Consider the following 46649-nt stretch of genomic DNA (forward strand, 5'->3'; position numbering starts at 1 on the left):
CAGCTGGCCGGCCAGCGCCGGCGCCGGGACCGGGCGGTCGCGGGCGGCGTTGCGGGTCCGGCACAGCTCGGCGGGCGTGTCGAACCGGACGGCGACGGCGGGCAGCCCGGCGTCGCGGGCGACGGCCAGGTAGCCGCGCCGGCGCTCGGCGTCGAGGCCCAGTGTGTCGACGACGACGGTCAGCCCGCGACCGGCGCGTGCGGCGACGATGCGGTCGAGCAGCGCGAACGCGTCGTCGGTGGCGTCGAGGTCGTGCCGGCCGCTGCCCACCACGCCCCGGAGGTCGTCGGAGGACACGATCTCCTGCGCCCGGTAGCGGGCCTGCGCCCACACCGACTTGCCCGCGCCGGAGGCGCCGACCAGCACCACCAGCGCCGGGTCGGGGATCGGCGGCTGCGTCGTCACGGGCTCAGGCTAGCCGCCGCGGCGCGTCAGTCGTCGTCGTGGCCGGCGACGCCGCGCTTCCAGTACGCCGTCGAGGACGCGTCGTCGCGCACCGCTAGCGAAGATGCTCGAGGGTGTGCGTCGGGACGGCGATCCAGCCCTCGACGCGGGCCTTCTCGACCTGGTCGCCTCGTGGTGCGCTGACGAGCCGCTTGGCCGCCGCCCTGGCACTGAGCGCCGCGACGACGGCGTCGAGCGCGTGGTCGGAGCCGCGGCAGACGGCGTCGTACGGTCCGAGGTCGAGCCACGGCGCGGCGCGGCGGAGCCGGTCGACGAGCTCGTCGCGGGCGGCGCGGTGGACGGCGCCCTTGTAGCCGCGATGCGGCAGCCCCCAGACCTTCAGCGACGCCGCCGGGTAGACCTCGACGACGGCGCCGGAGCCCGCCCGGTGGACGTCGAGCCCGCGCCGGCTGAGCTGGGCGAGCAGCCAGGCGCAGCGGAAGGCGGCGTGGCCGATGCGGTCGGCGGCCACGCTGAGCGGGATGAGCCCGGTCTCGCGCCGCACGACCTCGTCGGTGGCGCGGTTGGCCAGCTCGCGCCGCCAGTCGCGGCCGGTCAGCGTCGGGTGGCCCGACACGTGCCCGTCGCGGTGACCGGACACGAACTCGACGAACGGCAGCGGCCAGCCGAACGGGCAGTCGATGCCGCTCTTCTCCGCGCCGACGACCGCCTCGATGACGGCGTCGTCGGCCGCCCGCTCGACCAGCCCCGTCACGACGGCGGCGCCGCCGGCCCACTCCACCGTGGCGACCGCCGTCCCGGCCGGCTCGGCGCTCAGATCGACCCCGACGGTGCGCATGCGCTTCCCTCCTTGCAGCTGTCAGGATCAGTGTTCCGGGGTAGTTCCCCCAGCCCGCCGCCCGTCAATGTGTACACGTTTGCGCACCTATTTGGGTACACTTGAGGCCATGAGGTTCGAGACGCTCTCTGTTCGCGAGGCGCGCGAGCAGCTGCCCAGAATGCTGGCCCGCTTCCGCGGGGGCGACCGTGGCGTCGTCGGCGTCGGGTCGCACCGGAAGACCGAGGCGGTCGTCGTTCCTGTCGAGGTGTACGACGAGCTCGTCGCCGCCAGAAGCCGGGCCGTGTCCGACGCGGTGGCCTCGCTGCGTGCGGAAGGGCTGGCGCCCAGCGAGGGCGCCGACGCCATCGCCGAGCAGTGGACGCGGGGTGAGATCAGTACGGAGCAGCTGCGTCGCCGCATCCGCGAGTTGCACGGCCTGTCGTGACCGATGATCCCTATGCCGATCCCGGCACCGGCGTCCTGATCAACCGCCTCGGCATCACTGACGCCGCACGGTTGCGGACGGTCGAAGCCGACCTGACGTTCGCGGCGCTGCTCGACCTCGGCGGCGGATGCTTCCCGGTGCATACGACTTGGCCCACCTCCAGCGGTTCCACCGCGAGATCTTCGGCGACCTCTACCTGTGGGCCGGCGAGATCAGGACCGTCGGCATCGCGAAGACCGATCCGTTCTGCCTGCCCAGATACATCGAGAGCTATGCCGCGGGCGTCTTCGGGTCCATGGCCGCGGAGAATCATCTTCGCGGACTGCCTCGCGCCAAGTTCGTCGACCGGCTCGCGCACTACTTCGCCGAGGTCAATGCGATCCATCCCTTCCGGGAGGGCAACGGACGGACCCAGCGGGCGTTCTTCCACCAGCTCTGCCGCGACGTTGGGCACCCGATCGACTGGTCGGGGCTGAGAGCGGCTGAGAACGAGCACGCGTCGATCGCCGCCCTGCGCGGAGACGACGAACCGCTTCGACGCCTTCTGGACGCGCTCGTGGCGCGGTGACCGCGCGCTAGGAGTGGTCGAGCAGGCCGTGCTCGTGGGCGAAGACGACGATCTGGACGCGGTCGCGCAGCGCCAGCTTGCGCAGGATCGCGCCTACGTGGGTCTTGACCGTCGACTCGCTGGCGAAGACCAGGCCGGCGATCTCGGTGTTGGACAACCCGCGCGCCACCGCGGTGAACACCTCGCGCTCCTTGTCCGTCAGCGACAGGTACGCCGCCGGCGCTGGGGAGCGGGACCGGAACTGGCCGTCGAGCAGGGTCGCGAGGTCCTGCGGGGCCAGCACGGCGTTGCCCGCGTGGACCGTCCGGATGGCGTCGCGCAGCTGCAGCGGCGTGGTGTCCTTGAGCAGGAACCCGCTGGCGCCGTACCGGATCGCCGTCGCCGCGCGGTCGTCGAGGTTGAAGGTGGTGAGGACGACGACGCGCACGGGCCGCTCCCGACGCGCCACCCGGTCGGGGAGGAAGATCTGCCGGGTCGCCTCGACGCCGTCCATGTCGGGCATGCGGATGTCCATGAGGACGACGTCAGGGGCGAGCTGGTCGACCAGGCGGACCGCCTCGAGGCCGTCGCCGGCCGAGCCGACCACCGTCATGCCGTCCTGGGCGTCGACGATGACGCGGACGCCCTCGCGGAACAGCTCCTGGTCGTCGACCAGCAGCACCCGGATGTCACCGGTCATGCGCCGCCCGCCCGGACGGGCACCCACGCCGTCGCCGTGAACGTCGTCCCGCCCTGCTCGTCGCGGCGGCGGACGTCGAGGCGGCCGCCGACGGACTCCAGCCGGCGCCGCATGCCGTCGAGCCCGGCCCCGCCGCCCGCCGAGGCGCCGGGCGACGGCGCGAACGGCGACGTCGCGACGATGTTGCGGACCTCGATGCGCAGCTCGCCCTCCCAGTGCAGCTCGACGTGGACGGGGGAGTCGCGGCGGCCGTGCTTGATCGCGTTGGTCAGCATCTCCTGCAGCACGCGGAAGGCGACGACGTCGAGCTCCGGCGGCAGCGGCCGCGGCGTGCCGATCTCGGCCGACACCACCTCGTGCCCGCTCGCGCGGATGCCGTCGATCAGCGTGTGCAGGCCTGCCTGCTGCGTGGCGGGCTGCTTGGTGTCGGCCAGCACCTGCCGCACGTCGCGCAGCGAGGTCCGCGCCGACGTCGCGATCTTCGCCATCGTGTCCTTCAGCGCCTTCGCGTCGGTGTCGTCGAGGTACTGGGCGGACTCGGCCTGGGCCAGGATCACCGCCAGCGAGTGCCCGACCACATCATGCACGTCGTTGGCGAGGCGGGCCTGCTCTTCGCGCAGCCGGGCGATCTCGCGCGCCTGCTCGGTCTCGCGGACGGCGCGCGCGGCGTCCTCCTCGGCGGCCTCCTGCGACGCCATCGAGGTGCGGGCGCGGTCGCCGTACCGCAGCGCCAGCCCGATCAGCCACGGCGCGCCGAGCGTCGCCATCCCCATGACGACCGCGGTGAGCTGCCACGTCATGCTGAGGTCGCGGACGGCGTCGAGAAGGCTCCGGTTGCCGGCGAGCTCGGCCAGCCCGCCGAGGCCGCGGGAGTTCACGATGACGCTGACGAGCATCGCGGCGACGGGAATGGAGACCGCGCTCAGCCACACCGTCGCCGCGCTGCCCCAGCGGGCGGTCCCGAACGCGACCGCGGCGATGGCCAGCTGGACCAGCATGAGGTCGATGCCGAGTAGCAGTTGCAGCCCGCACACCGCCCACACCAGACCCAGCGCGGCGGCGGGCAGGCGGCGGCTCAGCCCGACGGCGGCGGCGGTGCCGACGGCGACGAAGACCAGCTCGATCCGCGAGGGCGGCAGCACCCACGCCGTCGCCGCCTCGTACAGACCGAGGAACGCGACGACGGCCGCCGCGCCGAGGTCGGGCGCCCACGCCCGCCAGTCCGTCGTCGTGGCGTCACCTGGTGCCGGCGACTGTGGTGGGCGGGCGATGGCGGGTCCTCCGGAGGCGGGTCTGCGGGCGTCTTCCAGCAATGGAACCACGCTCATCCGGAGAGCACGTCGCGGACGAGCAGGTCGAGCAGCTCGGCGTACGAGACGCCCGCCGCGGCGAACATCTTCGGCACCTGCGACTGCTCCGTGAAGCCGGGCATGGTGTTGACCTCGTTGAGCACCGGGCCGTCGGCCGTCAGGAAGAAGTCGACCCGGGCGACGCCGGCGCAGCCGAGCGCGTCGAACATCGCGACGGCGGCGTCCTCCAGCGCCTTCCGGTCGGCGTCGGCCAGCGGAGCGGGGACGCGGAAGTCCGCCGCGCCGCCGTACTTCAGCTCGTAGTCGAACAGTCCGTCGGCGACGATCTCCAGCGCGGGCGCGACGGTGCGCGACCCGTCCGGCCGCCCGAGCACGGCGAGGTCGATCTCGCGGCCGATGACGACGTCCTCGACGAGCACGCGGCGGTCGAAGGCGAAGGCCGCGTCCAGGGCGGCGGCGAGGTCGCCGGGGTCACGGACCAGCGCCACGCCCTGGCTCGACCCGGCCGCGACCGGCTTGACGACGACCGGACGGGTCCAGCGGTGGCCGGGCGCCGTCGACGGCGTCAGCAGCACGCCGGGCGCCGTGGCGATCCCGAGGTCGGCCGCGAGCAGCTTCGTCGCCCACTTGTCCATCGCCAGTGCGCCGGCGAGCACGCCGGATCCGACGTACGGGACGCCGGCCAGGTCGCACAGCGCGGCGAGCGTGCCGTCCTCGCCGCGCGGCCCGTGCAGCACGGGGACGGCGACGTCGCAGGTCCGCAGCACGTGGATCGCGTCGGCGAGGTCGACGGCGCAGCCGTCACCCTGGCGCCAGCTCCCGTCGCGGCCGATGGTGAGGCGGACGACGGCGTACCCGGCCGTCTCGAGGGCGTCGGCGACGGCGGCCGCGGAGGCCAGCGACACCTCGTGCTCGCAGTTCTGCCCGCCGCCGACGACGGCGACGCGGGCGCTCATCGGACGCTCCGCAGGCGGGCGACCCGCGGGCCGATGCCGGTGACGATCTCGTGCTCGATCGTCCCGGCCCAGACGGCCCATTCGGCGGCCGTCGGCTCGCCGTCGTCGCCGGGGCCGAACACCGTGGCGATCTCGCCGGGCGCGACCGCGTCGTCGCCGAGGTCGACGACCGCCTGGTCCATCGAGAGCAGTCCGACGAGCGGGCGCCGCCGGCCGCGGACCAGCACCTCGGCGCGTCCGGACGCGGCCCGCGGCAGCCCGTCCGCGTAGCCGAGCGGCAGCAGCCCGAGGTGCGTGGCGGCGGGTGCGGTCCAGGCGTGCCCGTAGCCGACCGGCGTGCCGGCCCGCACTCGGCGGACGGAGACGACCGGTGCGGTCAGCCGCAGCGCGGGCCGCAGCCGCACGGTCCGCGACGGGTCGATGCCGAACAGGCCGGCGCCGACGCGGACCAGCGTGTGGTGCGTGCGCGGGTCGGTGAGGGTCGCGGCGGTCGCGGCGAGGTGGCGGTGTGCCGGTCGCAATCCCGTGGCGCGGGCGACCTCCAGCCCCCAGGCGAACCGGGTCCGGCCGATCGCGTTGGACCGGTCGGTGGGGACGTCCGCGCAGGCCAGGTGGCCCATGACACCGCCGACGCGGAGCTGCCCGCGTTGCTCGGCCAGTCGGGCGGCGCGGCACAGCTGCGCCCACTCCTCCGGCGGTGCGCCGTCTCGGGCCATGCCGGTGTCGAGGTGCAGGTGCACGCGGGCCGGTCGCGCGGTCGCCGACGCGACGACGGCGTCCAGGTGCGGGCGGCTCGGGATGGCGAGGTCGACGCCGGCCGCGACCGCCGCGCCGAAGTCCGCGTCGACCGGGTTCAGCCAGCTCAGGATCGGCGCGCCGATCCCGGCGGCGCGCAGCTCCAGCGCCTCGTCGACGCTGGTGACGCCGAGCCGGGTCGCGCCCGCGGCCAGCGCCGTCCGGGCGACGCCGGCGGCGCCGTGCCCGAAGCCGTCGGCCTTGACGACCGCCATCAGCGCCGCGCCCGGCGCGTGGGCGGCGATCATGCGGGCGTTGGCGGCGACGGCCGCGAGGTCGGCGGTGAGCGTCGGACGGGCGTCGGTGCGGGTGGACGTCTCCATGGCGAGGGCCGCGCTCATGCCGCCACCAGGTGCGCGGAGATCGGGCCGTACAGGGCGGCCGGCGCGCCGACGGTCAGCGCCCAGTAGCGGTCGCCGTAGCTCCAGTGCCACCACTCGGTCGGGTAGTTCACCAGCCCGGCCGAGCCGAGGACGTCGGCCAGCAGCGCGCGGTGGACGCGGGCGTTGGCGGAGATGTTGTGTGCGGCGAAGTAGCAGGCGCCGTCGCTCTGCTCCGGCGTCGCGTCGATCGGCGTCCCGAGGTCCAGCTCGCGCCCGTCGCCGTCGACCAGCGTGAGGTCGACGGCGGCGCCGGCCACATGCGGCGCGACCGCGACGGGCGCGACGAACCGGCTGGTGAGGCGCTCGAGCTCGGCGAGGTCGTCGTGCAGGCCCGGGCGGACGGCGGACAGCTCGGCGGCGTAGCGGGCGATGATGGCGCGCTGGTCGGCGACGCTGCGATGTCCCTCGACCACCCGCAGCCCGACGCCGTCGGGGAGGCGGTCGCGGGCCAGCAGCAGCCGCTGCGCGAGTGACACCCGCACTCGAGCGCGGGCGGGACCGAACGATGCGGTGAGCTCGACCAGCGGCTCGCCCTCGTCCTCGACGGGGATCGCGGCGACTCGCGGGTCGGACAGGAGGATCGTCATGTCCAGCACGCTAGGAACCGACGGCCGTGCCCGGCCTCCACCTGAGGTGCCGGACCGCTGTCCCCGAGGACGAGATCCCTGACCCGTGGGTCCGGGCGGTACGCTGCGGCCCGCCCTGGGTCAGTCCCGGCCGGTCGCGCAGGTGACGTCGACCTCGTTGCCCTCCGCGTCGGCCAGCGTCCACCAGGTCGGCGACGCGTCGCGGACCAGGGTGCCGCCGGCGGCCAGCGCCGCCGCGACCCGCTGTTCGGCCAGCTCCGGCGGCACCCACACGTCGATGTGGAAGCGGTTGCGTTGCGGGCGGGGCGCGTCCATGTCCTGGAACCAGATCGAGGGGCCGCGCCAGCGCGGGTCGATGAGGTCCTCGTCGGGGCTGTCGGCACGTCGCTCGTAGCCGAGCACGGCCGCCCAGAACGGCATGACGTCCGCGCTGACCAGCGCGTCGATGGTCACCTGGACGGTCTGCACCAGCGTCGGGTCGGCGGCCAGTCCCTGAGCGCGCGCCAGGTCCGAGATGCGCGCAGCCAGCTCGACGTCGTCCGTCGTCATGCCCATGTAGTCGTCGGTGGCGGTGAGCAGCCGGACGGTGACGGTGTCGTGTCGCAGGTCGACGTCGGGATGGTGCGCCCCGGCGTCGGCGGCGGCCGCGGCGATCGCCTCGACCAGCCGGGCGCCGGCGGCGAACGAGCCGGTGCGGAAGACCGCGGTGGCGCCGTCTCCGACGACCCGCCAGTCGCCGGTGCGGTCGTCGGCGTGGAAGGCGCGCATGGTGATGGGGCCGGTCATGGTCACTCCCCGGTGCTGCCGTCGACGGATTCGCGGAGGAGGTCGGCGTGGCCGTTGTGCCGCGCGTACTCCTCGATCATGTGCGTGAGGATCCAGCGCAGGCTGGGCGCGCGGCCGTCGGGCCACACGCGTCTCGCCGGCCGGTCGAGGCCGCCGTCTGCCAGCGCCTCGGCGAGGTTCGCGCGGGACCGGTCGACCGCCTCCTCCCAGAGCGCGAACAGCTGCTCCGGCGTGTCGTCGGCCGCGGAGTGCCAGTCCCAGTCGTGGTCGGCGGCCCAGTCGACGGTGTTCCAGGGCGCGCTGCGCTCGCGGTCGAACAGGCCGCGGGTGAACCAGTCGTCCTCGACGTAGGCGAGGTGCTTGAGCAGCCCGCCGAGCGTCATGGTCGACGCGCCGACGGTGGCGTTCAGGCCGGCGGCGTCGAGGCCGCGGCACTTCCACGCCAACGTGGCGCGCTGGAAGTCGAGGAACCCGGTCAGCGTCGTGAGCTCGTCGCCGTCGACCGGCGGTTCGGGCCGGCCCTGCTCGTCGATGACCGTCATGCCGCCGCCTTGGCCGCCGCGTCGTTGATGGCCCGGCCGAGGTCCTCGGGACGGCTGAACTGCGGCCAGTGCCCGGTCGGCAGGTCGACGTACTCGACGTCGCGGAGGCGGGTGAACTCCTGCACGGCGGGCTCGCCGCCGTCGATCCACCGCCGCAGCTGGTCGGCGGAGAACTCCGGGCAGATGACGGTGACCGGGACGTCGTAGCGCCGCTCGCTGGTGAGCCGGACCGGGTCGGTGGTGACCCGCTCGGGCGACGGGATGGCCCGGGCGCGGAAGTCGGCGCGGGCGGCGTCGTCGAGATCCTTGAGGTCGTCCTCGCCGATGTCCTCCCAGCTGGGCAGCGGGATCTCGCCGTTCTCGGCGGCGAACGCGCCGAGCGGCTCGCCGTCCGTCGCCGGGAACCCGCCGATGTAGACGGTGCGGGCGACGCGGTCCGGCCGTGCGTCGGCGGCGGCGCACGCCAGCGCGGAGCCCAGCGAGTGCCCGACGACCAGCACCCTGCCCTCGTCCTTCGGCACCGCGTCGATGGCCGCCACGACCGCGTCGACGTGGTCCTGCAGCGTGACGCCCGAGCGGTCGGCGTCCTCGGCCTCCATGCCGGGGAGGGTGAGGGGGTGCGGCGTGTGGCCGGCCTGCTCGAGCACCGGGATCACCCGGTCCCACGACGAGCCGTCGAGCCAGAGCCCGGGGATCAGAACGATGTGCATGGTCGGGTCGCCTCTCGGGTGCGGCTTGTATGATCCATGAGTGCGGATCAATCCAAACTAGTGGAACGGACCGGAAATGTCGATCGATCGCGCGATGCCGGACTACGAGCTGGACGACCAGGCCGTCGTGACGGCGCCGGCGCAGCTGCGCGCGATGTCCGACCCGCTGCGATCGACCATCCTCGATCTGGTCCTCGAGCGGGCCGCGACGGTGACCGAGCTGGCCACCGCGGTCGGCCGGCCCAAGTCGACCGTGGCCCACCATGTGGGGGTCCTGGTCGACGCCGGCCTGCTGCGGGTGGTGCGCACGCGCCGAGTGCGGGCCATCGACGAGCGCTACTACGGCCGGACGGCGCGCCTGTTCCGCATCGGGAAGATCGACCACCCGGTCATCTGGGAGAACGACCTCTCCGTCGCGGCGGCCGAGGCGCGGGCCGCGTACGAGGCGGACGTGCTGATGAGCATCCACCGGCACGCCCGCATCCCGCGCGAACGGGGGATGGAGTTCTGGGAGAAGGTGCTGGAGCTGGTCCGCGAGTTCAGCACCATCCCGCGCTCGGGCGACACCGTCTTCGGTTTCGTCGCCGGCCTCTACCCGACGGAGCATCCCGCCCTGCCCGACCCAGCGCCTGACGGTGAGTGACGGCGCACTGGTCGGCTGTGTGAAGGTCGACTTACTACCGCTCTGGCAGTAGTAACTCGCCCTTGCCGAAGTGCCGGGCGGGACTTTCGCCCGGCGTGGGCCACGTCACGAGACGGCGGCTTGCATAGTCATGCGGAACCTTGCATACTTTTGCTCGTGTCCAAGGTGCTCACCTCCCTGCCCGCCGGCGAGCGGGTCGGCATTGCGTTCTCCGGCGGTCTCGACACCTCCGTGGCGGTGGCGTGGATGCGCGACAAGGGGGCGGTGCCGTGCACGTACACCGCCGACCTCGGGCAGTACGACGAGGACGACATCGACGCGGTGCCGGGGCGGGCGAAGCTCTACGGCGCCGAGATCTCCCGGCTCGTCGACTGTCGCGCCGCGCTGGTCGAGGAGGGGCTGGCTGCGCTGACGTGCGGTGCGTTCCACATCCGCTCCGCCGGCCGGGCCTACTTCAACACCACCCCGCTGGGCCGCGCGGTCACCGGCACGCTGCTCGTCCGGGCCATGCTCGAGGACGACGTCCAGATCTGGGGCGACGGGTCGACGTTCAAGGGGAACGACATCGAGCGGTTCTACCGCTACGGCCTGCTCGCCAACCCGAACCTGCGCATCTACAAGCCGTGGCTCGACGCCGCGTTCGTGGGTGAGCTGGGCGGCCGGCGCGAGATGAGCGAGTGGCTGCGCGAGCACGACCTGCCGTACCGCGACAGCACCGAGAAGGCGTACTCCACCGACGCGAACATCTGGGGCGCGACGCACGAGGCGAAGACGCTGGAGCACCTCGACAACGGCATCGAGACCGTCGACCCGATCATGGGCGTCCGGTTCTGGGACCCCGAGGTCGAGATCGCCACCGAGGACGTCACCATCGGCTTCGACCGCGGCCGGCCGGTCACCATCAACGGCCGGGAGTTCGGCAACGCCGTCGAGCTGGTGCTCGAAGCCAACGCCATCGGCGGACGGCACGGGCTGGGCATGTCCGACCAGATCGAGAACCGCATCATCGAGGCGAAGAGCCGCGGCATTTACGAGGCGCCCGGCATGGCGCTGCTGCACGTCGCCTACGAGCGGCTGGTCAACGCCATCCACAACGAGGACACCGTCGCCAACTACCACAACGAGGGCCGGCGGCTCGGCCGGCTCATGTACGAGGGCCGCTGGCTCGACCCGCAGGCGCTGATGCTGCGCGAGTCGTTGCAGCGCTGGGTCGGTTCGGCGGTGACGGGCGAGGTAACGCTGCGGCTGCGGCGTGGTGAGGACTACTCCATCCTCGACACCACCGGTCCCGCGCTGAGCTACCACCCCGACAAGCTCTCGATGGAGCGCACCGAGGACTCCGCGTTCGGCCCGGTCGACCGCATCGGCCAGCTGACCATGCGCAACCTCGACATCGCCGACTCGCGGGCCAAGCTCGAGCAGTACGCCGGCCTCGGCCTGGTCGGCGACTCGCACGCGGAGCTCATCGGCGCGACGCACCTGGTCGGCGAGCTGCCGGCGGGCGGCGCCGAGGCCATCGCGTCGCGGGGTGAGGTCGACGAGGACGAGGCCATGCTCGACCGCGCGGCCATGGAGGCCGGCACCGACTGACACCGGGCGCCCGGCGCCGTCCCGCGCGCCGGCGCCCTACGCTGGACCCGTGGTGCGGATCGACCCGGTGACCGTCACGGTCGACCGGTCCGTACTCACCGGCCTCCGCGAGCGGCTGCACGCGACCCGGTGGCCGCGGCACGAGGCGACCGGCAACGCGCTCGGCCCGCGGACCGCCGAGCTGCGCGAGCTCTGCGACTGGTGGGCCGGCGGGTTCGACTGGCCGGCCGCCGAGGCGCGCGTCAACCGGGCGCGGCACCTGCTCGCCCGGACCAGCCACGGGGCGGTCCACGTCGCGGTGCACGACGGTGACGACCGGCCGCCGCTGCTCCTGCTGCACGGCTGGCCGAGCAGCTTCCTCGAGTTCGAGCGGCTGGTCCCGCAGCTCTCACCGCGCACCGTCGTCGTCGCGTCACTGCCCGGGTACGGGTGGTCGGAGCGGCCGGCCGGGCGGTGGACCACCCGCGACACCGCCACGCTGCTGGCCGGCGTGATGACGGCGTTGGGGCACGACCGGTTCGTCGCGCACGGGACCGACTTCGGGTCCGCCGCCGCGACCTGGCTGGCGCTGGACCGGCCCGACCTCGTCGCCGGGCTGCACCTGTCCAACGTCGACCTCGGCCCGTCGCTCACCGCGGACGCCCCGCCGACGGCCGAGGAACGCGACTACCTCGACCGGTTCGACGCCTGGTGGCGCCGCGAGAACGGCTACAAGGAGATCCAGTCGACGCGGCCGGGTGCCCTCGTCCCGGCGCTGCTCGACTCGCCGGCCGGGCTGGCCGCGTGGGTGCTGGACAAGTGGGACTCGTGGACCGATCCCGCGCTCGGCCCGACGGTGGCCGCGCGGGTCGGGCGCGACGCGCTTCCGGAGCTGCTCACCTGGTGGTGGGCGACGGGGACGGCGGAGACGTCGGTGCTCGACTACGCCGACAACCGCGCGGCCGGCACGACGGTGCTGCCGGCCGGCGCCCGCGTCGAGGTGCCGACGGCGGTCGCCCGGTTCGGCCGCGAGAACGGGTTCCGCGAGGACCCGCCGCGGTCGTGGCTGGAGCGGATGTACCGGCTGGAGCGCTGGACCTCGATGCCGCGCGGTGGTCACTTCGCCGCGCTCGAGGCGCCCGAGCTGCTGGCCGCCGACCTGCTCTTCTTCGCCGACTCGCTGACCTGAGCCCGGCGGGCCCGATCGGGAACCGGTGCCGCCTGGATCAGCGCGCTGCCGGCCGCGAGTGCGTCGGCCGTCGCGACGATCACGCGCCGCATCGCCTCGGCGGCTCGGGGCGGGGTGACGTCGGACCGGTGGGCCAGGCTGACGGTGCGGCTCAGCCGCGGCTCGGTGAGGCGCAGGGAGCGCAGGCCCGGGCGGTCGAGCAGCACCATCGCGGGGACGACGGCGACGCCCAGGCCGCGCTCGACGAAGCGCAGCACCGCGTCCATCTCGGCCCCTTCCAGCACGACCGACGGGGTGAGCCCGGCGGCGCGGAACGCCGCCTCCGTCGTGGCCCGCAGGTCGTAGCTCTCGTGGAAGACGATCTGCGGCAGCCGCGCCAGGCGTTCGAGGTCGATCGCCGGCGTCGCCGCCACGGGCGGGCGCGCGGCGGAGGAGATGACCACCAGCTCCTCGGTGAGCAGGGGAGTGCGGGTGAGGCTCGCTCCCGCGACCGGCCTCTCGTCCGAGGCGGTGATGAGCGCGAGGTCGAGCGCGCCCTCTGCCAGCTCGTCGATCAGGCTGCGCGACCCGCCCTCGGTGAGGTGCAGCTCGATCCCCGGATGGGCGCCGTGGAAGGCACTGAGCGCCTCGGCGACCAGGCTGATGCACAGCGTCGGCGTCGCACCCAGCCGGACCCGGCCCCGTCGCAGCCCCGCGAGCTCGGCCATCTCGCGGCGGACGGAGTCGGCGTCGGCCAGCATGCGCCGGGCCAGCGGCAGCAGCGCCTCGCCGGCGGCGGTGAGCGAGATGTGCCCGCGGGCGCGGTGGAACAGCTCGGCGCCGAGCTCGTGCTCGAGCGAGGCGATCTGCCGGCTGAGCGAGGGCTGCGCCAGGTGCAGGTGCTCCGCGGCGCGGGTGAAGTGACCGAGCCGGGCGACCTCGACGAAGCCGCGCAGCTGCTCGAGGTTCATGGTTCATAGCCTATGCGCATCGAAACGAGTCGAACAATGCATTGGCGTTATCGTCGCCGGCTTCCTAGCGTGGAAGACATGAGCGGATCCCCACGCGAACGGCAGCTGTCCACCACCGTGCTCGTCATCGGGACGGGAGGCGCGGGCCTGCGGGCGGCCATCGAGGTCGCCGAGCAGGGCGTCGACGTGCTCGCCGTCGGCAAGCGGCCGCGGCACGACGCCCACACCGCGCTCGCGGCGGGCGGCATCAACGCCGCGCTCGGCACGATGGACGCCGGCGACAGCTGGCAGCAGCACGCCGCCGACACCATCAAGGAGAGCTACTTCCTCGCCCATCCGCGCACGGTCGAGATCGTCACGCGCGGCGCCGAGCGCGGCATCCGCGACCTCGAGCGGTACGGCATGGAGTTCGCCCGCGAGGCCGACGGCCGCATCTCCCAGCGTTTCTTCGGGGCGCACACCTTCCGCCGCACCGCGTTCGCCGGCGACTACACGGGGCTGGAGATCCAGCGAGCGCTGGTGCGCCGCACCGAACAGCTGGGCATCCCGATCCTCGACTCGATGTACGTCACCCGCATCCTCGTGCGCGACAACATCGTCTTCGGCGCGTACGGCTTCGATCTGCGCGACGGCACGCGGTACGTCATCCACGCCGACGCGGTGATCCTCGCCGCCGGCGGCCACACGCGCATCTGGCGCCGCACGTCGTCGCGGCGCGACGAGAACACCGGCGACGCGTTCCGGCTCGCCGTCGAGGCGGGCGCGCGGCTGCGCGATCCGGAGCTGGTCCAGTTTCACCCGTCCGGCATCATCGAGCCCGAGAGCGCGGCGGGCACGCTCATCTCCGAGGCCGCCCGCGGCGAGGGTGGCATCCTGCGCAACGCGCTCGGCGAGCGGTTCATGCAGAAGTACGACCCCGAGCGCATGGAGCTGTCCACGCGCGACCGCGTCGCGCTCGCCGCGTACACCGAGATCAAGGAGGGGCGCGGGACGGAGAAGGGCGGCGTGTGGCTGGACGTGTCGCACCTGCCGCGAGAGACGATCACGACGCGGCTGCCGCGTGTCTACCAGACGATGCTCGAGGTCCAGATGCTCGACATCACGGCCGACCCGATCGAGGTGGCGCCCACGGCGCACTACTCGATGGGGGGCGTCTGGGTGCGGCCCGAGGACCACGGCACCGGCGTCGACGGCCTGTACGCGATCGGCGAGGCCTCCAGCGGGCTGCACGGCGCCAACCGGCTCGGCGGCAACTCCCTGATCGAGCTGCTGGTGTTCGGCCGCATCGTGGGGCGGGCCGCCGTCGCGCACTCCGCCGGTCTCGACGCCCAGCGCCGGTCGGCCGACGCCGTGGCGCAGGCCCGGGCCGAGATCGACGACCTCCTGGCCGCCGACGGCCCCGAGAACGTGCGCGCCCTGCAGCGGGCGATCCGCGACACCATGACCGAGCACGCCGGCGTCGTCCGCGACGAGACCGGCCTGAAGACGGGGCTCGCGGAGCTCGAACGCATCGAGGCGCGCATGAGCGACGTCGGCGTCCACCCCGACATCGCCGGGTTCCAGGACCTCGCCCACGCCTTCGACCTCAAGGCCTCCGCGCTGTCCGCGCGGGCGACGCTCGAGGCCGCGCTCGAGCGCCGCGAGACGCGCGGCTGCCACAACCGCAGCGACTATCCCGAGCTCGATCCCGCGCTGCGGGTGAACCTCGTGTGGTCGCCCGCCACGGGCGTCGTCCGCGAGGAGATCCCGCCGGTGCCCGACGAGATCGCCGGCCTCATCCGGGAGGTCTCCACCGAGGGCAAGCTCGTGGAGTAGTCAGGCCGCCCGGCCGGTGATGAGGAACTGCAGCTGCACCTCGTGACCGTCGGCGACGCCGTGGCGGCGGTCCAGCTCCAGGATCTCCGGCAGCGGGGTCACGACGACGTCCGCGAAGCCGGCCGCGCGCACCAGCGCCGCGGACTCGTCGATGGTGGCGGCCTCGGCCAGCGGCAGCTGTGACAGCACGGTGCGGTCGTACAAGGGATCCGGGCCGACGCCGCTGGGGAACCAGGTGCTGTCGACGGCGGCCAGCATGCCGCCCGGTCGCAGCAGCGCCCGCCAGTGGCGCAGCGCGACCTCCGGCGTGCGCAGCGTCCACAGCAGGTACCGGTTCGTGACGACGTCGAAGCTGCCGGGCGGGAAGTCCGGCGCGACGGCGTCGCCGACGAGCAGCTCCGGCGGATGCGGCAGAGCGGCCGCCTTCTCCCGCGCCTTCTCGAGCATGCCCTCGGCGAGGTCGGTGCCGATGACGTCGTAGCCGAGCTCGGCGAGGATCAGCGCGACGTGGCCGGTGCCGGTGCCGACGTCGAGCACCCGGGCCGGCGGCGCGGGCAGCGCGCGCCGCCAGACGTCGGTCCAGCCGGCCTTGATCTCGGCGTTGCCGATCTGCTTCCGGTGGTGGGCGTCGTAGGAGTCGGCTCGCTCGGTCCAGTACCGGTTGATGTTGTCCTGGGCGGTGGTGACGTCGGTCATGCGGAGACTCCTTCGGGTACGGCGTCGAGGGGGCGGAACAGCAGCTGGACGCCGTCGCCGGCGTCGATGCGCTGGACGCCGATGCGGTACACCGGCTCCAGCATCTCCGGGCGCAGGACGGCGTCGGGCGTGCCGGCCGCGGCGACCCGTCCGCCGTCGAGTAGCACCAGCTCGTCGCAGTAGCGGGCGGCGAGGTTGAGGTCGTGCAGCACCACGACGGTGGTGACGTCCAGCCGGCTGACCAGCTGGAGCACCTCGTGCTGGTAGCGGATGTCCAGGTGGTTGGTGGGCTCGTCGAGCAGCAGGTGGTCGGCCTGCTGGGCCAGCGCCCGGGCGATCAGCACGCGCTGCTTCTCGCCGCCGGACAGCCCGGCGAAGACCCGTCCGGCGAGGTGCCGGGCGCCGACCCGTTCCAGCGACGCGGCGGCGACGCGGTAGTCGTCGCGACCGTGGCGCTGGAAGGTCGACAGGTGCGGCGCCCGGCCGAGCAGCACGGTCTCGGTGACGGTGAGCGGCAGCTCGCCGGTGCCCTCCTGCACGACGACGGCCAGCCGCCGGGCCAGCTCGCGCGGCTTCAGCTCGCCCACCGGCGTCTCGTCCAGCGTGACCAGCCCGGCCCTCGGCGCCAGCGCACCGTAGAGGGTGCGCAGCAGGGTGGTCTTGCCGCTGCCGTTCGGCCCGATCAGCCCGACGACGCGGCCGGGCGTGGCGGTGACCCGGGCGCCGTCGAGCACCAGGGTGTCGCCGTAGGCGAACGAGACGTCGCGGGCGCTGATCACGGGAGGAACCGTTCGGCGATCCGCTCCAGGCCGTCGATGGACAGCGGCGTGGGCGGCTCGGTGAAGTTGAACAGCTGGACGAGGATGTCGTCGTTCCGGACGGCGCGCAGGTCCTCCGCACCGGGCAGGCTCACGAGGGCGTCCTTCACCGCGGCCGGGTCGCCGTCGACGTGCAGCAGGACGAGCACGTCCGGGTCGGCGGCGATGATCTGCTCCAGCGTCACCTCGAACACCCGCTCGTCGACGTCGCCGAAGACGTTGGTGAAACCGGCCGCCTCCAGCTGGGGGTGGGCCATGCTGCGGTTGCCGTAGGCGTAGCCGCTGCCGCCGCCGACGGTGGGGAACAGCACGGCCGCGGTCCGCTCGGGCGCGTTCTCGGCCGCCGCCTCGACCGCGGCGACGCGGTCCTTGAGCTCGCCGACCAGCGCGTCGGCCTCGTCGGCACGGTCGAACACGCGCCCGTAGGTCTCGATCTGCTCGTAGACGTCGTCGAACGTGGTCGCGTCGACGCCCTCCGGGCAGTACACCGGCTGGATCAGCGCGTCGATGCCGACGCCGGACAGGCCCTCGCGGGTGATGCCGTCGGGCAGCCCGAGCACGAGGTCGGGCTGCTGGGCGATGATGACCTCCTGCGAGATCTGCAGGTGGCCGCTGGTGTCGAGGTCCTCGCCGAGCGACTCGATGTCGGCGATGGCGGCGTTGGTCTCGTCGTCGTAGTACTCCTCGGGGAACGCGCCGGCCCGCAGCACCGCGGCGTCGAGCACGCCCAGCTCGTGCATGATCGTCACCGGCGCGCTCTCGAGCAGCACCACCCGCTCCGGCGGCGCGTCGAACGTCACGTCGACGCCGCAGTTGTCCACGGTGACGGCCGTGCCGGCGGCGTCGGTCGTGTCGTCGGACCCGCAGGCCGCGGTCACCAGGACCAGGGCGACGGCGACGGGCGGCAGGTAGCGCATGCGTGGTTCTCCTCAGGTCAGGCGCCGGCGGAGTGGAACCGCCGGACGAGGATCAGCAGGAACGGCGCGCCGACGAGCGCGGTGATGATGCCGATGGGCAGCTCGCGCGGCTCCAGCACCGTCCGGGCGGCGACGTCGGCCCAGACGAGGAAGATCGCGCCGATCAGCGCCGCCACCGGGACCACCCGGCCGTGCGCGGCGCCGACGAACCGGCGCGCGACGTGCGGGATGACCAGGCCGACGAAGCCGATGCCGCCGGACGCCGCGACGACCGCGCCCACGCACAGCGACACGACGACCAGCAGCTGCACCCGGAACCGGGTCGGCGGCACGCCGAGCGTGTGCGCGGTCTCGTCGCCTATCGCCAGCGCGTCCAGCCGCCGGCGCCACAGCAGCAGCGCGGCCAGCGTCAGGGCCACCACCACGACGACGATCGCCAGGGGCCACGACCAGCGGGCCAGCCCGAGCGAGCCGAGCAGCCAGAACAGCACCGACCGGGCACCCTCGGCGGAGTCGGAGGCGAAGATCAGGAAGCTGGTGGCGGCGTACAGCGCGTAGCCGACGGCGACGCCGGCCATGAGCAGCCGCAGCGACGTGATCCGCCCCCCTGCCCGGGCCACCACGAACACCGCGGCCGACGCGCCCAGCGCGCCGAGGAACGCGCTCGCCGACAACGCGTTCTCGCCGAAGCCGGCGCCGAGCCCGAACAGGATCGCCGCCGCCGCACCGGTGGACGCGCCCGAGGTGACCCCGAGCAGGTACGGGTCGGCGAGCAGGTTGCGGACCATCGCCTGCAACGCGACTCCGCAGACCGCGAGCGCCGCGCCGACCACCGCGCCGAGGATCACCCGGGGAAGGCGGACCTGCCAGACGATCGAGTCCTCGGCCCGGGTCCACGTGACATCGGCCGGCGAGCCGAGCGCGTGGTGGCCGACGATCCGCGCGACGGTGCCCGGGTCGATGGCGACCGCGCCCAGACCGACCGCGAGGACCAGCGTGACCAGCAGGCCGGCCGACAGACCACCGATCCACAGCGCCGTCCGGCGCCGTTGTGCCCCCTGCCCGAGGTCGTCGTCGAACTCCGTGACGGTGTCGGCGAGGACGGTGTCGCGGCCGGTCGTGGTCGAGCTCACGGCGCCTCCGAGCCAACTGGATTTGAGATACAGATGTCGCTGTCGACACAAGGTCGCACATGCGACTCAGTCGCGTCAACAGATGCGACTGTGTCGCATCTTGCCGGACGGCCGGCGTCGAGACCACCCCGGGAGCGCCCGTCGAGGCAGAGTTCACCGTCCGCTCCGTCCCCGTTCGCACGAACGTCGGCCGTTTGACCAAGATCATCGCTTTCTCCAGGTGCGGGCGCGTTTTCGTCATTCCGGCCGACCCGGAGTCACGGCTAGCGTCACGCCGCGGGGACCCCCGTCCCCGTCCCGCAGCACCTCGAGGAGGAGTGCCGTGTTCGCAGGCTCGAAACGCCGCCGATCAGCCGCACTGGCCGCCGCCGTCGCCGTCACCGCGTCCGTCGCCGCATCGCTGACGGCGACGGACATCGGCGTGGTCCCGGCCCAGGCGCTGACCACGCACACCGTCACGTCCCCGGACGGCGAGATCACCTTCGCCGTCCACGAGCAGCCCTCCGGAGCGCTGACCTACGAGGTCACCGCCGGCACCACGACGATCTTCGAGGAGTCGCCGCTGGGCATCGCGACCAGCGCCGTCGACTTCTCCAGCGGCCTGACGTACGCCTCGCAGAGCCGCACCACCATCGACCAGACCTACACGCTGCCGGCCGGCACCAAACCGTCCTACCGCGACCACGCCAACCAGCTGGTGCTCAGCTACACCAAGGGCGGCCAGACGATGCAGCTGGTGGTGCGCGCCTACGACGACGGCGTCGCCTACCGCTACGTGCTGCCAGGCGGCTCCGGCGCCGTGTCGATCACGGACGAGCTGAGCGGGTTCCGGCTGCCGGCGCCGACCGGCGGCTGGGCCGCGGTGTGGAACGGCAACTACGAGCAGGACTACGTCTACCGCTCCGCTGCCGGGCTCAACGACGGCACCGAGCTGACCATGCCGCTGCTGGCGTCGATCGACGACAACGCCTACTTCACGGTGATCTCCGAGGCGAACGTCTACAACGCCGGGGCGAGCTACGCGCCGTCGCTGCTGAAGGGCAGCCAGGCGAACGACGGCCTGCTGAACGTGGAGCGGACGCCGGACCAGGCGTTCCCGATCGCGAGCACGTACCCGTTCCAGACGCCGTGGCGGGCCGCGATCATCGCCGCGGACCTGGACGTGCTGGTCAACTCCGACCTCGTGCAGCACCTGAACCCGCCGGCGACGCAGGACGCGGACTGGGTCAAGCCCGGCCGGGCCGCATGGTCGTGGTTCAGCGACGGCGACAGCGCCGCCGACCTGGACAAGCAGAAGCAGATGGTCGACTTCGCCGCGTCGATGGGCTTCGAGTACGTCACGGTCGACTGCTGCTACGACCCCGACGTCGACCTGCCGGCGATCTCGCAGTACGCGGCGCAGCGCAACGTCGACATCTTCGCGTGGGTCACGGCGGAGCCGTTCGCCACGCCCGCGCAGGCCGACGCGCTGGTCGCCGAGCACAAGGCGTACGGCGTCGTCGGGCTCAAGGTCGACTTCTTCCTCAACGACTCGCAGCAGGTCATGGGCTGGTACCAGTCGATCGGCGACGCCGCCGGCGAGCACGAGATGATGCTGAACTTCCACGGCAGCACCAAGCCGGGCGGCGAGAACCGCACCTGGCCATGGGTGGTGACGTCGGAGGCGGTGGCCGGCACCGAGCACTACCTGTACCCGCCGCCGACGACGGCCCGGCTGGACGCCACCTTCCCGTTCGTCCGCAACCCGATCGGCGGCATGGACTACACGCCGACGATGATCTCGCTGAACGGCTCGATCCTCACCCAGGCGCACACGCTGGCGCAGGCCATCGTGTTCACGTCGGCGATGGTCAACTACTCCGACTCCGCGGCGGCGTACGAGCAGTGGCCGGGCCGGCACCTCATGCGGGCGATCCCGACGGTGTGGGACGAGACCCGCGTCGTCGAGGGCTTCCCCGGCGACCACGTCACGATGGCGCGGCGCAGCGGTGACGACTGGTTCATCGGCGCGATGACCAGCCCGGCCCGGACGGCGAGCGTCCCGCTGTCGTTCCTCGGCTCGGGCACGTACACCGCGACGATCTTCGCCGACGACGCGAACGGCCGGGTGTCGTCGGTGACGACGCAGACCGTGACCAGCGCGTCGACGCTCTCGCTGCCGATGCTGGCCACCGGCGGCGTCGCCGTCCACCTGTCGAAGACGCCGCTGGCGCAGATCGGCAGCGGCGACGTCCGGTACGAGGCGGAGGCGGCCGGCAACACCCTTTCGGGTGGGGCGCTGGTCGACGCGTGCAAGGGGTGCTCCGGCGGCGCGAAGGTCGGGTACCTCGGCAACGGCGGTGCGGTGCAGTTCACCAACGTCATGGCCGGCGCCGCCGGCACGCACGAGCTGACCTTCACCTACACGTCCGGCGACCCGCGGTCGGTCCAGATCGAGGTCAACGGGTCCGTCATCAGCACCGAGGCGCTGAAGGACTCCGGCGGCTGGGAGTTCGTGAACAAGTGGACCATCGACGTGCCGCTCAACGCCGGCGCCAACACCATCGAGTTCTCCAACCCGTCGGCGTACGGCCCGGACATCGACGCGCTCATCGTCTCGCGGAAGACCGAGGCGGAGGCGGCCGGCAACACCCTGGCCGGCGGCGCGACGGTGGCGGCGTGCGGTCCGTGCTCGGGCGGGTCGACGGTGACGGGCCTGTCGGGTGGCGGTGCGGTCACGGTGAACGGCGTCACGGCGACCGCGGCCGGCAACCACACCGTTCGCATCGACTACGCCGCGACCGCCGACAGCACGGCGCAGGTCAGCGTCAACGGCGGCGCGCCGGTCACCGTCGAGTTCCCCTCGACGGGCGGCGCCACGGCGACCGCGACCGTCACACTCGGGCTCGCCCTGACCACCGGGGTGAACAACACGATCACGGTTGCCGGCGCGTCGGGCCCGGCGCCCGACATCGACCGGATCACCGTCACGAACTGACCGGTCGTGTCGACGGCGAACGCCCGGCGCCGCTTCTTCGGAGGCGTCGGGCGTTCGCCTGCGGATTTTGCAGCGTTGGGGCCGTCCCCCTGCTGCCCGATTGTCTTGGCCGCGGGCGCGCGCCTCAAGCGGACTATTGGGCGCTTCGCGCCGGCGATGTCCGCTTGACCCGACGCCGCCGGGGGCGGGCGCCGCGTTTGCGTGTGGCGTTGGTGTCGTTGGGCGTCCACCTGGTGAGGTTTCACGATGATTCGGGGGCCATCACGAGGATTGCCCCAGCGTCAACACCCCTACAGTCATGGTGATGCTCAGGTAATCCTCGTGATGTAGGCGATCGCCGATGATCATCGCCGTCCACACTCCGACAAATCGGGCGGAACGGCTAAGACGTCAGCAGTTGGCGGAGCGGCGGTAGTCGGTCGGGCTCATCGCGTGCAGCTGGCGGAACTGCCGGGAGAAGTGGAACGGGTCGGCGTAGCCGACGTCGCGGGCGATCTCGCTGACCGTCGCCTCCGTCGTGGTCAGCAGCAGCCGGGCCCGTTCCATTCGCAGCGTCGTCTGGTAGGCGTGCACCCCGCCGCCGGTGGCCCGCCGGAACAGCGTCGTCAGGTGCGACGGCGACACGCCGACCAGCGCGGCCAGCTCCGGCACCCGGACCGTCCCGTCCAGCCGCGAGGCCAGATAGTCCATCGCCCGCTCCAGCGGGCCCTCGGCCGGTGAGGGCGCGGACCCCCGGTCCGCAATCAGCTGGGTCAGCAGCTTCCACGCGGTCCCGGCCACGCCGACCAGCCGCGCCGGGCCCTCGTCGTCGCGGGCGAGGCGTCCGACGATCTCGTCGGCCAGCGCGACCGCGCGGTCCAGGTGCCGGACCGGCACCACCGGTGGACCCAGCGCCTCGACCAGCTCCGGCACGTCGCTGCCGCGCAGGTGACACCACCACACCGTCCACGGCGACGACGGCGACCCGCCGTAGGCGTGCGGCGTCCCTGCGGGCACGACCAGCGCCGCGCCGGCGCCGATGCGGTGGTGACGTCCGCCGATGTCGGCCCAGCCGCTCCCGGCAGCGCAGATGGCGACGACGGTCTGCCGTGACGCCGCGGGCCGCGAGGCCTCGAACGGTGCGGGCGCGGGGGAGTGGCCGGCGTCGGTGACCACGAGCCGCCTGGTGACCGGCGCCGACAGCGCCGCCGTGACCTGCCGCCGCGGGACGGCGTACAGCCGCTGCTGGCGGAGACCGTCGCGGGCTGGCACGGCTCCGAGTATGGCACGAGTTACATACTTGACAAAGTTTATTAAGTCTCCGTAGCGTCACCCCCGTGCCGATCCAGCGAGGCGGCCCGGTCGAGGGAACCCCGGCCGAGGGCGCCGTCTTCCTCACCGCGCTCACCGCCGGTCCCATCGCCCGCGTCGACATCGCCCGCGAGACGGGGCTGTCGTCGGCGGCCGTCACCCGCGTGGCGAAGCTGCTCATCGACGAGGGCTACCTCGAGTACGCGCCGGACCAGCCGGCCACGAGCGACGAGACCCGCATGGGCCGGCCGAGCAGCCCGCTGCGGGTGCACGCCCGCCAGACCGGCTCGTTCGGCATCATCGTCCGGCGCGACGAGCTGATCGGCATGGTGTGCGACCTCGCCGGTGCGCCGCGGGTGTCCGAGCGCCGTCCGCTGGCCGACACCACCGTCGACGCCGCGGTCGACGCCATCGCCGCGTTCTACCGCGAGCTGGTCGAGCGCGCCGACGCGGCCGGCTTCGTCGTCGCGCCGCACGACCTCGGGCTCAGCCTCTCCGGCGACATCGACCACGACACCGGCTACGTGCGCTATTCGCCGTTCCTCGGCTGGCGCGACGTCGACCTCGGCGCCGCGGTGTCGCGCGCCATCGGCGCCCCGGTCGTCGTCGAGAACGACGTCAAGGCGCTCACCGTCGCCGAGCAGTGGTTCGGGCTCGGCCGCGGCATCACGAACTTCGCCGTCGTCACCATCGGCACCGGCATCGGCTGCGCGATCGTCGTCGACGGCGGCCTGGTTCGCGGCGCGCACAGCGTCGCCGGCGAGATCGGGCACCTGCCGCTCGGCGACCCGTCCGTGCAGTGCCACTGCGGCGCGCACGGCTGCGTCGAGGCCGAGGCGTCGACGAAGGCGCTGCTGGAGCGGTGCCGCGCCGCCACCGGCCGCGACGACCTCACCATCGAGACCGCGGTCGAGCTGGCCCGGTCCGGTGACGACGCCGTCCGCGCGATCTTCGCCCGGGCGGGCCGGCTGATCGGCCTGGCGCTGGCCTCGGTGGCCAACCTGCTCGGGCCGGAGCGCGTCATCGTCGCCGGTGAGGGCGTGTCCAGCTACGACCTGTTCGAGACCGCGATCCGCGAGGCGTTCGCCGAGCAGGCGTTCGGCGCCGCCCACCAGGTGCCCATCCACGTGCGCGACCTGCCGTTCGAGGAGTGGGCGCGCGGCGCCGCCGCGGTCGCCATCCAGGAGCTCGTCTTCCCGTCCCGCCAGCGCGTCGCCGCCGAGGTGCGCCGTCGTCCAGGAGTTCGTCGTGTCTGAGTCCACCACCTGGTCGGTGTCCCACGGTCGCAACACCGTCGCGCTGACCTGGTTCCGCGGCCGGCTCACCTGGACCGCGCTGCACGACGGCGTCCAGGTCACCCCGCCGGCGCCGCTGCACCTGCACACCGCCGACGGCCGCGACCTGCTGTCCGCCGCGACGTATCTCGGCGACGACTCGCGGGAGGTCAGCGAGGAGTACGAGCTCGTCGTCGGCAAGCGGACCGGCCGGCACACCGTCGACCACCGGGAGCGTACCGTCCGGTTCGCCTGCGCGGGCGGCGGCGAGATCGCGGTCGTGCTGCGGGCCGCGCCCGACGGCGTCGCGCTGCGGTTCGTGCTCGGCGGCCTGGACGGCGCCACCGTCACCGGCGGCGACGTCGGCCTGCGGTTCCCGGCGACGGCGGCGGTGTGGCCGCTCACCTACACGCCCTGGTACGAGACCACCCGGTTCACCAGCACGCTGGACGCGCTGGAGCCCGGCGACTACGGCTTCCCGTTCCTCGTCGAGCTGGCGGACGACACGTTCGCGCTGGTCACGGAGGCGGACCTGGACGGCCGGTACGGCGGCTCGTTCGCTCGGTACGCCGGCGGCGGCGCGGTCACCGTCACGCTGGCCGCCGACGTCGTGCTCGACGGCGACAGCGTGGCCACGCCCTGGCGGGTCGTCATCGTCGGCGACCTCGCGGCTGTGGTCGCGTCGCACCTGGTCGACGACCTCGCACCGCCTGCCGCGGAGGGAGTGCCGGTGTGGGCGCGGCCGGGCCGCGCCGCGTGGTCGTGGTGGTCGGACTTCTACAGCGGCGCGCAGTTGTCCAAGCAGCTGCGGATGCTCGACTACGCCGCCGCCCGCGGCTGGGAGTACGTGCTGGTCGACTGCGGCTGGGACGGTGTCTGGATGCCGGAGTTGGTCGCCGCGGCCAGCGAGCGCGGCGTCGGCGTGTTCGTCTGGGTGGTCTGGGACCACCTCGCGACGCCGGAGCAGCGGCGCAAGCTGGCCGAGTGGGCGTCGTGGGGCGTCGCCGGCGTCAAGGTCGACTTCATGGAGTCCGAGGCGCAGGAGCGGTACCGCTGGTACGACGAGGTCATCGCCGAGTGCGCCCGCGTCGGCCTGATGATCAACTTCCACGGCTCGGTCATCCCGCGCGGCTGGGCCCGCACGTACCCGCACGTCATGAGCTACGAGGCGGTCCGCGGCGCGGAGTACTACGTCTTCTACAGCGAGCCGCTGACGCCCGAGCACAACACGATCGTGCCGTTCACCCGCAACGTCGTCGGCTCGGCCGACTACACGCCGGTGACGTTCTCGGCTCAGGCCCGGCTGACGACGGAGGCGCACGAGCTGGCGCTGGCCGTCGTGCTGGAGTCGGGGCTGCTGAACTTCGCCGACGACGTCGACGAGTACGCGAAGCGGCCCATCGCCGAGGCGGCGATCGAGCGGATCCAGGCCGCCTGGGACGAGACCAGGCTGCTGGCCGGGCGGCCGGGGGAGTACGTCGTGCTGGCCCGCCGCTCCGGCGCGGAGTGGAGCGTCGGCGCGCTGTCGGCACTGGGCGAGACCAAGGCCGTCGCCGTCGATCTCGGCGTGCTGGGGCTCGAGGGCGACCACGCCGCCACCGTCATCACCGACGACGACGCCGGCCGGCTCACCCAGGAGACCCGCACGGTCACCGCCGGCGACACCGTCGACGTCACACTGCGGCCGAACGGCGGCGCGGTCGTCCTGCTGGCGCCGGTCGGCCACACCCGGCCGGAGCCCCCGCCGCGGCCCGCCGTCACCGTCGCCGACCCGATCGTGCGCGGCGTCCCCGGCGAGCCGGTCGAGATCGCCGCCGTCGTCACCGGCGCCGAGCCGTACCTCGTCGTGCCGCCCGGCTGGGACCCGCCACGCCCGATCCGCGAGGGCGTCTGGTCGGTCACCGTCCCCGCGGGCACCGAGCCCGGCCACGTCGCCGTGCTGGCCGTGCACGCCGGCGACCCCCTCGGACCCCGGCGCTCCACCGTCGCGCACGTGCGCGTCGTCAGCCCCCTCGGCGCGGACCCCGCGTCGCTCGTCGCGCTCACCCCGGTCGCGGCCGCCAACGGCAGCGGCCCGGTCGAGCGGGACATGTCCAACGGCGAGGGCAACCCCGCCGACGGCCGGCCGATGTCCGTGGCCGGCGTGCACCACCCCAAGGGACTCGGCGTCTGTGCCCCGTCGGACGTCACCTGGGTGCTCGACGGCGTCCCGGCGCGGCTCACCGCGTCCGTCGGCGTCGACGACGAGAGCCCGGCCGGCACGACGGCGACCTGCGCCGTCGTCGGCGACGGGCGCGTCCTCACCACGATCGAGGTCGCCGCCGGCGAACCCGCGCGCGAGCTCGACGTGGACCTCACCGGCATCACCCGGCTGCGGCTGGTCGTCCGGCCGCCGGCCGCCGGTGCCGAGCCCGCGCACGTGGACTGGATCGACCCGCACGTGCGACCCCGAACGTCCCACTCATGAGAGGCATACGACGATGAAGTCGACGAATACCATGTTGGCCCTGGCGGCCACGGCCGCGGTCCTGACGCTGGCCGCGTGCGGCGACAACGGCGCCTCGGCCGGCGGCTCGGACGGCGGCGGCGGCGAGGAGGTCGAGCTGACCTTCGCGACGTTCTCGCCCGACCAGGAGCCGGCCATCCGCCAGATCCTCGACGTGTTCGAGGAGCAGAACCCCGGCGTCTCGGTCGAGATCCAGATCATCCCGTGGACCGACTACTGGAGCACGCTGCAGACGTCGACCGCCGGCGGCACCGGCCCGGACGTCGCCTGGATGCTCGGCGCGAAGATCGGCCAGTACATCGACGGCGGCGTGCTGCTGCCGCTGGACGAGGCGTTCGAGGAGTCCGGCCTGGACATCGAGAAGTACCCCGAGCAGCTGGTCGACCTGTTCGTCGACGACGGCACGACGTACGCGCTGCCGAAGGACTTCGACACCATCGGCCTCTGGTACAACAAGGCGCTGTTCGACGAGGCCGGCGTGGCGTACCCAACCCCGGACTGGACCTGGGATGACGTCATCACCGCGGCGAAGGCGCTGACCAAGCCCGACGGCAGCGTCTACGGCATCGGCGCACCGATGGACCCGCAGGCGACGTACTACAACACGATCTACCAGGCCGGCGGCGAGGTGATCTCCGAGGACGGCACGACGTCGGGTTACGACAGCCCCGAGGCCATCGAGGGCATCAAGTTCTGGACCGACATGATCAACGTCCATCACGTGTCGCCGACGCTGGAGTCCTTCGCCGACACCGAGTCCGTCGCGCAGTTCATGTCCGGGCGCCTCGCCATGCTGACGACCGGCTCGTTCTACGCGATCCGGTTCGCGAACGACGAGTACTCGTCGCAGAACTTCGACGTGACCGAGCTGCCGGCCGGCGCCCAGGAGGCGACCATCATCAACGGCATCGGCAACGTCGCGCTCGCCTCGACCGAGCACCCCGAGGAGGCCGCCCGTCTGGCCGTCTTCCTCAGCGGCGAGGAGGCCTCGCGCATCTCCAGCGAGACCGGCACCGTCATCGGCTCCTACGAGGGCACCCAGGAGGCGTTCGTCGACGCGTTCCCGCAGTTCAACCTGCAGGCCTTCCTCGACCAGGCCGAGAACGGCGTGGTGCTGCCGGTGTCGCGCAACACCGACGCGTGGGCCAGCCGCGAGGGCGAGTTCCTCACACCGGCGTGGACCGGTGAGCAGAGCGTCGAGGAGGCGGCCGCGAACCTAGCCGACGCCATGAACGAGGCGCTGGCGCAGGAATGAGGCCGAACCGGTACCCGGACAACGCGTGGGCGGCGATCCTGCTCGCGGTGCCGTTCGGCGGCCTGGTGATCTTCTACCTGTGGCCGCTGCTGCGCACCGTCCTGCTCAGCTTCTCCGAGGGCACCGCGTTCACCGGGTACACGATCACCGGGCTCGGCAACTGGCAGCGGCTGTTCGAGAACGGCGACGACGTCTGGCGCGCGCTGGTCAACACGCTGGTGTACGCGGCGATCGTGCTGCTCGGCGTGCCGATCGCGATGGTGATCGCGGCGCTGCTGCACCAGCGCGGCCTGCGTGGCCGGTCGTTCTACCGCACGCTGTACTTCGTCCCGGTCGTCACCATGCCGGTGGCGGTGGCGATGGTCTGGCGCTACATCTACAACGGCGACTTCGGGCTGCTCAACGAGGTGCTCGACGCCGTCGGCGGGCCGACGAGGGCCTGGGTGGCCGACCCCGACACCGCGCTGTACGCCGTCGCCGTCGTCGGGATCTGGATGGCGCTGGGCACCAACCTCATCATCCTGGCCGCCGGCCTGGAGGCGGTGCCGCAGACGCTGGAGGAGGCGGCCATGCTCGACGGCGCCGGGCCGGTGCGCCGGTTCCTCTCCGTCACGGTGCCGCTGCTGACCCCGTCGATCTTCCTGGTGTCGGTGCTGTCGGTGATCGGGTCGCTGCAGATGTTCGACCTGCTGTTCATCATGCTCGGCCGGACCAACCCGGCGCTGGCCGACTCCAAGACGATCGTCTACCTGTTCTACGAGGAGGCGTTCGTGCGCAACGACCGCCCGCTCGGCGCGGTGATCGCGCTGGTCACCCTGGTGGTGACGCTCGCGGTGACGGCCGTGCAGTTCCGCCTGCAGCGACGGTGGGTGACCTATGCGTGATCGTGTGAGGTCCCGGCACCTGGTGACGCACGTCGTCCTCATGGCCGGCGCGCTGCTCATGGTGTCGCCGTTCCTCTGGCAGTTCCTCACGTCGCTGAAGACGCTGGGGGAGTCGACCCGGGTGCCGCCGACGGTGCTGCCGTCGTCGCCGGAGTGGGGCAACTACTCGGCCTTCTTCGACGTCGTCCCGGTGGGGTCGATGGCGGTGAACAGCGTGCTGGCGCTGGTGCTGCGGGTGGCCGGGCAGCTGCTGGTCGCGTCGCTGGCGGCGTACGTGTTCGCCCGGCTGCGCTTCCGGTTCCGCGGTCCGCTGCTGGCCGGCTTCCTCGTCGTGCTGATGGTGCCGCCGCAGCTGTTCGTGATCCCGCAGTACGAGGTGATCCGCACGATGGGCTGGCTGAACTCGGTGCAGGCGCTGGCGTTGCCGGGCATGTTCAGCGCGTTCGGCGTCTTCGTCCTCTATCAGTTCATGCGGACGCTGCCGCCGGAGCTGGATGAGGCCGCGCGCATGGACGGCGCCAACCCGTGGCAGATCTACCTGCGGATCATCCTGCCGCTGTGCCGGCCGGCGCTGGCCGCGCTGACCATCCTCACGTCCCTGTTCTCCTGGAACGACCTGCTGTGGCCGCTGATCGTCAACACGGTCCCGGACCGGATGACGCTGCCGGTCGGCCTCGCCACGCTGCAGGGCGCCCAGGGCACCGACTACCCCGTCCTGATGGCGGGCTCGCTGCTGACGATCCTGCCGATGGTGCTGGTCTTCGTCTTGCTGCAGAAACAGTTCATCCGCGGCATCGCGATGTCCGGACTCAAGGCCTGAGGGCCCTTACTCGGAAAGCTCTGTCTCCATGTCTCTCTCGCCCGGTTTCGATGTCGTCCACGAGCTGACCGTCTCCTCCGACGGCGCGCAGGTCTTCGAGCACGGCTGGCAGTCGTTCAGCCCGACCTCCGCCTACCCGCTGGGTACGCGGCCGCACCGGCCCACGTCGGAGCGCAACCGGATGCTCAACTACCGGCAGTCCTCGCACCCCGGCCCGGACGGGTACTTCGGCGAGGGCGTCCTGGCGGTGGCGGACGGGTCCGGCTCGGTGCACGTGGTGTCGGCGGCCGAACCGTTCACGACGGGGGTGCGGGTGCAGGCGGCGGTGTCGGGCTCGTCGGTCGTCGTCGGCGCGGACGGGCCGGTGCGGGTGTCGGTCGAGCCGACCGGCGACGTGCAGGAGGCGTTGCGGTCGTGGGCGGTGTCGGCCGCCTCGGAGGCCGGGCTCGCGGCGCCGCGGCCCGCGCCGACCGCCTGGTGCTCCTGGTACGAGTACTGGGGCGACGTGCGCCGCGAGGACATCGTCGAGAACCTCGAGGCGATGCGGACGCTGGACCTGCCCGTCGACGTCGTCCAGATCGACGACGGCTACTCGGCCGAGATCGGCGACTGGCTGATCCCGTCCGACGGCTTCGGCGACCTGCGCGGCCTGGTCGAGACGATCCGCGGCGAGGGCCGCCGGGCCGGCATCTGGCTGGCCCCGTTCTTCGCCGGCGCGCGCTCCCGGCTGGCCGCCGAGCACCCCGACTGGCTGCTGCGCCACCCGCACGGCGGGCCGCTGCACGCCGGGCACAACTGGAACCAGGACCTCTACTCCGTCGACCTGTCGCACCCCGCGGCCGCGGAGTGGATCAGGACGGTGTTCTCGACGTTCGCCGCGTGGGGCATCGACTACTTCAAGATCGACTTCATCGCGGCGGGGGCGATCCCGGGCGCGCGGGCGTCCGGGGCCGACCCGGTGACCGCCTACCGCGACGGGCTGGCGTTGATCCGCTCGGCGGTCGGGCCCGACGCGCACATCCTCGGCTGCGGCGCCCCGGTGCTCCCGTCCGTCGGCCTGGTCGACTCGATCCGTGTGAGCGCCGACACCGGTCACACGTTCTCCCCGGAGGACGGCGACATGTGCTCGCCCAGCCAGGAGGCGGCGATCCTCAGCGCCCGCGGCCGGCAGTTCATGAACGGCGTGTTCTTCGCCAACGACCCCGACTGCCTCATCGTCGGCCCCAAGGTCGAGAACCGCGAGGCCTGGGCCACGCATGTCGAGCAGGTCGGCGGCGCGGTCGTCAGCAGCGACCGGCTGCTCGGCCTGGACGACTGGGGCCTCGAGACCACCCGGCGGTTGCTCAGCCGCTGAGCTGTGGTCGAGTTGCTACCGCCAGAGCGGTAATTACTCGACCACGACAACGTCGTCGGGTGGGTCAGGTCCAGTGGAGGCGGTCGTGCAGGATCGCCTGCTCGGCGGGATTCTGCGTGAGTTCCAGGGCCCGCGCGTCGGCCTCGCGCGCCTCGGCGGCGTGGCCGAGGTCGCGCAGGAGACCGGCCCGCGTCGCGTGGAAGAGGTGGTAGCCGTCGAGCCGGCCGGAGACCTCCTCCACAGCGGCCAGGGCCGCCGCCGGACCGGCGGTGTAACGCAGCGCGACCGCGCGGTGCAGCCGCGTGACCGGCGACGGCGCGAGGTGCAGGAGCATGTCGTAGAGCAGCACGATCTGCTCCCAGTCGGTGTCCTCCCAGCGCGGCGCCTCGGCGTGACAGGCGACGATGGCGGCCTGCAGCTGGTAGGGGCCCGGCCGGCCCCGCCGGGCCGCGCGGGTGAGCAGCGCGACGGCGTCGGCGATGGCCGCGTGGTCCCATCGGGCGCGGTCCTGGTCGGCCAGCAGGACCAGTCCGCCCCCGGCGTCGAACCGGCCGCCCGAGCGGGCCCGGTGCAGCCGGATCAGCGCCAGCAGCCCGGCTACCTCCGGCTCGTCGGGCAGCAGCTCGTGCAGCAGCGCCGCCAGCCACTCCGCGTCGTCGACCAGCCGCTGCGAGGCCACCTCGCCGCCGGAGGACAGGTAGCCCTCGTTGAGCATGAGGTACACGACGGTGAGCACCTCGCCCACGCGGTCGGCCAGCTCCGGGCCGGACGGCAGGCGGTACGGGATGCCGGCGTCGGCGATCTTGCGCTTCGCCCGGCTGATCCGCTGCGCCACCGTCGTCTCCGGCACCAGGAAGGCCCGTGCGATCTGTGCCGTCGTCAGCCCGCACACGACCCGCAGCGTCAGTGCGACCTGCGCGGACCGGGGGAGCGCCGGGTGGCAGCAGGTGAAGATCAGCCGCAGTCGCTCGTCCGGCTCCGGCGGGACCGGCCACTGCACCTGGGCCAGCTTCTCGCGGTAGCGGGTCTCGCGGCGCAGCACGTCCAGGCCGCGGCGCCGGGCGACGGTGAACAGCCAGGCGTCCGGCCGGTCCGGGATGCCGTCGACCGGCCACCGCTGCAGGGCGGCGACGACGGCGTCCTGGACGAGGTCCTCGGCGGCCGAGAAGTCGCCGATCAGCCGGACGAGCGCGGCCGCGAGCCGGCCCGCGTGCTCGCGCACCACTCGGGCCAGCTCGTCGTGCGGGTCGCCGCCCGCCGCGTCGGTCGTCATGACTCCAGCGGCCGGATCTCCACCACCGGGCAGCCCGGCCACGTCCGCACCATCCGCAGCGCTTCGTCGAGGTCGGCGACGTCGACCTCCAGGTACCCGCTGACCACCTCCTTGCCCTCGACGAACGGGCCGTCGGTGACGATCGGCTCCGGCGCGTCGAGCCGGACGGTGGTGGCGGTGTGCGCGTCCTGCAGCTTGCTGCCGCCGCGGATGAGGTGACGGTGCTCGGCCATCCACGCGTCGACCTTGGCGAACGCGCGGGCGCGGTCGTCCGGCGTCATCGCCTCGAGGTCGGCGGAGAACTGCTCGGTGTCGACGAACAGCAGCACGTACTTCATCGGCTCAGGCTCCCTGCATGGCGGCGGCCAGACGGCGCGCCAGCTCGTCCGGCGGGACGTCCTCGACGTGCGTCGCGATGGTCCAGCCGTGCCCGAACGGGTCGACGACGTAGCCGTCGCGGTCGCCGTAGAACTGGGTCTCCGGCGCCCGCTTCAGCGTCGCACCCCGCTCGACGGCGCGGGCCACCACGGCGTCGACGTCCTCGACGTAGAGGAACAGGAACGACGGCGACCCGGGCAGCCCGCCCTCGGGCGGCGGCTCGGTGCCCATCACCGGCGACGCGTCCTCGACGATGAGCACGGAGTCGCCGATGACGATCTCGGCGTGCGCGACGCTGCCGTCCGGCCCGGGGAAGCGCATGCGCTCGGTCGCGCCGAACACGTCGGCGTAGAACTCCAGTGCCTCCGCCGCCCCGCGCACGACGAGGCACGGGGTGATGCGGCGGTAGGTGTCGGGGATCGGTTGCGCGGTCATGTCGTCATCCTTCCTGCGTCGTGTCGGCGGTTCTACCCAGGAGACGAACGGCGGCGGGCCGGATACGACACCTCGCCGGGTGCAGGACCGGTCACATTTCGGCCGAACCGGCGGCGGGCGACGTGCTGGCCTGCTTACGGTGCGGCGGTGAGACCACGATTGCGCTACTCCGTCCTGCTCGTCCTCGCGGTCGTCGTGGCGGGCTGCTCCGGCGACTCCTCCGACGGCGACTCCGGCGGCTCGTCGGACGCGAGCCCGTCGGGTGGCGGCGCGGAGCTGGTGCGGGTGCCCGCGGACGCGGCGACGATCACCGAGGCGGTGGCGGCGGTGGCCGAGGGCGGCATGGTGCTGGTCGACGCCGGGACGTACCCGGAGGCCGTCGTCGTCGACAAGGCCGACGTCACCATCCGGGGCGCGGACCGCAACGCCGTCGTCGTCGACGGTGAGGGGGAGCGGGCGATCGGGATCCTGGGCATCGCCGACGGCGTGCGGGTGCAGAACCTGACCGCGACCCGGCACACGCTGGCCGGCGTGCTGATCTCCGGCGTGCACGACGCGTCCGGGAACGTTCCCGGCGACGGGTACTCCAGCGAGGAGCCGGAGGAGGAACTGCTGCAGCGCTACGAGGTTCGCAACGTCACGGCGACGAACAACGGCCTCTACGGGATCTACGCCTTCCACTCCCAGCACGGCGCGATCGTCGACAGCTACGCCTCCGGCGGCGCGGACTCGGGTTTCTACCTGGGCCAGTGCGTGGACTGCGACGCCGTGGTCACGGGCAACGTGGCCGAGCGCAACGCGGTCGGGTTCGAGAACGCCAACGCCTCCGGCGGGGTGCTGATCACCGGGAACCGGTTCGCGGGGAACCGGGTCGGGCTCACGCTGACGTCGGACTACCAGGAGGCGTTCGTCCCGCAGCGCGACAACGTCGTCGTCGGGAACGTCATCAGCGACAACGTGCAGCCGGACTCGCCGGCGCAGGCCGAGGGCGGGTTCGGGGTGGGGATCGGTATCGCCGGCGGTCAGCAGAACGTGATCGAGCGGAACCTGATCGGCGGCAACACCACCGCCGGGACGCTGATCGGCAGCGCCGAGGACGTGCCGTCGCTGGACAACCGGTTCGTCGCCAACCAGTTCAGCCGGAACCGCGTCGACATCGCCGACATCTCGACCGAGCGGGCGCCGTCGTCGGGGACCTGCCTGGACGGCAACGGGTCCGCCTCGGTGCTGCCGGACGCGATCGCGGCCGCGGTCTGCCCGGCCGGCACACCGGCGATCTCCGGGGCCGCGCTGACGGACGTGCCGCCGGCGCCGCCGGGGGTGCCGTTCCTGGACGTGACGCTGCCGGGGCCGCAGCCGCAGCTCGAGGGCGACCTGAGCGCCGTCCCCGAACCGCTCCCGGGCACGCCCGAGCGACCCGCCATCGACGGCCTGCCGGTGCCCGATCCCGGCCTGCTCGCGGACCGGTCGGCGCTCAGCCCCGGGTGACCTGGCGGTCGCGGTCGCCGAGCGTGGCCGCGATGAACGCGTCGCGCGGGTGCTGGACCGACAGCAGCGACACGATGTCGCGGCCGTAGAACAGCGCCGCCGTCCAGACGAGGGCCACGCGGACCTTGCGCTCCCACGTCGGCACCGCCAGCACGTGGTAGCCGCGGTGCATGAGCCAGGCGAGCAGCCCGGTGATGACGATGCGGCGGTACTGGAAGATGCCCTTGCCCAGGCCGAGCGTCGCGACGGTCCCGAGGCTGTGGTGGACGTACGGCTTCGGCTTGCGGCCGCGCAGGTCGGCGACGATGTTCTTGGCCAGCCGCTTGCCCTGGCGGACGGCGTTCTGCGCGTTGGGGACGACGTGGCCGCCGGGCACCTTCGAGGCGAGGTCCGGGACGGCGGCGTTGTCGCCGGCCGCCCAGGCGTCCGGGACCGGCGCGTCGTCGGTGCCGACCCGCAGGTCGGCGCGGACCCGGAACAGGCCCTGCTCGTCCACCGGCAGGTCGGTGTGCCGGGCGACCACGGGGTTGCTCTGGTTGCCGGCGGCCCAGATCAGCAGGTGGTTGTCGTACTCCGTGCCGTCCGAGAGCACGATGTGCCCGCCCTCGGCCGACACCAGCTTGGTCTCCAGGTGCACGTGCCCGCCGCGCTTCTCCAGGTGCCGGACGACCCAGCGCCCCGGCTCGTCGGTCACCTCCGGGAGGATGCGGTCGCGCACCTCGACCAGGTGGAAGGCGAGGTCGTCGGCGCTGAGCTCCGGGTAGTGCTTCAGCAGCGCGGTGGCCAGCGACAGCAGCTCGCCGAACCCCTCGACGCCGGTGAAGCCGCCGCCCACCACCGTCACCGTCAGCAGCTTGCGCCGCTCCGGCCCCGGCGGCAGCGTCGCGGCCCGCTCGAACGCCGTCAGCAGGCGGTCGCGGATGGCCACCGCCTCCTCGACGTGCTTGAGGCCGATCGCCTCGTCGGCGACGCCCGGGATCGGGAACGTCCGGGTCACCGCGCCCGCGGTCACGACGATGACGTCATAGTGGAGCTCGCGCTCCGGCCCCGCGGCCAGCCGGAGCGTCGCCGTCCGGTGCGCGTGGTCGATGGTGACGATCGTGCCCGCGACGAGGCGGGTGCGGCGCAGATGCCGCCGCAGCGACACCGCGACGTGCCGGGCCTCGACCGAGCCGGCCGTCACCTCCGGAAGGAACGGCTGGTACGTCATGTACGGCCGCGGGTCGACGAGCGTCACCTCCGCCTCGTCCCGGCGGAGCTTCTTCTCCAGCCGCCACGCGGTGTAGAAGCCCGCGTACCCGCCGCCCACGATCAGGATCCTGCGCATTCGCTGCCTCCTCGTGCTCACACCCTGACGACGGCACGGCGGCCGGTTTCGTGACACGTGTGGACCCCGGTGTGACCACCGGAACAGCGTCAGCGCGGCGGGGCGGCGGAGGTGCGGACGACCAGCTCGGCGGGCCGGGTGACGAGGATGGGGTCGGCGTCGGCATCGGCGGGGGCGAGCATGCGCTTGAGCAGCAGCTCAGTCGCTTGCTCACCGACCCGGACGGCGTCGCTGTCGATGGTGGTGAGGCCGATGCCGGGCAGCTGGCCGACGGCGACGTTGTCGAAGCCGACGATCGACACGTCGTCGGGGACGCGCAGGCCGAGGTCGGCGCAGGCCATGAGGCCGCCGAGCGCCATGGTGTCGCTGGCGAAGAAGACTCCGGTCGGCGGCTCGGCGACGTCGAGGAGGCGGTGGGCGGCGGCCCGGCCGCCGTCGATGGTCGAGGCGGCGACCTCGACCGGCAGGCCCGACCCGTCGCCGCCGAGGTCGGCGGTCTCCAGCTCGAAGCCGCGTCGGCGGTCGGCGAACGGCTTCACCGTCGCCTCGCCGGCCACGTGCGCCAGCCGCCGGTGGCCGAGCTCGCGCAGGTGCCGCGTCGCCGCCCGCCCGCCGGCCAGGCTGTCGACGACGACGGTGTCGGCGACCAGCTCCGGAAGGTCGCGGCTGGCGAGCACGATCTGGATGCCGCGCCGGCGCAGGTAGTCGATGTGGTCGCTCTCGGACCGCACGGCCACCAGCACGACGCCGTCGACGCGGCGGTGCGCCATGGAGCGGATGATGTCCAGCTCGCGGTCGGGGTCGTCGCCGGAGCTGCCGAGCACCAGCGTGTAGCCGGCCGCCTCGGCCGCGGCCTGGATGCTGGCGACGAGGTCGGGGTAGAACTGGCTGCGGATGTCGGCGACCACCAGCCCGATGGTCGACGTCGCGCTGCGCGACAGGCCGCGGGCCAGCGGGCTGGGCTGGAAGTCCAGCTCCTGGATCGCGGCCCGGATCCGCTCCCGGGTCGACGCCGCCATCGCGTAGCCGTGCGCGCGGTTGAGGTACTTGGAGACGGTGGCCTTCGTGACGCCCGCGCGGTCGGCGACGTCCTTGATCGTCGGCCGCCGCGGGTGGCTGTTCTCCGGCTCCATCGTCTGCACCTACTGAAAATACTCGGGCTCCATGGTCTTCACGGTCTCGACGAGCACGTCGAACGGGATCAGGTCGAGAACGTCGCGCCGCACGTCGACGCCGGGGGCCACCTCGAGCAGCCGCAGCCCGTCCGCGGTGAGGTCGAACACGGCCCGCTCGGTGACGTAGCGGACCCGCTGCCCGCGGGCCACGGACTCGCGCGCGCTGAACGTCACCTGGGTGACGGCGGGGACGAACTTCGGGTGCTCGCCCTCGGTGACGACGCGCAGCTCGCCGCCGCCGACCCGGACGTCGAGGCCGCCCGCGGTGAACGTCCCGCAGAACACGACGGTGCGCGCGTTCTGGCTGATGTCGACGAACCCGCCGGTGCCCACGACCCGCGAGCCGAACTTCGACACGTTGACGTTCCCCGCGGCGTCCACCTGGGCGAACCCGAGGAATGCGATGTCGAGGCCGCCGCCGTCGTAGAAGTCGAACTGGGCCGGCTGGTCGAGGATCGCTTCGGGGTTGGTGGCGACGCCGAAGATCACCCCGCGGGCCGGGATGCCGCCGACGGCGCCCTGCTCGATCGTCGTCGTGAACTCGTCCAGCCGGTCCTCCTCGGCGGCCACCGACGCGATGCCGTCGGCGATGCCGACGCCGAGGTTGACGACGTCGCCGGGCTCGATCTCGGACAGCGCCCGCCGCGCCACCACCTTCCGCGCGTCGAGCGGGAACGGCGGCAGCGTCGACGCGGCGGCGCGCAGCTCGCCGGAGAACGCCGGGTTGTACTCGTGCGTCACCACCTGCTTCTGCGCCGGGTGGTGCACGACGACGTCGACGCAGATGCCGGGGACGGCGACCAGCCGCGGGTCCAGCGTCCCGGCCTTGGCGACGTTCTTCACCTGGGCGATGACGAGGCCGCCGCGGTTGCGGGTGGCCTGCGCGATGGCCAGCATCTCCAGCCGGGCGCCCTCCTGCTCGAAGGAGAGGTTGCCGCGCTCGTCGGCGGTGGTGCCGCGGATGAAGCAGACGTCGAGGTCGAACGCCGGGTAGAACAGCCACTCCCGACCGGCCAGCTCGACCACCTCGACGCGGGTCTGCGGGCTGACATCGTTGAGCCGGCCGGCCTCGACCCGCGGGTCGCAGAACGTGCCGAGCCCGACGTGCGTGACGACGCCCGGCCGGCCGGCCGCGATCTCGCGGAACAGCTGACTCATCACGCCCTGCGGGAAGTTGTACGCCTCGAACTCGCCGGCGACGGCCATCGCGCTCATCGCCGGCGCCATGCCCCAGTTGCCGGCGACGACCGACCGCACCAGCCCGCGCTGGGCGAGGTGGTCCATGCCGCCGCCCCGGCGGTCGCCGATGCCGGTGGTGTGCACGAGGTGCAGGCCGCGCGGCGACCCGGTCTCGCGGAACCGCCGGCCCAGCGCCGCGAGCAGCGCGTCCGGCTCGAGCAGCCCGCCGCCGGAGCCGCCGACGGCCAGCGTCTGCCCGTCCTGGACGAGGTCGGCGGCGGCCTCCGCGGACAGGAACCGGGGACGTCCCCGTCTGCTCACGCCATCACCCCGCCGCCGTTGAGGTGCAGCGTCTGCCCGTGCAGCAGCTCCGCGCCGGGCCCGGCCAGGAACACCACGGCCGGCCCCACCTCGTCGGGCGTCCCGAGCCGGCCGGTGATGGAGTCGCGGGTGCGCGCGTGCACCCACTCAGGCGTGGCGTACGGCCGCACCATGGGGGTGTCGATGGGGCCGGGCGCGATCGCGTTGACGCGCACTCGGGGGCCGACCTCGCGGGCCAGCGCCTTGGTGAAGCCGAGCACGCCGGCCTTCGCGGTGGCGTACGCGACGTAGTCGACGGCGCCCTTGAAGGCCAGCTGCGACGACACGTTGACGATGCGCCCGTGCGCCTGGAGCATGCCGGGCAGCACGTGCCGCGTGACGACGAAGACGCCGTCGAGGTCGACGCTCAGCGTGCGCCGCCAGTCGGCCAGCTCGGAGTCGACGATGCGCACCGGCTCCATGAACCCGGCGTTGTTGACGAGGACCGTGATGGTCCCCAGCTCCTGCGCCACGACGGCGACGGCGTTCGCCACCTCGTCCCACGACGTGACGTCGGCCGCGACCGTCGTCGTCCGCACTCCGTGGGCCGCGGACAGCTCGCCGGCCAGCGCCGCCGCGGCGTCCGGCTCGTCCAGGTGGTGCACGGCGACGTCGGCGCCGGCTCGGGCGAGGTCACGGCAGATCGCGGCGCCCAGCGCGCCGGTCGCGCCCGTCACCAGCGCGACCTCGCCGGCCAGCGGCTGCCCCGTCATGCGATGACCTCCTGGTAGGCGTCCTCGTCGAGGAAGGCCGTCAACGGCTCGCCGCGGGCCAGCATCCGCAGTGCTCGCCGGCCGAGCATCGTCTCGTGGATCTCGCTGGTGCCGTCGAAGATCTGCGTCACCTTGGCGTCGCGATGCATGCGGTTGACGTCCTCGTCGGCGACGACGCCCAGCGCGCCGTGGATCTGCATGGCCTCGTCGGTGTGCCGGCGCGCGGCGTCGGAGGCGAACATCTTCGCCATCGACACGACGTCCTGGTCGCCGCCGCCACCACGCGCGAACGACTCGGCGGCGCGGCGGGTCAGCTCGCGGGCGGCGCGGTAGTCGGCGGCCATCCGGCCGAGCTTGCGCTGGATGGTCTGGAGCTCGCCGATCGGCCGGCCGAACGCCTGCCGCGCGTTGGCGCGTGCGAGGCTGGCCAGCAGCGCACCGCGCAGCAGCCCGCAGGCGTAGGCGGCGGCGTCGATGCGGGCCATGTTGAGGCCGTCCATCATCCCGGCGAACCCCTCGACGTCGAGCCGGTCGCCGCGCGGCACCCGGACGCCGTCGAACAGCAGCTCGCCGTTGGGCATGCCGCGGAACCCGGACAGCCGCGGCCCGGGCCGCCCGGAGGCGCCGGGGGAGGCCATGTCGACGACCAGCGCGACCATCGGCGCGTCGCGCTCGGTGCTGCCGACCTTGGCCAGCACGATCGCGACGTGCGCGACCGGCGCGAAGCCGACCCAGCACTTGTGCCCGGTGAGCAGGTAGTCGTCACCGTCGGGCACGGCGACGGTGGTCAGCGCGCGGATGTCGGTGCCGGCCTCGGGCTCGGTGATGGCGAACGACCCGTAGGTCTGCGCGGCCAGCGTCGACGCCACCCAGCGCTGCTTCAGGTGTGCCGGCGCGTACTTGGCCAGCAGGTACGCCGACAGCCGCGCCCCCGCGATGCCCAGCGCCACCGCCGGGCTGTGCGCCGAGATGCGCTCGGTCACCTCGCGGGCGAGGTCCATCCGGGTCACGTCCAGCCCGCCGGCGTCGTCGTGCACGATGCCCTGCAGCCCGAGCGTCGCGGCGTCGGTGAGCAGGTCGGGGAAGAAGCCGGCGTCGGCGTCGATGGCGCGGGCCGCCGGCGCGACCCGGGTGCGGATGAAGTGGTCGACCTCGCCCAGCATCACGCGTCTCCCTCCGGTGGGTAGCAGTAGAGGACGTGGGTCCCGACGAGGCACCGCTCGCCGTCCTGGGTGGTCGCGGTCATGGCCGCGAACGCCTTGCGGGCGGCGGGGTCGAGCCGCTCGACCACGTAGTCGACGGTGACGGTGTCGCCGAGATAGACCGGGCGCAGGAACCGGACGCGGTCGTAGCCGTACGAGACGGCCGTCACGCCGTGCGCGTCGCACAGGCGGGCGGCCGCCGTCGACGTCAGACCCAGCGTCAGCACGCCGTGCGCGATGCGGCGGCCCTGCGGTCGCGCGCGCATGTACTCGTCGTCGACGTGCTGCGGCGCGAAGTCGCCGGTGATGCCGGCGAACAGGCCCACGTCTGACTCCGTGACGGTCTTGCGGAACACGCTGTGCGCACCGACGGGCGGCAACCAGGCCGTCGTCATCGCGGCACCTCCACGACGCCGTCGGCCAGCAGCGCCTCCGCGTCCAGTCCCAGCTCGGCCAGCAGCTCGGCGGTGTGCTCACCGAGCAGGGGAGCGGGGCGCCGGGCCGGCAGCTGCTCGCCGTCCAGCGTGATCGGGTTGCCGACCAGCTCGACCGTGCCGGCCACCGGGTGCTTCACCTCGAGCCGGCGCTGGTCCCAGCGCACGTACGGGTCGGTGGTCATCGCGCGGTGGTCGTTGACCGGCGCGCACCAGACGCCGGCCGCGTCGAGCGCGTCCAGCACCTCCTGGGCGGGACGGGTCGCGACCAGCTCGCCGACCAGCGCGTTCAGCTCGTCCCGGCCGGTGGTCGCGGCCTCCTTGTCGGGGAACCGCTCCAGCAGCTCCGGCGCGTCCAGGCCGTCGGCCAGCGCCTCCATCGTCGTCAGCGAGATGGCGACGTAGCCGTCCACGGCCGCGTGCACGCCGTAGGGCGCCTCGAGGTAAGCGCTGCCGGGGACGGACGGGCGGCGCGGCGGCTCGCCGGAGTTCAGCGTCGAGACCACCTCCTGCACGGTCTGGTGCAGCATCGCGCCGACGAGGTCGACCTCGACCAGACGTCCGCGCCCCGTCCGGTCGCGCTCCACCAGCGCCGCCGTCGCGCCGAGCGCCAGCATCGTCGCCGCGTGGACGTCGGCGACGAAGGGGCCGGCGGGCGTGGGCGGGTCGTCGGCGGTGCCGGTGAGCCAGAGCGCGCCGGTGCGGGCCTGGGCGAGCAGATCCTGGCCGGGCTTGCGCGGGTCCGGAACGCCGGCGCCGTAACCGCTGGCGGTGCAGTAGACCAGGCGCGGGTTGAGCTCGCGGGCCCGTTCCCAGCCGAGGCCGAGCCGGTCCATGACGCCGGGCCGGAAGTTCTGGATCAGCACGTCGGCGGTCCGGATCAGCGCCTCGGCGACCCGCAACCCGCCCGGGGCCTTGAGGTCGACGGCGAGCGAGCGCTTGTTGCGGTTCATCGCCAGGAACTGGGCGCTGACCCCGTTGAGGAACGTCGTGCCGGACTGCCGGCCGCGTTCGCCGCTGCCCACGACCTCGACCTTGATGACGTCGGCCCCGAGGTCGCCGAGCATCTCGGCGGCCCACGGGCCCTGCATCATGTGGGCGAAGTCGAGGACGCGGACGCCGTCGAGGGGAAGGTTCGGCATCGTGCTCACTTCCCGTCGAAGACCGGCGTGCGCTTCTCCAGGAAGGCGGCGGTGCCCTCCCGGAGGTCGTGCGTGGGCAGCGTCTCGACCAGCGCCGTCAGCGCCCGGCGGACCTTCGGCAGCCCGGCGGTGACCAGCTCCTCGTTGAGGAACCGCTTGGTCATCCGGATCGCGTGCGGCGACGCGGCGCGGATGCGCTCGACCGTGGCGTTGACCTCGCCCTCGAGGTCCATCGGCGGGACGACCCGGTTGACGATGCCGAAGCGGCGGGCCTCGGCCGCGTCCAGCCGGGCCATCTCGAAGGCCAGCTCGTTCGCGAGCTTGCGGCCGCTGACGTGCGGCGCGACGCCGACGGCGACGGTCGGCCAGGCGCCGATGCGCCCCTCGGGCAGGCTGAACGTCGCGTCGGAGGAGGCGATGGCGAGGTCGCTGACCAGCACCAGCTCGCAGCCGCCGCCGAAGGCCAGCCCGTTGACGGCGGCGATCACCGGGTACGGGTGCGTGGCGATCGCCTCGATGGTCCGGTAGAGCCCGCCGATGAAGAAGTCCATGCCCTGCTCGGGCGTGGCGTGCTCCTGGAACGTGGCGATGTCGTCGCCGGCGCAGAAGGCCCGCCCCGTCCCCGTCAGCACCACCGGGCCGGGCGCCTCGTCCGCCGCGCGGGCCAGCCGGTCCGTGATGGCGTGCCAGCCGGACAGGTCGAGCGCGTTCAGCTTCTCCGGGCGCTCGATCCGGATCCAGGCGGTCCCTTCGCGGACCTCGTAACCGACGTACATGCATTCCCTCTCTGCGGCGATCTACTTGATGGCTCCCGCGCCCCAGCCCGCGACCAGGTACTTCTGGACGAACAGGAACGCGATGAGGACGGGCAGGTTGATGAGGACGGCGGCGGCCATGAGCAGCGGCCAGTCCTGCAGGCTGGCGTTGTAGAGGTCGTGCAGCGCGATGGGCAGCGTCTTCAGCTCGTCCTGGGTGATCAGCACCCGGGCGAACAGGTAGTCCTCCCAGGCCAGCAGGAACGTGAACACCGAGACGGCGATCAGCCCGGGCGCGGCCTGCGGGAACACGACGTACCACGCGCTCTTGACCCGGTTGGCGCCGTCGACGAACGCGGCCTCCTCCAGCTCCGCCGGGATGGCCCGGAAGAACGGCTGCAGCAGCCACAGGCTGAACGGCACGCCGAACGAGGCGTAGGCGAGGATCATGCCGAGGTAGTTGTTGATCAGCCCGGCTTCCCGGAACATCCCGTACAGCGGCACGACGATGACGATCGGCGCGAACGTGTAGGCGTAGAGGATCGCCGTGCTGAACGCGCGGCTGCCGGGGAACGGGAACCGCGTCAGCCCGTAGGCCGCCAGCGCCGACACCGCCACCGACACCACCGTCGCGCCGGTCGCGATGATCAGGCTGTTCTTGGCGTACGTCAGGAAGTTCGTCGTCTCGAACAGCCGCTGGAAGCCGCCGAAGTCCGGCGCCGTCGTGAAGAAGGTGGGCGGGTACGAGAACAGCTCCGTCCCCGGCTTCACCGAGGTCAGCGCCATCCAGTAGAACGGGAACCCGTTGATCGCGACGAGCGCGACGATGCCGATGACCAGGTACCAGCGGACCCGGGCCAGCCGGTGCAGTGCGGTGCTCATGCCGTCTCCTCCCGCTCGCGGTAGAGCGTGCGCAGGTAGACCGTCGTGAAGATCATCAGCAGCACGAACAGCACCATCGCGACGGCGGCGCCGGAGCCCAGCCGGGCCTCGCCGAAGATGCGCTGGAAGGTCAGCACGGGCAGCGTGCGCACCTCGGTGCCGGTGCCGGCGAACAGGTACACCACGTCGAACTTGGTGAACATGAACATGAAGCGCAGCAGGATCAGCGTGTACAGCACCGGCTTCAGCTCCGGCAGCACGATGTGCCAGAACCGCCGCCACGCCCCGGCGCCGTCGACCGTGGCCGCCTCCAGCGTCGACGGGTCGATGGTCTGCAGCCGGGCCAGCACGCTGATGACGATGAACGGCGTGAACATCCACACCGACACCGCGATCAGCGACCAGAAGATCAGGTTCGGGCTGAGCAGGTTCGGCGGCTCCGAGCCCGGCCAGACCTTGTCGACGAACCACGAGTAGGCCCCGGTCGTCGGGTCGAGCAGCCAGCGCCACACCAGCGCCACCACGATCGACGGCACCATGTATGGCGCCAGCGCGATCAGCCGGACGACGCCGCGGCCGCGGAACCGCTGATGGAGCAGCAGCGCGATCAGCACGCCGAGCACCAGCTGCAGGCCCACCGTCAGGCCCGCGTACCAGACCGTCGTGCGCACGCTGTCCCAGAAGTGTGGGGCGCGCAGCAGCGCGACGTAGTTGTCGAACCCGACCGAGCTGAACTTCGGCAGGTAGGCGTGGGCGTCGGTGAAGCTGAGCCGCACCAGGTAGGCGATCGGCACCGCGATGACGCCGAGCACCAGGAAGAACGCCGGGCTGAGCAGCAGCGCGCCCCAGAACCAGCCGGGCATCCGGCGGCGTGGGGCGCTCGCCCGGGGCGCGGTGTTCGCGGCCGGTGCGCCGGTCGTCGTCGTTCGCGTCAGAGACATCGTCGTTCCCTTCGCGCTGGTCAGTCGATCGCGGTCAGTCGTCGTAGAGCGGGGAGAGCAGCTCGTCGGCCCGGGCTTGGGCGTCGGACAGCGCCTCGTCGATGTCCTTGTCGTTCTCGACCACGTCCATGACCATGTCGACGAGGATCTCCGAGCCGTAGAGGTCGCTCAGGTACGGCAGCTCGAGGTCGGAGGGCTGGGTGACCATGAGCGGGTACGCCCGGCCGGACTCGAGCATCTGGCGCTGCAGGTCGATCCAGAACCCCCAGGTCCGCACCTCCGGCAGTGCCTGGTACTCGGGGTCGTCGAACATCGACGCGCGCACCGGCAGCAGCTGGGTGGGTACGCTGCCGATCCAGCGCAGGTAGTTCTGCCGTTCGAAGAAGAACTTCAGGAAGTCCGCGGCGGCTTCGGCGTCGGGGGAGTCCTTGAAGACCACCCACGGCTCGGCGTCGAGCTGGGTGATCCAGTCGTCGCCGGACGGGCCGACCGGGCGGTTCGGCGCGACCTTGATGTCCTCACCCGGCACCAGCTCCGGCGCCTGGTCCTCGAACGTGTAGGTCGCCCGGCCGAAGGAGAAGATCGTCGCGGCCTCGCCGAGCGCCAGCGCGCTCAGGCTGTCCGCATAGGTCTGCGACGACCACGCCGGCGACAGCGCGCCGCTGTCGCGCAGCTCGACCCAGTACTCCAGCACCTCACGCATCTGCGGCGTGTCGATGGTGACGTGCCCGTTCTCATCGAACAGGTGCCCGCCGTTGGAGCCGAGCCAGAGGTACACCTCCTCGTTGACGTTGTGAGCGGCGTCGCCGGCCAGCATCAGCCCGTAGGCGTCGTCGTTGGCCTCGGACACCGCCTTCCACTGCTCGATCGAGTCGTCCCACGTCTCGAGGTCCTCCGGGGTGCCCGCGCCGGGTGCGTTGGCGTACAGGTCGGCGCGGTAGACGACGGAGTCGGTGCCCCACGCGTGCACCACCCCGTAGTCGTGGCCGTCGGGCAGCGCGAACATCTCACGCAGCTGCGGCAGGTAGTCGTCGCCGAGCGAGTCGACGACCTCGTCGAGCGGCACCAGCAGATCCTGTGAGTAGAGCGTGCGGACGAACATCGGTTCGATCTGGGTGATCTCCGGCAGGTCGCCGGCGGCGAGCGCCGCCTGGAACTTCACCTGCAGGTCGCCCCAGCCGACCGATTCCTGCGTGATGGTGACGCCCGGGTTGGCGGCCTCGTAGTCGGCGATGACCTCGTTCAGCGCCTCGACGGTCGTCGGCGTCGACTCGGTGTGCCAGACCGTGATCTCGACCCGGCCGTCGTCGGCGGTCGCGTCACCGCCGCAGCCGGCGAGCGCCAGCGCCAGCGAGGTGGCGGCAGCCGTGGCGGCAGCGGCGGCCCGGATGGTCGCGGCCCGGACGGTGCATCGGCCCTTCGCGCGCATGTGGCCTCCTTTGGCGACATCGTGCGGTGTGGGTTCGTGGTGGATGGAAACCGGTATCCGCCGATGATGGACACCGGTTTCCGTCCTGTCAACACCTCGTCGTGTCATACCCGGTCAGAGGCTCGGGCGTGACGGCGGGCGTTCGCGACGTCCCGGCACTACGCGTTGGGGCCGCCGCCGCGCGCCCTCGCAGGGACAGCCGACACGTTGACGGCGGAGGAGCTCGAAGTGTCACCCGGGCGACGGCGTCATCGGTGGCGACGTCAACGGCTGCTGGCGCCCGTGCCACCGACTCGGTCGTCGACCGCGCTGACCTGTTGTTAGCCGACGCCGAGATTGCCGACGCTGCGGCCTGGGGGATGCCGATGAATGCGTGGGGCGTGTGTCGTGGTCGGCAGGTGATGCCGTCGCGGCCTGGATGGGTGAGGGATCCGCGTCGTCCTGGCTACCCGGATCCTTC

General features: G+C 72.8%; 44 protein-coding genes. 14 read left to right on the plus strand and 30 right to left on the minus strand.

Annotated features, from left to right (window positions below):
- Both DY240_RS18460 and DY240_RS18465 read right to left on the minus strand, forming a co-directional pair.
- The coding region (locus tag DY240_RS18460; RefSeq protein ID WP_199701733.1) for an ATP-binding protein at positions 1-405 on the minus strand (405 nt) is incomplete at its 3' end.
- Between the two features lie 94 nt (positions 406-499).
- Positions 500-1243 (minus strand): DUF429 domain-containing protein, encoded by a 744-nt coding sequence (locus DY240_RS18465; RefSeq protein ID WP_119661310.1) that lies wholly within the window; start codon positions 1241-1243, stop codon positions 500-502.
- A gap of 109 nt (positions 1244-1352) precedes the next feature.
- Here DY240_RS18465 and DY240_RS18470 point away from each other — a divergent pair, with 109 nt between their 5' ends.
- On the plus strand, positions 1353-1670 hold the full coding sequence (locus DY240_RS18470) for an antitoxin VbhA family protein (protein ID WP_119661311.1): 318 nt from the start codon (positions 1353-1355) through the stop codon (positions 1668-1670).
- Between the two features lie 148 nt (positions 1671-1818).
- Positions 1819-2238, plus strand: coding sequence for a Fic/DOC family protein (locus DY240_RS18475; protein ID WP_199701744.1), 420 nt, complete (start codon positions 1819-1821; stop codon positions 2236-2238).
- 7 nt (positions 2239-2245) lie between these two features.
- Here DY240_RS18475 and DY240_RS18480 read toward each other — a convergent pair whose 3' ends face one another.
- The 8 genes from DY240_RS18480 to DY240_RS18515 all read right to left on the minus strand — a co-directional run bounded on the left by DY240_RS18480 (position 2246) and on the right by DY240_RS18515 (position 8986).
- Positions 2246-2917, minus strand: coding sequence for a response regulator (locus DY240_RS18480; protein ID WP_119661346.1), 672 nt, complete (start codon positions 2915-2917; stop codon positions 2246-2248).
- A complete protein-coding gene (locus DY240_RS18485; RefSeq protein WP_147375389.1) occupies positions 2914-4245 on the minus strand; it encodes a sensor histidine kinase in 1332 nt (443 codons plus the stop codon). Before DY240_RS18485 ends, DY240_RS18480 begins: the two co-directional genes overlap by 4 nt.
- On the minus strand, positions 4242-5183 hold the full coding sequence (locus tag DY240_RS18490) for a D-alanine--D-alanine ligase family protein (RefSeq protein ID WP_119661313.1): 942 nt from the start codon (positions 5181-5183) through the stop codon (positions 4242-4244). The genes DY240_RS18485 and DY240_RS18490 overlap by 4 nt, the downstream gene beginning before the upstream one ends.
- Positions 5180-6319, minus strand: coding sequence for an alanine racemase (alr, locus tag DY240_RS18495; protein ID WP_119661314.1), 1140 nt, complete (start codon positions 6317-6319; stop codon positions 5180-5182). Before alr ends, DY240_RS18490 begins: the two co-directional genes overlap by 4 nt.
- Positions 6316-6948, minus strand: coding sequence for a M15 family metallopeptidase (locus DY240_RS18500; protein WP_119661347.1), 633 nt, complete (start codon positions 6946-6948; stop codon positions 6316-6318). The genes alr and DY240_RS18500 overlap by 4 nt, the downstream gene beginning before the upstream one ends.
- 120 nt (positions 6949-7068) lie before the next feature.
- Entirely contained in the window at positions 7069-7734 is a 666-nt protein-coding gene (locus DY240_RS18505) for a VOC family protein (RefSeq protein WP_119661315.1), read from the minus strand.
- Between the two features lie 2 nt (positions 7735-7736).
- Positions 7737-8276 carry a DinB family protein gene (locus tag DY240_RS18510; RefSeq protein ID WP_119661316.1) on the minus strand — a complete coding sequence of 180 codons (540 nt, stop codon included), beginning with the start codon at positions 8274-8276 and terminating at the stop codon, positions 7737-7739.
- On the minus strand, positions 8273-8986 hold the full coding sequence (locus tag DY240_RS18515) for an alpha/beta fold hydrolase (RefSeq protein WP_119661317.1): 714 nt from the start codon (positions 8984-8986) through the stop codon (positions 8273-8275). The genes DY240_RS18510 and DY240_RS18515 overlap by 4 nt, the downstream gene beginning before the upstream one ends.
- Before the next feature lie 76 nt (positions 8987-9062).
- Here DY240_RS18515 and DY240_RS18520 point away from each other — a divergent pair, with 76 nt between their 5' ends.
- From DY240_RS18520 to DY240_RS18530, 3 genes are all read left to right on the plus strand, one after another.
- A complete protein-coding gene (locus DY240_RS18520) occupies positions 9063-9629 on the plus strand; it encodes an ArsR/SmtB family transcription factor (protein WP_119661318.1) in 567 nt (188 codons plus the stop codon).
- A gap of 156 nt (positions 9630-9785) precedes the next feature.
- The gene (gene argG, locus DY240_RS18525; protein ID WP_119661319.1) at positions 9786-11219 is read left to right on the plus strand and encodes an argininosuccinate synthase; all 1434 of its coding nucleotides are present in this window, start codon (positions 9786-9788) and stop codon (positions 11217-11219) included.
- 49 nt (positions 11220-11268) lie between these two features.
- Positions 11269-12387 carry an epoxide hydrolase family protein gene (locus DY240_RS18530; RefSeq protein WP_199701745.1) on the plus strand — a complete coding sequence of 373 codons (1119 nt, stop codon included), beginning with the start codon at positions 11269-11271 and terminating at the stop codon, positions 12385-12387.
- Here the strand turns inward: DY240_RS18530 and DY240_RS18535 are convergent.
- Positions 12315-13337, minus strand: coding sequence for a LysR family transcriptional regulator (locus tag DY240_RS18535; protein WP_119661320.1), 1023 nt, complete (start codon positions 13335-13337; stop codon positions 12315-12317). The two genes, DY240_RS18530 and DY240_RS18535, sit on opposite strands and share 73 nt — an antisense overlap.
- A gap of 78 nt (positions 13338-13415) precedes the next feature.
- Between DY240_RS18535 and DY240_RS18540 the strand changes: the two genes are divergently transcribed.
- Entirely contained in the window at positions 13416-15152 is a 1737-nt protein-coding gene (locus tag DY240_RS18540) for an L-aspartate oxidase (RefSeq protein WP_119661321.1), read from the plus strand.
- Here the strand turns inward: DY240_RS18540 and DY240_RS18545 are convergent, their stop codons facing one another.
- The 4 genes from DY240_RS18545 to DY240_RS18560 are packed head-to-tail and all read right to left on the minus strand — an operon-like array spanning position 15153 to position 18716.
- A complete protein-coding gene (locus DY240_RS18545; RefSeq protein WP_119661322.1) occupies positions 15153-15848 on the minus strand; it encodes a class I SAM-dependent methyltransferase in 696 nt (231 codons plus the stop codon).
- A complete protein-coding gene (locus DY240_RS18550; RefSeq protein WP_119661323.1) occupies positions 15845-16627 on the minus strand; it encodes an ABC transporter ATP-binding protein in 783 nt (260 codons plus the stop codon). The genes DY240_RS18545 and DY240_RS18550 overlap by 4 nt, the downstream gene beginning before the upstream one ends.
- Positions 16624-17583, minus strand: coding sequence for an ABC transporter substrate-binding protein (locus DY240_RS18555; protein ID WP_119661324.1), 960 nt, complete (start codon positions 17581-17583; stop codon positions 16624-16626). The genes DY240_RS18550 and DY240_RS18555 overlap by 4 nt, the downstream gene beginning before the upstream one ends.
- Before the next feature lie 17 nt (positions 17584-17600).
- The gene (locus DY240_RS18560) at positions 17601-18716 is read right to left on the minus strand and encodes a FecCD family ABC transporter permease (RefSeq protein ID WP_199701746.1); all 1116 of its coding nucleotides are present in this window, start codon (positions 18714-18716) and stop codon (positions 17601-17603) included.
- A gap of 322 nt (positions 18717-19038) precedes the next feature.
- On the opposite strand from DY240_RS18560, the gene DY240_RS18565 reads away from it, so the two are divergent.
- Positions 19039-21693: a glycoside hydrolase family 97 catalytic domain-containing protein gene (locus DY240_RS18565; protein ID WP_158602902.1), complete on the plus strand. Its 2655-nt coding sequence runs from the start codon at positions 19039-19041 to the stop codon at positions 21691-21693.
- Between the two features lie 390 nt (positions 21694-22083).
- Here DY240_RS18565 and DY240_RS18570 read toward each other — a convergent pair whose 3' ends face one another.
- Positions 22084-22944 (minus strand): AraC family transcriptional regulator, encoded by an 861-nt coding sequence (locus DY240_RS18570; RefSeq protein ID WP_119661326.1) that lies wholly within the window; start codon positions 22942-22944, stop codon positions 22084-22086.
- Positions 22945-23009: 65 nt separating this feature from the next.
- Between DY240_RS18570 and DY240_RS18575 the strand changes: the two genes are divergently transcribed.
- Genes DY240_RS18575 through DY240_RS18600 form a run of 6 tightly spaced genes read left to right on the plus strand, consistent with a single transcriptional unit; the run spans position 23010 to position 31076 of the window.
- Complete coding sequence (locus tag DY240_RS18575; RefSeq protein WP_199701747.1) at positions 23010-24239, plus strand: ROK family transcriptional regulator; 1230 nt, start codon at positions 23010-23012, stop codon at positions 24237-24239.
- A complete protein-coding gene (locus DY240_RS18580) occupies positions 24232-26724 on the plus strand; it encodes a glycoside hydrolase family 97 catalytic domain-containing protein (protein WP_119661327.1) in 2493 nt (830 codons plus the stop codon). The genes DY240_RS18575 and DY240_RS18580 overlap by 8 nt, the downstream gene beginning before the upstream one ends.
- A gap of 13 nt (positions 26725-26737) precedes the next feature.
- Positions 26738-28018, plus strand: a complete 1281-nt coding sequence (locus tag DY240_RS18585; RefSeq protein ID WP_119661328.1) for an ABC transporter substrate-binding protein — start codon at positions 26738-26740, stop codon at positions 28016-28018.
- Complete coding sequence (locus tag DY240_RS18590) at positions 28015-28902, plus strand: carbohydrate ABC transporter permease (protein WP_119661329.1); 888 nt, start codon at positions 28015-28017, stop codon at positions 28900-28902. The genes DY240_RS18585 and DY240_RS18590 overlap by 4 nt, the downstream gene beginning before the upstream one ends.
- Positions 28895-29722: a carbohydrate ABC transporter permease gene (locus DY240_RS18595; protein ID WP_119661330.1), complete on the plus strand. Its 828-nt coding sequence runs from the start codon at positions 28895-28897 to the stop codon at positions 29720-29722. The genes DY240_RS18590 and DY240_RS18595 overlap by 8 nt, the downstream gene beginning before the upstream one ends.
- 28 nt (positions 29723-29750) lie before the next feature.
- The gene (locus DY240_RS18600; protein ID WP_119661331.1) at positions 29751-31076 is read left to right on the plus strand and encodes a glycoside hydrolase family 36 protein; all 1326 of its coding nucleotides are present in this window, start codon (positions 29751-29753) and stop codon (positions 31074-31076) included.
- Positions 31077-31140: 64 nt separating this feature from the next.
- Here DY240_RS18600 and DY240_RS18605 read toward each other — a convergent pair whose 3' ends face one another.
- Genes DY240_RS18605 through DY240_RS18615 form a run of 3 tightly spaced genes read right to left on the minus strand, consistent with a single transcriptional unit; the run spans position 31141 to position 33162 of the window.
- A complete protein-coding gene (locus tag DY240_RS18605; protein WP_119661332.1) occupies positions 31141-32349 on the minus strand; it encodes an RNA polymerase sigma factor in 1209 nt (402 codons plus the stop codon).
- Positions 32346-32687 (minus strand): YciI family protein, encoded by a 342-nt coding sequence (locus tag DY240_RS18610; RefSeq protein WP_119661333.1) that lies wholly within the window; start codon positions 32685-32687, stop codon positions 32346-32348. Before DY240_RS18610 ends, DY240_RS18605 begins: the two co-directional genes overlap by 4 nt.
- A 4-nt stretch (positions 32688-32691) precedes the next feature.
- Positions 32692-33162 carry a VOC family protein gene (locus tag DY240_RS18615; RefSeq protein ID WP_119661334.1) on the minus strand — a complete coding sequence of 157 codons (471 nt, stop codon included), beginning with the start codon at positions 33160-33162 and terminating at the stop codon, positions 32692-32694.
- Positions 33163-33309: 147 nt separating this feature from the next.
- On the opposite strand from DY240_RS18615, the gene DY240_RS18620 reads away from it, so the two are divergent.
- Entirely contained in the window at positions 33310-34650 is a 1341-nt protein-coding gene (locus tag DY240_RS18620; RefSeq protein WP_119661335.1) for a right-handed parallel beta-helix repeat-containing protein, read from the plus strand.
- On the opposite strand, the gene DY240_RS18625 is transcribed toward DY240_RS18620, so the two are convergent.
- From DY240_RS18625 to DY240_RS18675, 11 genes are all read right to left on the minus strand, one after another.
- Positions 34637-35977, minus strand: a complete 1341-nt coding sequence (locus tag DY240_RS18625) for an NAD(P)/FAD-dependent oxidoreductase (protein WP_119661336.1) — start codon at positions 35975-35977, stop codon at positions 34637-34639. The two genes, DY240_RS18620 and DY240_RS18625, sit on opposite strands and share 14 nt — an antisense overlap.
- Positions 35978-36066: 89 nt before the next feature.
- Positions 36067-37110 carry a LacI family DNA-binding transcriptional regulator gene (locus tag DY240_RS18630; RefSeq protein WP_233552793.1) on the minus strand — a complete coding sequence of 348 codons (1044 nt, stop codon included), beginning with the start codon at positions 37108-37110 and terminating at the stop codon, positions 36067-36069.
- Positions 37111-37119: 9 nt separating this feature from the next.
- Positions 37120-38652: an acyl CoA:acetate/3-ketoacid CoA transferase gene (locus DY240_RS18635; RefSeq protein ID WP_199701748.1), complete on the minus strand. Its 1533-nt coding sequence runs from the start codon at positions 38650-38652 to the stop codon at positions 37120-37122.
- Complete coding sequence (locus DY240_RS18640) at positions 38649-39404, minus strand: SDR family NAD(P)-dependent oxidoreductase (protein ID WP_119661338.1); 756 nt, start codon at positions 39402-39404, stop codon at positions 38649-38651. The genes DY240_RS18635 and DY240_RS18640 overlap by 4 nt, the downstream gene beginning before the upstream one ends.
- Positions 39401-40567: an acyl-CoA dehydrogenase family protein gene (locus DY240_RS18645; RefSeq protein ID WP_119661339.1), complete on the minus strand. Its 1167-nt coding sequence runs from the start codon at positions 40565-40567 to the stop codon at positions 39401-39403. Before DY240_RS18645 ends, DY240_RS18640 begins: the two co-directional genes overlap by 4 nt.
- Entirely contained in the window at positions 40567-41001 is a 435-nt protein-coding gene (locus tag DY240_RS18650; RefSeq protein WP_119661340.1) for a MaoC family dehydratase, read from the minus strand. The genes DY240_RS18645 and DY240_RS18650 overlap by 1 nt, the downstream gene beginning before the upstream one ends.
- Positions 40998-42182 (minus strand): CaiB/BaiF CoA transferase family protein, encoded by a 1185-nt coding sequence (locus tag DY240_RS18655; protein WP_147375390.1) that lies wholly within the window; start codon positions 42180-42182, stop codon positions 40998-41000. Before DY240_RS18655 ends, DY240_RS18650 begins: the two co-directional genes overlap by 4 nt.
- Before the next feature lie 5 nt (positions 42183-42187).
- A complete protein-coding gene (locus tag DY240_RS18660; RefSeq protein WP_119661342.1) occupies positions 42188-42958 on the minus strand; it encodes an enoyl-CoA hydratase/isomerase family protein in 771 nt (256 codons plus the stop codon).
- A 21-nt stretch (positions 42959-42979) separates the two neighbouring features.
- Entirely contained in the window at positions 42980-43819 is an 840-nt protein-coding gene (locus tag DY240_RS18665) for a carbohydrate ABC transporter permease (protein WP_119661343.1), read from the minus strand.
- Positions 43816-44760, minus strand: coding sequence for a carbohydrate ABC transporter permease (locus tag DY240_RS18670; RefSeq protein ID WP_119661344.1), 945 nt, complete (start codon positions 44758-44760; stop codon positions 43816-43818). Before DY240_RS18670 ends, DY240_RS18665 begins: the two co-directional genes overlap by 4 nt.
- Before the next feature lie 34 nt (positions 44761-44794).
- Complete coding sequence (locus DY240_RS18675) at positions 44795-46189, minus strand: ABC transporter substrate-binding protein (protein WP_158602903.1); 1395 nt, start codon at positions 46187-46189, stop codon at positions 44795-44797.
- Between the last annotated feature and the right edge of the window lie 460 nt (positions 46190-46649).

It is taken from the genome of Jiangella rhizosphaerae, assembly GCF_003579925.1.
Lineage (GTDB): Bacteria > Actinomycetota > Actinomycetes > Jiangellales > Jiangellaceae > Jiangella > Jiangella rhizosphaerae.

What these genes read in the sequence shown, in the direction of transcription:
- DY240_RS18465 (WP_119661310.1), bottom strand. Translation starts at nt 1,243, where the DNA reads ATGCGCACCGTCGGGGTCGATCTGAGCGCCGAGCCGGCCGGGACGGCG.
- DY240_RS18470 (WP_119661311.1), top strand. Translation starts at nt 1,353, where the DNA reads ATGAGGTTCGAGACGCTCTCTGTTCGCGAGGCGCGCGAGCAGCTGCCC.
- DY240_RS18480 (WP_119661346.1), bottom strand. Translation starts at nt 2,917, where the DNA reads ATGACCGGTGACATCCGGGTGCTGCTGGTCGACGACCAGGAGCTGTTC.
- DY240_RS18485 (WP_147375389.1), bottom strand. Translation starts at nt 4,245, where the DNA reads ATGAGCGTGGTTCCATTGCTGGAAGACGCCCGCAGACCCGCCTCCGGA.
- DY240_RS18490 (WP_119661313.1), bottom strand. Translation starts at nt 5,183, where the DNA reads ATGAGCGCCCGCGTCGCCGTCGTCGGCGGCGGGCAGAACTGCGAGCAC.
- alr (WP_119661314.1), bottom strand. Translation starts at nt 6,319, where the DNA reads ATGAGCGCGGCCCTCGCCATGGAGACGTCCACCCGCACCGACGCCCGT.
- DY240_RS18500 (WP_119661347.1), bottom strand. Translation starts at nt 6,948, where the DNA reads ATGACGATCCTCCTGTCCGACCCGCGAGTCGCCGCGATCCCCGTCGAG.
- DY240_RS18505 (WP_119661315.1), bottom strand. Translation starts at nt 7,734, where the DNA reads ATGACCGGCCCCATCACCATGCGCGCCTTCCACGCCGACGACCGCACC.
- DY240_RS18510 (WP_119661316.1), bottom strand. Translation starts at nt 8,276, where the DNA reads ATGACGGTCATCGACGAGCAGGGCCGGCCCGAACCGCCGGTCGACGGC.
- DY240_RS18515 (WP_119661317.1), bottom strand. Translation starts at nt 8,986, where the DNA reads ATGCACATCGTTCTGATCCCCGGGCTCTGGCTCGACGGCTCGTCGTGG.
- DY240_RS18520 (WP_119661318.1), top strand. Translation starts at nt 9,063, where the DNA reads ATGTCGATCGATCGCGCGATGCCGGACTACGAGCTGGACGACCAGGCC.
- DY240_RS18535 (WP_119661320.1), bottom strand. Translation starts at nt 13,337, where the DNA reads ATGAACCTCGAGCAGCTGCGCGGCTTCGTCGAGGTCGCCCGGCTCGGT.
- DY240_RS18540 (WP_119661321.1), top strand. Translation starts at nt 13,416, where the DNA reads ATGAGCGGATCCCCACGCGAACGGCAGCTGTCCACCACCGTGCTCGTC.
- DY240_RS18545 (WP_119661322.1), bottom strand. Translation starts at nt 15,848, where the DNA reads ATGACCGACGTCACCACCGCCCAGGACAACATCAACCGGTACTGGACC.
- DY240_RS18555 (WP_119661324.1), bottom strand. Translation starts at nt 17,583, where the DNA reads ATGCGCTACCTGCCGCCCGTCGCCGTCGCCCTGGTCCTGGTGACCGCG.
- DY240_RS18585 (WP_119661328.1), top strand. Translation starts at nt 26,738, where the DNA reads ATGAAGTCGACGAATACCATGTTGGCCCTGGCGGCCACGGCCGCGGTC.
- DY240_RS18590 (WP_119661329.1), top strand. Translation starts at nt 28,015, where the DNA reads ATGAGGCCGAACCGGTACCCGGACAACGCGTGGGCGGCGATCCTGCTC.
- DY240_RS18595 (WP_119661330.1), top strand. Translation starts at nt 28,895, where the DNA reads ATGCGTGATCGTGTGAGGTCCCGGCACCTGGTGACGCACGTCGTCCTC.
- DY240_RS18600 (WP_119661331.1), top strand. Translation starts at nt 29,751, where the DNA reads ATGTCTCTCTCGCCCGGTTTCGATGTCGTCCACGAGCTGACCGTCTCC.
- DY240_RS18605 (WP_119661332.1), bottom strand. Translation starts at nt 32,349, where the DNA reads ATGACGACCGACGCGGCGGGCGGCGACCCGCACGACGAGCTGGCCCGA.
- DY240_RS18610 (WP_119661333.1), bottom strand. Translation starts at nt 32,687, where the DNA reads ATGAAGTACGTGCTGCTGTTCGTCGACACCGAGCAGTTCTCCGCCGAC.
- DY240_RS18615 (WP_119661334.1), bottom strand. Translation starts at nt 33,162, where the DNA reads ATGACCGCGCAACCGATCCCCGACACCTACCGCCGCATCACCCCGTGC.
- DY240_RS18625 (WP_119661336.1), bottom strand. Translation starts at nt 35,977, where the DNA reads ATGCGCAGGATCCTGATCGTGGGCGGCGGGTACGCGGGCTTCTACACC.
- DY240_RS18630 (WP_233552793.1), bottom strand. Translation starts at nt 37,110, where the DNA reads ATGGAGCCGGAGAACAGCCACCCGCGGCGGCCGACGATCAAGGACGTC.
- DY240_RS18640 (WP_119661338.1), bottom strand. Translation starts at nt 39,404, where the DNA reads ATGACGGGGCAGCCGCTGGCCGGCGAGGTCGCGCTGGTGACGGGCGCG.
- DY240_RS18645 (WP_119661339.1), bottom strand. Translation starts at nt 40,567, where the DNA reads ATGCTGGGCGAGGTCGACCACTTCATCCGCACCCGGGTCGCGCCGGCG.
- DY240_RS18650 (WP_119661340.1), bottom strand. Translation starts at nt 41,001, where the DNA reads ATGACGACGGCCTGGTTGCCGCCCGTCGGTGCGCACAGCGTGTTCCGC.
- DY240_RS18655 (WP_147375390.1), bottom strand. Translation starts at nt 42,182, where the DNA reads ATGCCGAACCTTCCCCTCGACGGCGTCCGCGTCCTCGACTTCGCCCAC.
- DY240_RS18660 (WP_119661342.1), bottom strand. Translation starts at nt 42,958, where the DNA reads ATGTACGTCGGTTACGAGGTCCGCGAAGGGACCGCCTGGATCCGGATC.
- DY240_RS18665 (WP_119661343.1), bottom strand. Translation starts at nt 43,819, where the DNA reads ATGAGCACCGCACTGCACCGGCTGGCCCGGGTCCGCTGGTACCTGGTC.
- DY240_RS18670 (WP_119661344.1), bottom strand. Translation starts at nt 44,760, where the DNA reads ATGTCTCTGACGCGAACGACGACGACCGGCGCACCGGCCGCGAACACC.
- DY240_RS18675 (WP_158602903.1), bottom strand. Translation starts at nt 46,189, where the DNA reads ATGCGCGCGAAGGGCCGATGCACCGTCCGGGCCGCGACCATCCGGGCC.